The sequence below is a fragment of the Micromonospora sp. DT4 genome, assembly GCF_049841675.1.
Taxonomy (GTDB): domain Bacteria; phylum Actinomycetota; class Actinomycetes; order Mycobacteriales; family Micromonosporaceae; genus Micromonospora.
Genome location: NZ_JBNCKT010000026.1, coordinates 1 through 54,995 on the forward strand (window position 1 = coordinate 1; position 54,995 = coordinate 54,995).

At 71.8% G+C, this 54,995-nt stretch carries 54 protein-coding genes, 2 tRNA genes and 3 pseudogenes (1 of these 59 running past the window's edge); 41 read left to right on the forward strand and 18 right to left on the reverse strand.

What is annotated here, in order from left to right; genetic code table 11:
- Window positions 1-72: 72 nt before the first annotated feature.
- Window positions 73-474, reverse strand: coding sequence for a rhodanese-like domain-containing protein (locus ACLQ24_RS10570; RefSeq protein ID WP_355052319.1), 402 nt, complete (start codon window positions 472-474; stop codon window positions 73-75).
- Window positions 475-875: 401 nt separating this feature from the next.
- Between ACLQ24_RS10570 and ACLQ24_RS10575 the strand changes: the two genes are divergently transcribed.
- The 4 genes from ACLQ24_RS10575 (at window position 876) to ACLQ24_RS10590 (ending at window position 5,021) form a co-directional block, all read left to right on the forward strand.
- Complete coding sequence (locus ACLQ24_RS10575) at window positions 876-1,625, forward strand: uridine kinase family protein (RefSeq protein ID WP_425890791.1); 750 nt, start codon at window positions 876-878, stop codon at window positions 1,623-1,625.
- A gap of 69 nt (window positions 1,626-1,694) precedes the next feature.
- Window positions 1,695-3,056, forward strand: a complete 1,362-nt coding sequence (locus tag ACLQ24_RS10580) for a dipeptidase (RefSeq protein WP_425890858.1) — start codon at window positions 1,695-1,697, stop codon at window positions 3,054-3,056.
- Between the two features lie 77 nt (window positions 3,057-3,133).
- Window positions 3,134-3,340: a hypothetical protein gene (locus tag ACLQ24_RS10585; RefSeq protein ID WP_030333429.1), complete on the forward strand. Its 207-nt coding sequence runs from the start codon at window positions 3,134-3,136 to the stop codon at window positions 3,338-3,340.
- A gap of 88 nt (window positions 3,341-3,428) precedes the next feature.
- On the forward strand, window positions 3,429-5,021 hold the full coding sequence (locus ACLQ24_RS10590) for an ATP-dependent DNA ligase (RefSeq protein ID WP_425890793.1): 1,593 nt from the start codon (window positions 3,429-3,431) through the stop codon (window positions 5,019-5,021).
- 22 nt (window positions 5,022-5,043) lie between these two features.
- Here ACLQ24_RS10590 and ACLQ24_RS10595 read toward each other — a convergent pair whose 3' ends face one another.
- A complete protein-coding gene (locus tag ACLQ24_RS10595) occupies window positions 5,044-5,865 on the reverse strand; it encodes an SURF1 family protein (protein ID WP_425890795.1) in 822 nt (273 codons plus the stop codon).
- 173 nt (window positions 5,866-6,038) lie between these two features.
- Between ACLQ24_RS10595 and ACLQ24_RS10600 the strand changes: the two genes are divergently transcribed.
- Together ACLQ24_RS10600 and ACLQ24_RS10605 are read left to right on the forward strand one after the other, a co-directional pair.
- Window positions 6,039-7,436: a cobyrinate a,c-diamide synthase gene (locus ACLQ24_RS10600; RefSeq protein ID WP_425890797.1), complete on the forward strand. Its 1,398-nt coding sequence runs from the start codon at window positions 6,039-6,041 to the stop codon at window positions 7,434-7,436.
- Window positions 7,433-7,705: a hypothetical protein gene (locus ACLQ24_RS10605; RefSeq protein ID WP_425890798.1), complete on the forward strand. Its 273-nt coding sequence runs from the start codon at window positions 7,433-7,435 to the stop codon at window positions 7,703-7,705. Before ACLQ24_RS10600 ends, ACLQ24_RS10605 begins: the two co-directional genes overlap by 4 nt.
- A 9-nt stretch (window positions 7,706-7,714) precedes the next feature.
- Here ACLQ24_RS10605 and ACLQ24_RS10610 read toward each other — a convergent pair whose 3' ends face one another.
- Window positions 7,715-9,847 (reverse strand): transglycosylase domain-containing protein, encoded by a 2,133-nt coding sequence (locus ACLQ24_RS10610; RefSeq protein WP_425890800.1) that lies wholly within the window; start codon window positions 9,845-9,847, stop codon window positions 7,715-7,717.
- A gap of 122 nt (window positions 9,848-9,969) precedes the next feature.
- Here ACLQ24_RS10610 and cobC point away from each other — a divergent pair, with 122 nt between their 5' ends.
- From cobC to cobA, 3 genes are read left to right on the forward strand one after another with little or no spacing between them, the layout of a single operon-like run.
- Entirely contained in the window at window positions 9,970-11,052 is a 1,083-nt protein-coding gene (gene cobC, locus ACLQ24_RS10615; RefSeq protein WP_425890860.1) for an Rv2231c family pyridoxal phosphate-dependent protein CobC, read from the forward strand.
- Entirely contained in the window at window positions 11,052-12,131 is a 1,080-nt protein-coding gene (cobT, locus tag ACLQ24_RS10620) for a nicotinate-nucleotide--dimethylbenzimidazole phosphoribosyltransferase (protein WP_425890862.1), read from the forward strand. The genes cobC and cobT overlap by 1 nt, the downstream gene beginning before the upstream one ends.
- Before the next feature lie 31 nt (window positions 12,132-12,162).
- A complete protein-coding gene (gene cobA / locus ACLQ24_RS10625) occupies window positions 12,163-13,419 on the forward strand; it encodes a uroporphyrinogen-III C-methyltransferase (protein WP_425890802.1) in 1,257 nt (418 codons plus the stop codon).
- 401 nt (window positions 13,420-13,820) lie between these two features.
- Here the strand turns inward: cobA and otsB are convergent, their stop codons facing one another.
- Together otsB and ACLQ24_RS10635 are read right to left on the reverse strand one after the other, a co-directional pair.
- Window positions 13,821-16,382 (reverse strand): trehalose-phosphatase, encoded by a 2,562-nt coding sequence (gene otsB / locus ACLQ24_RS10630; protein ID WP_425890864.1) that lies wholly within the window; start codon window positions 16,380-16,382, stop codon window positions 13,821-13,823.
- Between the two features lie 41 nt (window positions 16,383-16,423).
- Entirely contained in the window at window positions 16,424-17,824 is a 1,401-nt protein-coding gene (locus ACLQ24_RS10635) for an alpha,alpha-trehalose-phosphate synthase (UDP-forming) (RefSeq protein WP_425890804.1), read from the reverse strand.
- A gap of 308 nt (window positions 17,825-18,132) precedes the next feature.
- On the opposite strand from ACLQ24_RS10635, the gene ettA reads away from it, so the two are divergent.
- The 4 genes from ettA (at window position 18,133) to ACLQ24_RS10655 (ending at window position 21,684) form a co-directional block, all read left to right on the forward strand.
- Window positions 18,133-19,809, forward strand: a complete 1,677-nt coding sequence (ettA, locus tag ACLQ24_RS10640; protein ID WP_425890806.1) for an energy-dependent translational throttle protein EttA — start codon at window positions 18,133-18,135, stop codon at window positions 19,807-19,809.
- Complete coding sequence (locus ACLQ24_RS10645) at window positions 19,802-20,248, forward strand: acyl-CoA thioesterase (protein ID WP_425890808.1); 447 nt, start codon at window positions 19,802-19,804, stop codon at window positions 20,246-20,248. The genes ettA and ACLQ24_RS10645 overlap by 8 nt, the downstream gene beginning before the upstream one ends.
- Window positions 20,245-20,967: a hypothetical protein gene (locus ACLQ24_RS10650; RefSeq protein ID WP_425890809.1), complete on the forward strand. Its 723-nt coding sequence runs from the start codon at window positions 20,245-20,247 to the stop codon at window positions 20,965-20,967. Before ACLQ24_RS10645 ends, ACLQ24_RS10650 begins: the two co-directional genes overlap by 4 nt.
- A 132-nt stretch (window positions 20,968-21,099) precedes the next feature.
- Window positions 21,100-21,684 (forward strand): YbjN domain-containing protein, encoded by a 585-nt coding sequence (locus ACLQ24_RS10655; protein WP_425890811.1) that lies wholly within the window; start codon window positions 21,100-21,102, stop codon window positions 21,682-21,684.
- A gap of 36 nt (window positions 21,685-21,720) precedes the next feature.
- Here the strand turns inward: ACLQ24_RS10655 and ACLQ24_RS10660 are convergent, their stop codons facing one another.
- The 3 genes from ACLQ24_RS10660 to ACLQ24_RS10670 all read right to left on the reverse strand — a co-directional run bounded on the left by ACLQ24_RS10660 (window position 21,721) and on the right by ACLQ24_RS10670 (window position 24,868).
- On the reverse strand, window positions 21,721-22,149 hold the full coding sequence (locus tag ACLQ24_RS10660) for a globin (RefSeq protein WP_425890812.1): 429 nt from the start codon (window positions 22,147-22,149) through the stop codon (window positions 21,721-21,723).
- 69 nt (window positions 22,150-22,218) lie between these two features.
- The gene (locus ACLQ24_RS10665) at window positions 22,219-23,592 is read right to left on the reverse strand and encodes an MFS transporter (RefSeq protein WP_425890814.1); all 1,374 of its coding nucleotides are present in this window, start codon (window positions 23,590-23,592) and stop codon (window positions 22,219-22,221) included.
- A 235-nt stretch (window positions 23,593-23,827) separates the two neighbouring features.
- Window positions 23,828-24,868: a mechanosensitive ion channel family protein gene (locus ACLQ24_RS10670; protein ID WP_425890816.1), complete on the reverse strand. Its 1,041-nt coding sequence runs from the start codon at window positions 24,866-24,868 to the stop codon at window positions 23,828-23,830.
- A gap of 244 nt (window positions 24,869-25,112) precedes the next feature.
- Here ACLQ24_RS10670 and ACLQ24_RS10675 point away from each other — a divergent pair, with 244 nt between their 5' ends.
- Both ACLQ24_RS10675 and ACLQ24_RS10680 read left to right on the forward strand, forming a co-directional pair.
- Complete coding sequence (locus ACLQ24_RS10675) at window positions 25,113-25,346, forward strand: GntR family transcriptional regulator (protein WP_425890866.1); 234 nt, start codon at window positions 25,113-25,115, stop codon at window positions 25,344-25,346.
- Between the two features lie 295 nt (window positions 25,347-25,641).
- Window positions 25,642-26,178: an HNH endonuclease gene (locus ACLQ24_RS10680; RefSeq protein WP_074313833.1), complete on the forward strand. Its 537-nt coding sequence runs from the start codon at window positions 25,642-25,644 to the stop codon at window positions 26,176-26,178.
- Window positions 26,179-26,200: 22 nt separating this feature from the next.
- Here the strand turns inward: ACLQ24_RS10680 and ACLQ24_RS10685 are convergent, their stop codons facing one another.
- Window positions 26,201-26,584: a DUF6194 family protein gene (locus tag ACLQ24_RS10685; protein ID WP_425890818.1), complete on the reverse strand. Its 384-nt coding sequence runs from the start codon at window positions 26,582-26,584 to the stop codon at window positions 26,201-26,203.
- Here ACLQ24_RS10685 and ACLQ24_RS10690 point away from each other — a divergent pair.
- A pseudogene (locus tag ACLQ24_RS10690) lies at window positions 26,537-26,794 on the forward strand (MerR family transcriptional regulator); the annotation flags it as partial. The gene ACLQ24_RS10685 and the pseudogene ACLQ24_RS10690 overlap by 48 nt on opposite strands.
- Here the strand turns inward: ACLQ24_RS10690 and ACLQ24_RS10695 are convergent.
- The 3 genes from ACLQ24_RS10695 to ACLQ24_RS10705 all read right to left on the reverse strand — a co-directional run bounded on the left by ACLQ24_RS10695 (window position 26,740) and on the right by ACLQ24_RS10705 (window position 28,952).
- On the reverse strand, window positions 26,740-27,513 hold the full coding sequence (locus tag ACLQ24_RS10695; protein WP_425890868.1) for a class F sortase: 774 nt from the start codon (window positions 27,511-27,513) through the stop codon (window positions 26,740-26,742). The pseudogene ACLQ24_RS10690 and the gene ACLQ24_RS10695 overlap by 55 nt on opposite strands.
- A 102-nt stretch (window positions 27,514-27,615) precedes the next feature.
- Window positions 27,616-28,137 carry a hypothetical protein gene (locus ACLQ24_RS10700; RefSeq protein WP_425890820.1) on the reverse strand — a complete coding sequence of 174 codons (522 nt, stop codon included), beginning with the start codon at window positions 28,135-28,137 and terminating at the stop codon, window positions 27,616-27,618.
- Between the two features lie 359 nt (window positions 28,138-28,496).
- Complete coding sequence (locus ACLQ24_RS10705) at window positions 28,497-28,952, reverse strand: Lrp/AsnC family transcriptional regulator (RefSeq protein WP_425890822.1); 456 nt, start codon at window positions 28,950-28,952, stop codon at window positions 28,497-28,499.
- Window positions 28,953-29,099: 147 nt separating this feature from the next.
- Between ACLQ24_RS10705 and ACLQ24_RS10710 the strand changes: the two genes are divergently transcribed.
- The 14 genes and pseudogenes from ACLQ24_RS10710 to ACLQ24_RS10775 all read left to right on the forward strand — a co-directional run bounded on the left by ACLQ24_RS10710 (window position 29,100) and on the right by ACLQ24_RS10775 (window position 40,943).
- Window positions 29,100-30,002, forward strand: coding sequence for a tryptophan 2,3-dioxygenase (locus tag ACLQ24_RS10710; protein ID WP_425890824.1), 903 nt, complete (start codon window positions 29,100-29,102; stop codon window positions 30,000-30,002).
- Window positions 29,978-31,303, forward strand: coding sequence for a kynureninase (gene kynU / locus ACLQ24_RS10715; protein ID WP_425890826.1), 1,326 nt, complete (start codon window positions 29,978-29,980; stop codon window positions 31,301-31,303). Before ACLQ24_RS10710 ends, kynU begins: the two co-directional genes overlap by 25 nt.
- Window positions 31,300-32,637 carry an FAD-dependent oxidoreductase gene (locus ACLQ24_RS10720; protein WP_425890828.1) on the forward strand — a complete coding sequence of 446 codons (1,338 nt, stop codon included), beginning with the start codon at window positions 31,300-31,302 and terminating at the stop codon, window positions 32,635-32,637. The genes kynU and ACLQ24_RS10720 overlap by 4 nt, the downstream gene beginning before the upstream one ends.
- A 23-nt stretch (window positions 32,638-32,660) precedes the next feature.
- Window positions 32,661-34,142 carry a 2-hydroxymuconic semialdehyde dehydrogenase gene (locus ACLQ24_RS10725; RefSeq protein WP_425890870.1) on the forward strand — a complete coding sequence of 494 codons (1,482 nt, stop codon included), beginning with the start codon at window positions 32,661-32,663 and terminating at the stop codon, window positions 34,140-34,142.
- Between the two features lie 32 nt (window positions 34,143-34,174).
- Window positions 34,175-34,972: a 2-keto-4-pentenoate hydratase gene (locus ACLQ24_RS10730; RefSeq protein ID WP_425890871.1), complete on the forward strand. Its 798-nt coding sequence runs from the start codon at window positions 34,175-34,177 to the stop codon at window positions 34,970-34,972.
- Window positions 34,969-35,901: an acetaldehyde dehydrogenase (acetylating) gene (locus tag ACLQ24_RS10735; protein ID WP_425890829.1), complete on the forward strand. Its 933-nt coding sequence runs from the start codon at window positions 34,969-34,971 to the stop codon at window positions 35,899-35,901. Before ACLQ24_RS10730 ends, ACLQ24_RS10735 begins: the two co-directional genes overlap by 4 nt.
- Window positions 35,898-36,962: a 4-hydroxy-2-oxovalerate aldolase gene (gene dmpG / locus ACLQ24_RS10740; RefSeq protein ID WP_425890831.1), complete on the forward strand. Its 1,065-nt coding sequence runs from the start codon at window positions 35,898-35,900 to the stop codon at window positions 36,960-36,962. Before ACLQ24_RS10735 ends, dmpG begins: the two co-directional genes overlap by 4 nt.
- Window positions 36,959-37,732 (forward strand): 2-keto-4-pentenoate hydratase, encoded by a 774-nt coding sequence (locus ACLQ24_RS10745; RefSeq protein WP_425890833.1) that lies wholly within the window; start codon window positions 36,959-36,961, stop codon window positions 37,730-37,732. The genes dmpG and ACLQ24_RS10745 overlap by 4 nt, the downstream gene beginning before the upstream one ends.
- The gene (locus ACLQ24_RS10750; RefSeq protein WP_425890834.1) at window positions 37,729-38,151 is read left to right on the forward strand and encodes a RidA family protein; all 423 of its coding nucleotides are present in this window, start codon (window positions 37,729-37,731) and stop codon (window positions 38,149-38,151) included. Before ACLQ24_RS10745 ends, ACLQ24_RS10750 begins: the two co-directional genes overlap by 4 nt.
- Window positions 38,148-38,672 carry a 3-hydroxyanthranilate 3,4-dioxygenase gene (locus tag ACLQ24_RS10755; RefSeq protein WP_425890835.1) on the forward strand — a complete coding sequence of 175 codons (525 nt, stop codon included), beginning with the start codon at window positions 38,148-38,150 and terminating at the stop codon, window positions 38,670-38,672. Before ACLQ24_RS10750 ends, ACLQ24_RS10755 begins: the two co-directional genes overlap by 4 nt.
- Complete coding sequence (locus ACLQ24_RS10760) at window positions 38,672-39,679, forward strand: amidohydrolase family protein (RefSeq protein WP_425890837.1); 1,008 nt, start codon at window positions 38,672-38,674, stop codon at window positions 39,677-39,679. Before ACLQ24_RS10755 ends, ACLQ24_RS10760 begins: the two co-directional genes overlap by 1 nt.
- Before the next feature lie 336 nt (window positions 39,680-40,015).
- Window positions 40,016-40,180, forward strand: a pseudogene (locus ACLQ24_RS10765) (amidase); the annotation flags it as partial.
- 72 nt (window positions 40,181-40,252) lie between these two features.
- A complete protein-coding gene (locus ACLQ24_RS10770) occupies window positions 40,253-40,549 on the forward strand; it encodes a hypothetical protein (RefSeq protein WP_425890873.1) in 297 nt (98 codons plus the stop codon).
- Complete coding sequence (locus ACLQ24_RS10775) at window positions 40,536-40,943, forward strand: DUF5130 family protein (RefSeq protein WP_355241608.1); 408 nt, start codon at window positions 40,536-40,538, stop codon at window positions 40,941-40,943. Before ACLQ24_RS10770 ends, ACLQ24_RS10775 begins: the two co-directional genes overlap by 14 nt.
- A 109-nt stretch (window positions 40,944-41,052) precedes the next feature.
- Here the strand turns inward: ACLQ24_RS10775 and ACLQ24_RS10780 are convergent, their stop codons facing one another.
- Together ACLQ24_RS10780 and pepN are read right to left on the reverse strand one after the other, a co-directional pair.
- On the reverse strand, window positions 41,053-41,616 hold the full coding sequence (locus tag ACLQ24_RS10780; RefSeq protein ID WP_425890839.1) for a Uma2 family endonuclease: 564 nt from the start codon (window positions 41,614-41,616) through the stop codon (window positions 41,053-41,055).
- 84 nt (window positions 41,617-41,700) lie between these two features.
- Window positions 41,701-44,250: an aminopeptidase N gene (gene pepN, locus ACLQ24_RS10785; RefSeq protein ID WP_425890841.1), complete on the reverse strand. Its 2,550-nt coding sequence runs from the start codon at window positions 44,248-44,250 to the stop codon at window positions 41,701-41,703.
- 192 nt (window positions 44,251-44,442) lie between these two features.
- On the opposite strand from pepN, the pseudogene ACLQ24_RS10790 reads away from it, so the two are divergent.
- The 4 genes and pseudogenes from ACLQ24_RS10790 to ACLQ24_RS10805 all read left to right on the forward strand — a co-directional run.
- Window positions 44,443-44,595: pseudogene (locus tag ACLQ24_RS10790) on the forward strand (disulfide bond formation protein DsbA); the annotation flags it as partial.
- Window positions 44,596-44,775: 180 nt separating this feature from the next.
- Window positions 44,776-45,309 (forward strand): hypothetical protein, encoded by a 534-nt coding sequence (locus tag ACLQ24_RS10795; RefSeq protein ID WP_425890843.1) that lies wholly within the window; start codon window positions 44,776-44,778, stop codon window positions 45,307-45,309.
- An 89-nt stretch (window positions 45,310-45,398) separates the two neighbouring features.
- Window positions 45,399-46,598: a DUF1015 family protein gene (locus ACLQ24_RS10800; protein WP_425890845.1), complete on the forward strand. Its 1,200-nt coding sequence runs from the start codon at window positions 45,399-45,401 to the stop codon at window positions 46,596-46,598.
- A gap of 88 nt (window positions 46,599-46,686) precedes the next feature.
- Complete coding sequence (locus tag ACLQ24_RS10805; protein ID WP_425890846.1) at window positions 46,687-47,154, forward strand: ribose-5-phosphate isomerase; 468 nt, start codon at window positions 46,687-46,689, stop codon at window positions 47,152-47,154.
- Between the two features lie 171 nt (window positions 47,155-47,325).
- On the opposite strand, the gene ACLQ24_RS10810 is transcribed toward ACLQ24_RS10805, so the two are convergent.
- The gene (locus ACLQ24_RS10810) at window positions 47,326-47,667 is read right to left on the reverse strand and encodes a hypothetical protein (protein WP_425890848.1); all 342 of its coding nucleotides are present in this window, start codon (window positions 47,665-47,667) and stop codon (window positions 47,326-47,328) included.
- Window positions 47,668-47,969: 302 nt separating this feature from the next.
- Here ACLQ24_RS10810 and ACLQ24_RS10815 point away from each other — a divergent pair, with 302 nt between their 5' ends.
- Together ACLQ24_RS10815 and ACLQ24_RS10820 are read left to right on the forward strand one after the other, a co-directional pair.
- Entirely contained in the window at window positions 47,970-48,521 is a 552-nt protein-coding gene (locus ACLQ24_RS10815) for a hypothetical protein (protein WP_425890850.1), read from the forward strand.
- A 284-nt stretch (window positions 48,522-48,805) separates the two neighbouring features.
- Window positions 48,806-49,273 carry a hypothetical protein gene (locus ACLQ24_RS10820; RefSeq protein ID WP_425890851.1) on the forward strand — a complete coding sequence of 156 codons (468 nt, stop codon included), beginning with the start codon at window positions 48,806-48,808 and terminating at the stop codon, window positions 49,271-49,273.
- 327 nt (window positions 49,274-49,600) lie between these two features.
- Here the strand turns inward: ACLQ24_RS10820 and ACLQ24_RS10825 are convergent.
- Window positions 49,601-49,674: transfer RNA gene (locus ACLQ24_RS10825), tRNA-Gly, on the reverse strand.
- A 250-nt stretch (window positions 49,675-49,924) separates the two neighbouring features.
- Between ACLQ24_RS10825 and ACLQ24_RS10830 the strand changes: the two genes are divergently transcribed.
- The 5 genes from ACLQ24_RS10830 (at window position 49,925) to clpX (ending at window position 54,552) form a co-directional block, all read left to right on the forward strand.
- Window positions 49,925-49,998 (forward strand) — tRNA-Pro (locus ACLQ24_RS10830).
- A gap of 117 nt (window positions 49,999-50,115) precedes the next feature.
- On the forward strand, window positions 50,116-51,462 hold the full coding sequence (tig, locus tag ACLQ24_RS10835; RefSeq protein WP_425890854.1) for a trigger factor: 1,347 nt from the start codon (window positions 50,116-50,118) through the stop codon (window positions 51,460-51,462).
- 268 nt (window positions 51,463-51,730) lie between these two features.
- A complete protein-coding gene (locus ACLQ24_RS10840) occupies window positions 51,731-52,372 on the forward strand; it encodes an ATP-dependent Clp protease proteolytic subunit (RefSeq protein ID WP_007464111.1) in 642 nt (213 codons plus the stop codon).
- A 10-nt stretch (window positions 52,373-52,382) separates the two neighbouring features.
- Window positions 52,383-53,045, forward strand: a complete 663-nt coding sequence (locus tag ACLQ24_RS10845; RefSeq protein ID WP_121652300.1) for an ATP-dependent Clp protease proteolytic subunit — start codon at window positions 52,383-52,385, stop codon at window positions 53,043-53,045.
- A 211-nt stretch (window positions 53,046-53,256) separates the two neighbouring features.
- The gene (gene clpX / locus ACLQ24_RS10850) at window positions 53,257-54,552 is read left to right on the forward strand and encodes an ATP-dependent Clp protease ATP-binding subunit ClpX (protein ID WP_145779357.1); all 1,296 of its coding nucleotides are present in this window, start codon (window positions 53,257-53,259) and stop codon (window positions 54,550-54,552) included.
- A gap of 27 nt (window positions 54,553-54,579) precedes the next feature.
- Here the strand turns inward: clpX and ACLQ24_RS10855 are convergent, their stop codons facing one another.
- Entirely contained in the window at window positions 54,580-54,855 is a 276-nt protein-coding gene (locus tag ACLQ24_RS10855) for a cupin domain-containing protein (RefSeq protein ID WP_425890875.1), read from the reverse strand.
- A protein-coding gene (locus ACLQ24_RS10860) for a helix-turn-helix domain-containing protein (RefSeq protein ID WP_425890876.1) crosses the window boundary here: on the reverse strand, window positions 54,759-54,995 show its 3' portion. 78 nt of this gene lie beyond the right edge of the window; the window shows 237 of its 315 coding nt (coding positions 79-315); its start codon lies beyond the right edge, outside the window — the gene reads right to left on this strand; its stop codon occupies window positions 54,759-54,761. The genes ACLQ24_RS10855 and ACLQ24_RS10860 overlap by 97 nt, the downstream gene beginning before the upstream one ends.

Sequence of the window (54,995 nt, forward strand, 5' to 3'; positions counted from 1 at the left end):
GGATACCGCGTCACCCTGGAGAACGCGTCGTGAAGCGAACCAACCGCCTCTGACGCGAAGGGAATCTTCGCGTCAGAGGCGGATGTCGGCGGGGCGATCCGTGGTGGGCAGGCCGGCGGCCAGCCATGCGTCGACGCCGCCGATCATGTCGGTGGCTCGGCGCAGGCCGAGGGTCTGGAGGCTGGCGGCTGCCAGGCTGGAGCTGTAGCCCTGGCGGCACACCACGATGATCTCCCGGTCGTATGCGGTGGCCTCCGGGATGCGCCAGGCGCTGGCCGGGTCGAGCCGCCACTCCAACACCGTACGGTCGATGACGACCGCCCCGGGAAGGTCACCCTGTTCGCGGCGCTGCGTGTCGGTACGGGTGTCGACAAGCAGAGCGCCACCACGGACCGCCTCGACGGTCTGCTGTGGAGTCAGTCGGTGCAGCCCGGCGCGGGCCTGTTCGAGCAGGGCGTCGATGCCGGGGCTCATCACGTCTCGGAGCACCACCCGATCATGCCGACTCGGTCACCGGCCCGCGCGGCGAACGGGCCGCCCGTCACCCGTCGCCACCCCAATTCCCCCGGACGTGAGAATGGCCGTCCCAGAAGGCTCAGCCGGACGTGTCACACCGCCGAGAACAGCGTGATCGACTAGGTTTCCGTGAGGCCGGGGTGTCCCGGCCGAAAAGACACCCCGACATCCGTGAACCCAAGTCGCTCGCCCACCCCGGCCGGGGCCCGCGCGGCCCGGCCGGCCCGCCCGCCTGGCCTGGGCGCCCGGCCCGCCCGGCCCGCCCGACCCGCCCGCCCGACCCGCCCGACCCGCCCGGCCCGCCCGGCCCGCCCGGCCTGGGCGGTCCCTTGGGCCTCGGCCGGGGGCATACTGCGCTCGTGCACGAACTCGTCGGCAGGGGACCGCTCGACCGCAGGGGCCCGCAGCGGCGCGGCACCGGCACGCGTGGGGGCGGGGACGAGAATATCGACGCCGGCGGGCCGACCGGGCGTGCCGTCGCGCAGGTGGCACCGGTGGCGGTCGTCGAGGCGTACGCCGAGGTGGCGCGCCGGGTGCTCGCGGGCCCGGCGCGGTTGGGGCGGACCCGGCTGGTCGCGGTCGACGGGCCGAGCGGCGCGGGCAAGAGCCGGTTCGCGGCGCACCTCGCGGACGCCCTGGCGGCGCTGCCCGGCGGGCGGCCGCCGGTGGTGCACACCGACGATCTGCTCGACGGCTGGGACGACCAGCTCACCTTCTGGCCCCGGCTCGACGACGAGGTGCTGGCCCGGCTGCGCCGGGGGGAGCCGGGCGCGTACCGGCGGTACAGCTGGGTGCGGCGGTGCTTCCTGCCCCGCCCGGTGCCGGTGCCGGTGACGCCGGTGTTGATCGTGGAGGGGGTCAGCGCCGCGCGTGCCGTCGTCCGGCCGGAGCTGACGCTCGCCGTCTTCGTGACCGCGCCAGCGCCGCTGCGGCTGGCCCGTGCCGTCGAGCGGGACGGGCCGGAGATCATGCCGGAGCTGCGCCGCTGGCACGCCGGGGAGCGGGCGCACTTCGCCGCGGACGACACCGCCGCGCACGCCGACCTGCTGGTCGACGGCGCGCCGGTGCTGCCCCTCGACACAGCCCGCTACCTCGTGCGGGTCCGCTGAGCGGCAACGGGCTCCGCCGGCACGTCTGGGTAAGGCCGGCATACGATGCCGGTCATGACCTCACCGATCATGTCCGAGTCCGAGGTACGGGCTGCCGTCGAGCGGGAGATGCCCGGCGTGCGGGCCGACCTGGAACGCCTCGTCCGCATCCCCGGCATCGCCTTCGACGGCTTCGACCACTCGCACGTCGAGCGTTCCGCCGAGGCGGTCGCCGAGCTGCTGCGCGGCTGCGGCCTGGACGTCGACATCGTGCGTTCCGGCGGGCAGCCCGCGGTGATCGGCCGTCGCGCTGCCCCGCCCGGCGCACCCACCGTGCTGCTCTACGCCCACCACGACGTGCAGCCGATCGGTGACCGGTCGCTGTGGGAGTCCGACCCGTTCGAGCCGGTGGAGCGCGACGGCCGCCTGTACGCCCGGGGCGCGGCCGACGACAAGGCCGGCGTCATGGCGCACGTCGCGGCCCTGCGGGCGTACGGGGACGCGCTGCCGGTCGGCGTGGTGCTGTTCATCGAGGGCGAGGAGGAGTACGGCTCCGACTCGTTGGAGCGGCTGCTCGCCGAGCACCGCGACGAGATCGCCTCGGACGTCATCGTGATCGCCGACTCCGGCAACTGGGACATCGGCGTACCGGCGTTGACCACCTCGCTGCGCGGCATCGTCAACTGTTTCGTCGAGGTGCGCACGTTGGACCACGCGGTGCACAGCGGCATGTTCGGCGGCGCCGTCCCGGACGCGCTGACCGCGCTGGTCCGGCTGCTGGCGACGCTGCACGACGACGCCGGTGACGTGGCGGTGGACGGGTTGGTCGGCCGGGTGGGCGCCACGGTCGACTACCCCGAGGACCGGATGCGCGCCGAGGCCGGGCTGGCCGAGGGTGTGCAGTTCATCGGCACCGGCCGCCTCACCGACCGGCTCTGGACCAAGCCCGCCCTGGCGGTGCTCGGCATCGATGCGCCGGCCACCGGCGAGGCTCCGAACGCCCTGGTCCCGGCGGCGAAGGCGAAGCTCAGCATCCGTCTCGCCCCGGGCGACGACCCGAAGCGGGCGTACGCGGCGGTGCGCGCCCACCTGGAGAAGCACGCGCCGTGGGGCGCCCAGGTGACGGTCACCTTCGAGCACGACGGCGACCCGTGCGTGATCGACGCGTCCGGGCCGATGTTCGACGCCGCCCGCTCGGCGTTCCGTGTCGCCTGGGACGGCACCGACCCGGTGGACATCGGTGTCGGCGGTTCGATCCCGTTCATCGCCACGTTCCAGGAGATGTTCCCGCGGGCGGCGATCCTGGTGACCGGCGTGGAGGACCCGCACGCCCGCGCGCACGGCCCGAACGAGAGCCTGCACCTCGGGGAGTTCGCCAAGGTCTGCCTCGCCGAGGCGCTGCTGCTGGGCAAGGTGGCCGCGGCGGGCAAGGTGGCTGCGGCGGGCAGTTAGGTGTCGTAACGGCAACTTTGCGTCGGATCTGGGAGTTTGCGGCGTGTCGCCGGACGGGTTGGTATAGCCTTTCGAACATGAGTACGAACGAGGTGATGGCCCGGTTGGGGGCCGCCGTCAGCGCACTGGGGGACGTCGACGTCTCCGCGTGGTCCGAGGACACGCTCAACGAGCAGCTCGGTGAGCTCTCCGCCGCCCTGGTCGCCCTCGACTCGGTGCTTTCCCGGGTCGCGGGCGAGGTCCGCGCCCGAGGGTTGCGCATCGAGGAGCCCGTCTCCGCCTGATCCCCCGTCGCCCCTCGTGGGCTGCGGCGCCGCGCCGACACCGCCCGGGCACGGCAATGCCCGGGCGGTGTCGGAGGTGGCTGGCAGGATGAGCGTCGTGCGGTTCATCGACCTGGCGGCCACCTCCGCCGCCGTGGGCGCCACCAGTGGCCGGCGGGCCAAGGTGGAGCTGCTCGCCGACGCGCTGCGCCGGCTCGACCCGACCGAGGTGGAGCCCGGCGCCGGCTATCTCGCCGGTGAGCTGCGGCAACGCCAGACCGGCGTGGGCTACGCGAGCCTGCGTGACCTGCCACCGCCGGCCGCCGAGCCGACGCTGACCGTGGCCGCCGTCGACGCGGCCATCGCGCAGATCGCCGCGGTGCACGGCTCGGGCTCGCAGGCCCGCCGTCGCGCTCTGCTCGGCGCGCTCTACGCGGCGGCCACCGCCGACGAGCAACGGCTGCTCACCGGTCTGTTCGGCGGGGAGTTGCGCCAGGGCGCCCAGGCCGGGCTGCTCGCCGACGCCGTGGCCCGGGCCGCCGAGGTGCCGGTCGCCACCGTCCGTCGGGCTCTGCTGCTCGCCGGTGACCTGCGGGCCGTGGCGGTGGCCGCGTTGGCCGGGGGCGAGGCCGAGCTGGCCGGGTTCGGCCTGCGGGTCGGCCGGCCGCTGGCGCCGATGCTCGCGCAGAGCGCCCCCTCGGTCGACGAGGCGCTGGCCGCGACCGGGACGCCCGCCGTGGTCGACGTGAAGCTCGACGGCATCCGCATCCAGGTGCACCGCTCCGGCGCCGACATCGCCGTGTTCACCCGTAGCCTCGACGAGATCACCAGCAGGGTGCCCGAGGTCGTCGCGGCGGTACGCGCCCTGCCCGGCCGGGAGTTGGTGCTCGACGGCGAGGCGATCGGCCTGGACGAGACGGGTCGCCCGCTGCCGTTCCAGCAGACCTCCAGCCGGGCCGCCCGGCGCACCACACCGAGCACCACCGGCCGTACTCCCGTCGCTCCGGCGGTGCTCGCGGCCGCCGCCAGCACCGGTACGACAGTGCTCACGCCGTACTTCTTCGACCTGCTGCACCTCGACGGTGAGGATCTGATCGACCTGCCCGGCCGGGAGCGGTGGGCCGCGCTCGCCGGCGCGGTGGACGCCTCGCTGCTGGTCGGGCGGATGGAGGTCGACGGTCCGGAGCAGGCCGGCGCGGCGTTCGCCGCCGCCCTCGACGCCGGTCAGGAGGGCGTGGTGGTCAAGGCGCCGGACGCACCCTACGACGCCGGCCGCCGAGGCGCGGCCTGGGTCAAGGTCAAACCGCGACACACCCTCGACCTGGTGGTGCTCGCCGTCGAGTGGGGCAGCGGCCGGCGCAAGGGCTGGCTCTCCAACCTGCACCTCGGTGCCCGTGATCCGCGCACCGGCGATTTCGTCATGCTCGGCAAGACGTTCAAGGGGCTCACCGACGAGCTGCTGCGCTGGCAGACCGAGCGGTTCCTCGGCCTCGCCGTCGAGCGCGGCGACTGGGTGGTCCGGGTCCGCCCCGAGCAGGTCGTGGAGATCGCGTTCGACGGCGTGCAGACGAGCACCCGCTACCCGGGTGGGATGGCGCTGCGGTTCGCCCGCGTGGTGCGCTACCGGGAGGACAAGTCCGCCGCCGAAGCGGACACCATCGACGCCGTCCGCGCTATCCACGCGGGCCGTGCCACCGGCTGACACCGGCGGCACGTAAGACGGGTCAGGCGGACGCGCTCGGCGTCGGGTCGGCCGCCCGGTCCAGCGGGGCCGGCGTGCCATCGAGGCCGGCGGCCCGGCGTGCCTCACGGCGGGCCACCCAGCCGTAGCCGAAGATCGCCATCGCGGCGAAGAGCCACCACTGCACGACGTAGCCGAAGTTCTGCCAATTGTTGGTGTGCCCCACCGGAACGGCCTTGAACACCGGGTCGGCGGCCGGGGTCTGCTCGTCCAGCAGCAGATAGCCGCCGTAGACCGGATACGGCAGTTCGCGGGCCAGACGCGGTACGGCGATCCGCCGCGTCTCCAGCCGCCCGTCGCGGCGGTCCACCGCGCCGGCGCCGCTCTCGGTCTCGTGCACCCGACCGTTGACCGTGACGTCGCCGCCCGGCGGGGTGGGCACCGACGGCTGGGCGGTCGCGCCGCCCGGAGCGGGCGGGACCCAGCCCCGGTCCACCAGCAGCGCGGTGCCGTCGGCGAGGACGAGGGGGGTGAGCACCTCGAAGCCGACCCGGCTGTCGACCGTCCGGCCACGGACCAGCACGGTGTTCGACGTGTCGTACCGGCCGGTGGCGGTGATCCGGGTCCAGACCCTGTCCCTGGCGGGGGCCGGACCGGCCGTGCCGGGGCCGCCGGTCGGCGGGCGGAACGCGTCGGCCAGGGGCGCCGGGGGCATCCGCTCGCCCGCGTCGATCCGCTCGTTGATCTCGGTACGACCTCGGTAGCGGTCCAGCTGCCAGTTGCCGAGCCACACCATCACGGCGGCGGCGACCAGGGTCAGCGCGAGGGCGCCCAACCAGCGTGGGCTCAGCAGGAACCGGTACACGGCACCGAGGCTACCCGTATGACCGGGACCACTCACCGCGACCGGGCCGGGACGGTCCGCCGACCCCCGGTTGGCGGTGCTCGCCCGTCGGATCGGCCGGGTATCGTCACGCCGACGGATCGACCCCCTCGGTTGTCCGTCGCGTACCCGCCGCCGCCCGCGAGGAGTCGATGATGACCGTCGTGCCGCGCCTGGTGCTCAGCGCGCCGTCCTCCGGGCACGGAAAGAACGCGCTGGCGATCGGGCTGCTCGCCGCCCTGGCCGAGCGGGGTGTCGACGTCGCCGGGTTCAAGCTCGGCCCGGACCACGTCGACGCCGCGTACCTCGGTCTCGCCGCCGGCCGGCCCGGCCGGGTGATCGATCCCCGGCTGGTCGGCGTCGACCGGCTCGCCCCGCTGGTCGCGCACGGCGCCGCGGGCGCCGGGCTCGCCGTCGTGCAGGGCAGCATGGGCCTGTACGACTCGGTCGGTGGCCGCCCCGAGCAGGAGTCCACGGCCGCCGCGGCCGCCGCGCTGCGTAGCCCGGTGGTGCTGGTGGTCGACGTGGCCGCGATGGGCCAGTCGGTGGCCGCCCTGGTACACGGTTTCCGCTCGTACGACGAGCAGTTGTGGCTGGGCGGGGTGATCCTCAACCGGGTGGCGTCGTCACGGCACGAGGGAATGCTGCGCGAGGCGCTGGAGGACGTGGGCGTGCCCGTCTACGGCGCGCTGCGCCGCCAGGACCTGCCGGCCGTGCTGCCGTCCCGCCGGCACGGGGTGGCGCCGGTGGTCGACTCCTCGGCCGACGCAATCCGTGCCGTGCGCCGGCTCGGCGAGGCCGTCGCCGCCACGGTCGACCTGGAGCGCCTGCTCGGGCTGGCCCGTTCCGCTCCGCCGCTGCCGGCGGTGGCCTGGTCGGCGCGGGACGCGCTCGGCGAGCTGGTCGTGCCGGCGCAGCGTCCGCTGGTCGCGGTGGCGGGTGGGCCGGGTGGCAGCTTCAGCCACCCGGAGACCGCCGAGCTGCTGTCGGCGGCCGGCGCCGAGGTGGTCATCGTCGATCCGCTGCGCGACGAGGTGCTGCCCGTCGGCACCCGTGCGCTGGTCGTCGGTGGCGCGCTGCCGGAGACGTACGCCGAGCAGCTGTCGGCCAACCGCCGGCTCTGCATCGCGGTGGCCGAGTTGGCCCGCACCGGCCGGCCGGTGGTCGCGGAGGGCGCCGGCCTGCTGTGGCTGGCACGGGAGCTGGACGGACTGCCGATGTGCGGTGTGCTGGACGCGGTCGGCGCGAGCCGCGACGGTCTCGTGGTGGGCTACCGGGAGGCGACCGCCCAGACCGACAGCGTGGTCGCCGCGAACGGCACGGTCGTCGTCGGGCACAAGGAGCACCGGGCGGTGCTCACCCCGCGCGCCGGTCAGCGGCCGGCGTGGAGCTGGGACGGCGGCACGCCGGAGGGCTTCGTCTGGCGCAACGTGCACGCCTCGCAGCTCACCCCGCACTGGGCCGGGCACCCGGCGACCGCCGCCCGGGTGGTGGCCGCGGCGGTAGGCGAACCGGCAGCCGAGGCGGTGTCACCGCCGGTGGTGCCCGCGTGATCGGTCAGGTGGCGGTCCGCCGGTTTCCGGCGTTGACGGTCTCCACCCCGCGTACGGAGGTGCGCCGGCTCACCGCGGCCGACGCCTCGGCGGCCGGCGAGATCTTCGCCGACAAGCTGACCCGGCGCTGGCTGCCGCTGCCCGACGACTCCGGCCCGATCGACGGGCACGCCTGGTGCACGGACCTGGCCCGGCAACGACGCGACAGCGGCGAGGGCGACCACTACGCGGTGATCCGCCGGGAGGACCACCAGGCGGACCTGCGCTGATCCCCGCCGTCACCCGACGATGGCGTCCGACGGTGGCGTGAACTGGCGGGTCGGCGTCCCCTTCAGGCCGTCGCGCAGTGTCTGTGCCACCGCCGCGATCGGGATCTGGGACTGCCCGTCGCCGACCGCGTTGAACGGGTTGTCCGGGTCGGAGATGAAGCTCGCCGCGGCCAGTTCCGGTGTGTACCCGACGAACCAGGCCGACCGGGTGCTGTCGGTGGTACCCGTCTTGCCGGCGACCGGGCGGCCGACCGTACCCCGGACGCTGTCGGCTGTCGACCAGCCGCCGCAGCCCCCGCGTGCCGGGGTGTCGCCGGTCGGGCAGCGGGCGGCGTCGGTGGCCGCGCGGGCGGCGTCGGCGCTCACCACCTGGCGGCAGCGTGGCTTCGCCACCTCACGCTGGATGCCGCCGGGCGTGGTGTACGCGGCCGGCGTGCCGTCCCGGTTCATGATCGCCTGGACGGGTATCGCCTCGCAGTAGCGGCCGTCCGCCGCGATTGCCGCGTACGCGTTCGCCATCTCCAGCGGGGTGGCGTCGGAGACGCCCAGGGTGAACGCGCCCCACTTCTTGGCCTTGCCCGGGGATGCCTGCTCCCGGTCGACGTCGGTACGCCAGCGCAGCCCGAGCTGCTCGGCCAGCCGGACCGCCCTCTCCGCGCCCACCTTCTCCTCCAGCCACACGAAGTACGTGTTGACGGACTTGCCGAAGCCGGACCACATGGTCTGCTGGCCGGTCATCGCGGCGCTGGCGTTCGACGGCGCCCAGCCGTCGTAGACGGACGACTTGTAGCGGTACGGGGCGTTGAACGAGGTGGACAGCGTCATCCCGGAGTCCAGGGCGGCCAGCATCGGGAACATCTTGAACGTCGATCCGGCCTGGTAGCCGGGCAGGTCGCCGCCGCCGAGCAGCGGCGCCACCGTGTTCGGGTAGTTGGCCTTCACCTTCGGACCGGCCTCGGGGTTGGAGCTGGGTGGGTTGTCGGCCAGGTCCAGGGAGTAGTTCCGGTTGACCGCCATCGCCTTGACCCGTCCGGTTCCCGGCTCGGAGACCACGATGCCGTTGGCGAACGGGCTGCCGGTGCCCTCCTTGGCCCCGACGTTCTTCTCGGCCGCCTCCTGGACCTTGGGGTCGATGCTGAGCACGATCCGGTAACCGCCCCGGCGCAGCTTGTCCATCCGCTCCAGCCGGTTGCTGCCGAACGCCGGTTGCGCGCTCCACCAGTTCTTCAGGTAGTCGCAGGCGAACCCCCAGCTCTGGTACTTCTCGACGATCGAGGCGCAGTCGCTCGGCGGCGTGGTCAGCTTCAGCCGGATCGGCTCGGTCTTGGCGGCGGCGGCCGAGTCGGGGGAGAGGTAGCCGAGCTGGCTCATCCGGTCCAGCACGTAGTTACGCCGCCCGGTGGCCTCCTTCTGGTCGGAGTCCGCCGGGTCGTACTCGGAGGGGGACTTGACCAGCCCGGCGAGGGTGGCGGCCTCGACCGGGGTGAGGTCCTTCGGGGTCTTGGAGAAGAAGATTTCACTGGCCGCGTAGATGCCGTACGCCCGGTGGCCGAAGTACGCCGAGTTCAGGTAGCGCTCCATGATGTCTTCCTTGCTCATCTCCTTCTCCAGGTCCAGCGCCATACGCATCTCCTTGACCTTGCGCAGGCTGGTCTGCTGGGTGGCCTCCTGGACCTCCTTCGGGGTGGTGGCGCTGTCCCGTAGGGCCATCCGGACGTACTGCATGGTCAGCGTCGACGCGCCCTGGGAGACGCCGCTGGAGTGGGCGTTGGCCACGAAGGCGCGGGCCACGCCCTTCGGGTCGACGCCGTGGTGCTGGTAGAAGCGGGAATCCTCGGCGGCGACGATCGCCTGCTGGATGTTCGGCGACATGTCCGACAGCTTCGTGTACTGCCGGTACTCCTCGTAGAACATGGTCAGCACGGTCTTGCCGTCCGGGGCGTACAGGTAGGAGGTCTCGGCGGGCAGGGCTCTGGTCAGCAGCCTGGTCTTCTGCTCCGTGGCGTGCGCGGTGGCCTTCGCGCCGAGCCCGGTGAGGGCGACCAGCGGGTAGGCGGCGGTGGCGATCACGATGCCGGCGATGAGCCCGGCGCGCAGGAGAGGAACGAGTCGACCAGCGGCAGCAAGGGGTCGGTTGCTCACGTCGCCAAGTTATGACATTTCCGATTCGTACATGAGAAGAACTCATAAACCCGCGAGGTGGTGACATGGCTTACGCCGACATCGACTGTCCCGCCGGCCGCCTTCCCGGCAGGATCGCGGACATGCGTGATCAGCCGTGCGGGGTGCCGCCGCTCGCCGGTGCCGAGCCGGACCTGACGCACCACGGCGACGCCGAGGTCGGCGCGGGGTTGATCGACCTCGCCGTCAACGTCCGCCGGGCGCCGCTGCCGGCGTGGCTGGCCGATCCGATCGCCGCCACCCTCACCGACCTGGCCCGCTACCCGGACCCGACGCAGGCCCGCGCCGCCGTCGCCGCCCGGCACCGGCGTCACCCGGACGAGGTACTGCTCACCGCGGGCGCCGCCGAGGGCTTCGTGCTCATCGCCCAGGCGCTGCGCGGCATCCACCGGCCCGTGGTGGTGCACCCGCAGTTCACCGAGCCGGAGGCGGCGTTGCGGGCCGCCGGGCACACGGTCGAGCGGGTCCTGCTGAACCCGGCCGACGGCTTCCGCCTCGACGAGTCCCTGGTGCCCGCCGACGCGGACCTGGTGATGATCGGCAACCCGACGAATCCCACGTCGGTGCTGCACCCCGCACGGACCATCGCCGCGCTCGCCCGTCCCGGCCGGGTGCTGGTGGTCGACGAGGCGTTCGCCGACACCACGGGCGGCGCGTACACCGGCGAACCGGAGTCGCTCGCCGAACGGCGGGACCTGCCCGGCCTCCTCGTCCTGCGCAGCCTCACCAAGACCTGGGGCCTGGCCGGCCTGCGGATCGGCTACCTGCTCGGCGATGAGGCCCTGCTGTCCCGACTGGCCGCCGTCCAGCCGCTCTGGGCCGTCTCCACGCCCGCGCTGGCCGCCGCCGCGGCCTGCGCCACCCCCGTCGCGGTCGAGGCCGAACGCGCTATCGCCGCCGACCTCGCCGCCGACCGCGACCACCTGGTCGCCCGCCTGGCCGAACTGCCCGGTGTACGCGTCGCGGGCCGCCCCGCCAGCGCGTTCGTCCTGCTGCGCCTGCCCGACGCGACCCGGGTCCGGCAAGCCCTGCGCGACCGGGGCTGGGCCGTCCGCCGGGGCGACACCTTCCCCGGGCTCGGCCCGGACTGGCTGCGGGTGGCGGTACGCGACCGAAACACCACCGACGCGTTCATCGCGGTGTTACGCGAGATCATGGAGGCATGATGCTGGAGACCACGACGTCGGCGATCCGGCCACCGGACGAGGCGGCGATGGCCGCCGCCCGCGAGCTGCACGGCCGACTGACGAAGCCGGCGGGCTCGCTGGGCCTGCTGGAGGAGCTGTCGGTACGCCTCGCCGGGCTGGCAGGGGTCTGCCCGCCGCCGGTGCCCGAGCCCGCCGCCGTGGCGATCTTCGCGGGCGACCACGGGGTGCACGCCCAGGGGGTCACCCCCTGGCCGCAGGAGGTCACCGCGCAGATGATCGGCAACTTCCTGGCCGGCGGCGCGGTCGTCAACGCGTTCGCCCGGCAGGCCGGCGCGTCGGTCACCGTGGTCGACGTCGGTGTGGCCAACCCACTGCCCGTTTCCGAGCCCGCCGCCCCGGTCGACCCGTCCGCGCCCCGACTGGTCACCGCCTCCGTGCGCCGGGGCACCCGGGACCTCGCGGTGACCGCAGCCCTCACCCGGGACGAGGCGCTGGCGGCGGTGCAGACCGGCATCCGGATCGCCGACGAGCTGATTGACGCCGGGGCCGGCATCCTGCTCACCGGGGACATGGGCATCGGCAACACCACTCCGGCGGCGGCGCTGATCGCCGCGTTCACCGGCGTCGACCCGCTCGACAGCACCGGCCGGGGCACCGGGGTGGACGACCCGACGTACGCCCGCAAGGTGGCCGTGGTGCGGGCCGCGCTCGCCCGGCACACGCCCGACCCGGCCGACCCGCTGGGCGTGCTGGCGGCCGTCGGTGGCCTGGAGCACGCCGCGCTGGCCGGACTGATCCTCGCTGCGGCTGCCCGCCGTACGCCGGTCCTGCTGGACGGCGTGATCGCCGTGTCCGCCGCGCTCGCCGCCGCCGCGTTCGCGCCGGACGCGGTCGCCGCCATGGTCGCCGGGCACCGCTCGGCCGAGCCGGGCGCGACGGTGGCGCTGCGACACCTCGGCCTCGACCCGCTGATCGACCTGGGGCTGCGCCTCGGCGAGGGCACCGGCGCCCTGCTGGCGCTGCCGGTGGTCACCGGCGCCGTCCGGGTACTGCACGAGGTGGCCACCTTCGACTCCGCCGGCGTGGCCGAGAAGTGACCGCGCCCAGCGAGCGGCCCGGTGGTGCCGGGTGAGCGCCAGCCCGTACCCCCTCGGTCTGCGGCTCGACGGGCGGCGGGTGGTCGTGGTGGGCGGCGGCGCGGTCGCCACCCGGCGCGTGCCCGCGCTGCTGGACGCCGGTGCGGACGTCCTGCTGGTGGCACCGGAGCTGACCCCGGCGTTGCGCGCCCGGGTCGACGCGGGTCGGCTGCACTGGGTGCCGCGCCGGTTCGTGCCCGAGGACCTGGACGGTGCGTGGCTGGTCCAGGTCGCGATCGACGACCCGATCGCGGCGGCCTCGGTGAGCGCCGTCGCCGCCGAGCGGCGGATCTTCTGCGTCCGGGCCGACGACCGGGCGGCCGCCACCGCCTGGACGCCGGCGGTGACCCGGCAGGGCCCGGTCACCGTGGCGGTGCTCGGCGGCGGCGACCCCCGCCGGGCGATGAGCGTCCGCGACGCCATCCGTGACCTGCTCGCTGCGCGCCCGGCTTCTGCCGAGAGTGCCCCGCCGCAGAGCCGGGCTGACGCCGCAACCGACACGACAAGCGCGGCAGGTGCGACCGGCGGGCGGGTGGCTCTCGTCGGGGCGGGGCCGGGCGACCCGGAGCTGATCACCGTGCGGGGTTGGCGGCTGCTCACCGAGGCGGACGTCGTGGTCGCCGACCGGCTGGTGCCCGGACTGCTCCTGGACGAGCTACGCCCCGACGTCGAGCTGGTAGACGCTTCGAAGATTCCCTACGGCCCGTCCCGGGCCCAGGAGGAGATCAACCAGATCCTGGTCGACCGTGCGCTGGCCGGCGCTCGCGTCGTGCGGCTCAAGGGCGGCGACCCGTACGTCTTCGGTCGGGGCGGCGAGGAGCTGCTGGCCTGCGCCGCAGCCGGTGTGCCGGTGACCGTCGTCCCCGGGGTGACCAGCTCGATTGCCGCGCCGGCCGCCGCCGGCATCCCGGTCACCCACCGGGGCGTGGCGCACGAGTTCACCGTGGTCTCCGGGCACCTGGCACCCGACTCGCCGGCGTCGCTGGTGCGCTGGGACGCCCTGGCGGGCCTGCGCGGCACCCTGGTGATCCTGATGGGGCTGAAGAACCTCGCCGCCATCGCCGAGACGCTGATCGCACACGGCCGGTCGCCGCAGACGCCGGCCGCGGTCGTCCAGGAGGGCACCACAGGCGCCCAACGGACGCTGCGGTCCACGCTCGGCGCGGTGGCCGCGGAGGTGCTCGCCGCCGCCCTGCGCCCGCCCGCCGTGGTCGTTCTGGGTGACGTGGTGGGCGCGCTCGACGAGTGACGACATCCCGGGCTGCGGTGGTGCGGCGCTAGGTCGCGGTGCGGCGCTGGGTCGCGGTGCGGCGCTGGGTCGCGGTGCGGCGCTGGGTCGCGGTGCGCCGCTGGGTCGCGGTGCGCCGCGATGGGCAAGATCGCTCGGGAATCCTCGCACCGGCCCGGGGCGGGCACCCGATGACTGCGCGTCGGTCCTTTGCTCTGCTTCAACGGAGGCAACACCACGTGTCCGAGTATCGGACGGCGGGTGTTTCCCGGGTTGAAGCAGAGCAAAGGACAACCACAGCACCCTTGGCACCCGGCCGATCTCACGCTGAGCGACCTGGGGCCGGACTACGGGACTACGGGACTACGGGATCGGGGCCGGAGTAGTAAGCGCCTCCGGCCCCGATCGTCGTGCGAGTCGGCCTACTGCTTGAGCATGTTGTCCAGCAGCAGGGCACAGCGGATCAGCCCGAGGTGGCTGTACGCCTGCGGGTGGTTGCCCAGGCCGCGCTCGGCGAGCGGGTCGTACTGCTCGGGGAGCAGCCCGGTCGGGCCGGCCGTGAGCACCATCTGCGCGAACAGCTCCTCGGCGTCGGTGCGGCGACCGGTGCGCAGGTACGCCTCGATCAGCCACGCCGTGCAGATGTGGAAACCGCCCTCGCGGCCCGGCAGGCCGTCGTCCCAGTGGTACCGGTAGACGACCGGGCCGCTGCGCAGATCAGCCTCGATCTTCAGGACCGTGGACAGGAAGCGCGGGTCGTCACCCGGGAGCAGGCCGGAGAGGCCGATCCAGAGCGACGAGGCGTCCATGTCCTCGTCCCCGTACGCGACGCTGTACGCCTCGACGTCGTCGTGCCAGCCGTGCTCCAGCACGTTGGCGCCGATCCGGTCGCGCAGGTCCTTCCAATCGGCCCGGTCCTCGCCGCCGTGCTGACGCATCACGTGCAGCGCCCGGTCGACGGTCATCCAGCACATCACCTTGGAGAAGACGTGGTGCCGGGGTGGCAGCCGCGCCTCCCAGATGCCGTGGTCGGGCTCGTGCCAACGGCGGCGGACCGCCTCGACCATGTTCTCCAGGACCCGCCACTCGTCGTCGCGGACCGAGCCGCGCGCGTCGGCGACCGCCGCGATCAGATCCGCGATGGGGCCGAACACGTCGAGCTGGAGCTGGTGGTTGGCCAGGTTGCCGACCCGGACCGGCCGGGAGCCGGCGTACCCGGGCAGCGTGTCGATGACCGCCTCGGCGCCCAGCTCGTACCCGTCGATGGTGTAGAGCGGGTGCAGCCGCTCCGGGTGGCCACCGGTGCGTTCGATGCAGCCGTCCACCCAGCGCAGGAACGCCTCGGCCTCCTCGATGGAGCCGAGGTCGACGAGCGAGCGGGCGGTCAGCGCCGCGTCGCGCAGCCAGCAGTAGCGGTAGTCCCAGTTGCGGACGCCGCCCAGCTCCTCCGGCAGGGAGGTGGTGGCCGCGGCGAGGATCGAGCCGGTGGTCTCGTGGCAGAGCCCGCGCAGGGTGAGGGCGCTGCGCGCGACCAGGTCACGCGAGGTGGACGGCAGCCGCAGCGAGGCCACCCAGTCCTTCCACGGCTGCTCGGCCGCGGCCTGCCGCTCGTGGATCGGCACCCGGTGGTGCTCCAGGCTGTGCGTGCCGAAGCGCAGCTCCAACACGACCTGCCCACCCGCGGCGGAGAGGTCGACGACCGCCTTGGCGGTCTCGTACCCACCGTCGTTGTTGACCTGCCACTCCACCCCGGGGGAGTAGAGGGCGACCGGTTCGTTCGAGCCGAGCACCAGCAGGCCGTCGCCGACCGGCTGCAACTGCACGGCCACCTGGCCGAACTCGGGGCGCGGCGCGAACTCCACCCGGACCCGGCCGTTGCCGCTGAGTACCCGGACCAGGGTCGAGTCGCCGGTCACCACCGCCGGGCCGTCCGGCGTCGTCTCGCGTGCCGGCTTGTCCAGCCAGTCCGTGACGGTGAGCCCGGACCACCGGGTTTCGACGGTCATGGTGCCGGAGCGGTAGCGCTGGCCCAGCGGAATGCCCCCACGCTCCGGGTTGATGCTGAAGTGACCGGCCGGGCTGCCGCCGACCAGGTCGGCGAAGATCGCCGCCGAGTCCGGCTTGGGGTGGCAGAGCCAGCTGACCTTCGCCTCGGGGGTGAGCAGCGCGACGGTACGACCGTTGGCCAGCATGGAGTGCCGCTCGATCGGCACCGCCCGCTCGCCGAACAGCCAGTGCCGGCGGGTCTCCAGCAGCAGCCCGAGCGCGCGGGCGGCCTCGATGGGCTCGGCCACCCGGAAGCCGGCCTTGGTCTCACCTAGGCCGATCTTGATGCCCAGGTCCGGCCCGTGCAGGTTGCCGAAGGCGTTCTCATCGGTGACGTCGTCGCCGATGAAGAGCACCGCGCTGGCCGAGAGCTGAGTCCGTAGCTGGTCGACGGCCGTGCCCTTGTGGGTGGCCACCACGGACAGCTCGATGACCTCCTTGCCCTGCGTCACCGTGACGCCGTCGAAGGTGGCCGGGCCGTTACGGACGGCCTCGATGGCCGCGGCGGCGACCTGGGGGTCGACGCCACGGGTGTGCACCGCGACGCTGGCCGGCTTGCGTTCGAGCCGGATGCCCGGGTGCTCGGCGGCGATCTCGCGCAGCGCGTTGCGCACCTGGGTGCGTACGGCGACCAGCTCGGGGGAGAGGCGCTCGACGAAGCCGATGTCGAACTCGGAGCCGTGGCTGCCGACGAGGTGCACCTCGCTGGGCAGCCGGGAGAGCGCGGCCAGGTCCCGCAGAGCGCGGCCGGAGACCACGGCCACGCTCGTCTGCGGCAGGGCGGCGAGCGCGCGGATCGCGGCCACCGACTCCGGCAGCGGTACGGCGGTGCTGGGGTCCTCCACGATCGGCGCGAGTGTGCCGTCGTAGTCGCAGGCGATCAGGAGCTGCGGAACCCGGGCGATCCGGCCGATGGCGGATCGCAGCTCGGGGTCCATCACCCCGGTGGCGATCGCCGTTCCGTCGTTGACGGCCGTGTTCACGCGGCCTCCGCCTCGGTAACTCCCAGTTCGGAGAGGAAAGATTTGGCCCAGTGCCCCACGTCGTGGGTACGCAGGTGACGTTGCATTGTCCGCATCCGGCGGCGTGCCTCGGTTTTCTCCACGTGCACGGCCCGGAGCAGGGCGTCCTTGACCGCGTCCGGGTCGTGCGGGTTACATAGGAATGCCTGGCGCAGCTCCGTTGCGGCGCCGGCGAACTCGCTGAGCACGAGCGCACCGCCCTGGTCGGCACGGGATGCGACGTACTCCTTGGCCACGAGATTCATGCCGTCTCGCAGCGGGGTCACCATCATCACGTCCGCAGCAACATACATCGCGGCCAGTTCACTGCGACTGTACGACTGATGGAGGTAATGCACGGCAGGCACGCCGACTCGGCCGAATTCGCCATTGATCCGACCAACCTCGCGCTCGACCTTGACCCGAAGTGCCTGGTAGTGCTCGACGCGCTCGCGGCTCGGCGTGGCCACCTGCACCATAACGGCGTCCGGAACTGTCAACTTCCCGTCAGCGAGCAACTCGCGGAACGCCTTCAGGCGCAACTCGATGCCCTTGGTGTAGTCGAGCCGGTCCACGCCCAGGATTATCGTCTTCGGGTCGCCCAGCTCGGCGCGGATCTGCTTGGCCCGGGCCTGGATCGCCGGGTCGGCGGCCATCCGTTCCATCTCCTGCGTGTCGATGGAGATGGGGAAGGCACCCGCCTTCACCTGCCGACCGTCGACCTGGATCATCTGACCCTCGTAGCGGAGCCCCAGCAGGTGCCGGGCCAGCCGGACGAAGTTCTGGGCGGCCAGCCGCTGCTGGAAGCCCACCAGGTCCGCGCCGAGCAGGCCGCGCAGCAGTTCGGTGCGGAACGGCATCTGCATGAACAGCTCGATCGGCGGGAACGGGATGTGCAGGAAGAAGCCGATCCGCAGGTCCGGGCGTAGCTCGCGGAGCATCGCCGGCACCAGCTGGAGCTGGTAGTCCTGCACCCAGACCGTCGCGCCCTCGGCCGCCACGTCGGCTGCGGCCTCCGCGAACCGGGCGTTGACCAGGCGGTACGCCTCGCGCCAGCGACGCTTGTACGCGGGTGTCTCCACCGCGTCGTGGTAGAGGGGCCAGATCGTCGCGTTGGACTGGCCCTCGTAGTAGCGCTCCAACTCCTCGGCGCTCAGCGGGACCGGGTGCAGCCGGATGCCCTCCAGGTCGAACGGCTCGGGCGCGGCGCCGGTGCCGCCGGCCCAGCCGACCCAGGTGCCCTGGTGCTCGGCGAGTACGGGATGCAGCGCGGTGACGAGCCCGCCGGGGCTGCGTCGCCACTGCCGTCCCTCGGGGGTGCTCACCTCGTCGACCGGCAGACGGTTCGCCACTACGACAAAGGAGCTACGGACGGTCACGATCGGCCACCTCCGGGTACTGACGGGTCCACCGCGATGAGCGTACTGAGCGTAGCTGCGGTGTCTGGGCCCCCGCGCCGGAGTCTCCTACCCGCCTCGCGTACGGCGAATCTTAGAGGTGATCTTGTCGGCAGCGTGCCGCGGCCTACTCCTCGGGCGGGGTGATGTGGGCGAAGCGCGTCGTACCTGTCAGGATTGACGATGGCGTGCGCGCGGCCGGCTCCCGGCCGGCGGCGGCGGGCGGAGGTCTCAGCTCGCGCCGCGCCGCCCACTCAGGCGACAGCAAACCGACGGAGGTAGCCCGCACCGTGGCCCAGTACATCTACGTCCTGGAAAAGGCGCGCAAGGCGCACGGCGACAAGGTCGTGCTCGACAACGTCACGTTGAGCTTCCTGCCGGGGGCCAAGATCGGTGTGCTCGGTCCGAACGGCGCCGGCAAGTCCAGCCTCCTCAAGATCATGGCAGGGCTGGACAAGCCGAGTAACGGCGAGGCCCGACTCATGCCCGGCTACACCGTCGGCATGCTCGCCCAGGAGCCCCCGCTCAACGAGGCCAAGACCGTGCTCGGCAACGTCGAGGAGGCGGTCGCCGAGACCAAGGCCAAGCTGGAGCGGTTCAACAAGATCGCCGAGCAGATGGCGACCGACTACTCCGACGAGCTGATGGAGGAGATGGGCAAGCTCCAGGAGGAGCTGGACCACCTCGACGCCTGGGACGTCGACTCCAAGCTCGAACTGGCCATGGACGCGCTGCGGTGCCCGCCGCCGGACGCCGACGTGACGCAGCTCTCCGGTGGTGAGCGCCGCCGGGTCGCGCTCTGCAAGCTGCTGCTGGAGGCGCCCGACCTGCTGCTGCTCGACGAGCCCACCAACCACCTGGACGCGGAGAGCGTCTCCTGGCTGGAGCAGCACCTGGCGAAGTACGCCGGCACCGTCATGGCGATCACCCACGACCGGTACTTCCTCGACAACGTGGCCAACTGGATCCTCGAGCTGGACCGCGGCCGGGCGTACCCGTACGAGGGCAACTACTCCACCTACCTGGAGAAGAAGGCTGCCCGGCTGGCCGTCGAGGGCCGCCGCGACGCCAAGATGAAGAAGCGCCTCACCGAGGAGCTGGAGTGGGTCCGCTCCAACGCCAAGGCCCGGCAGACCAAGTCCAAGGCCCGCCTCGACCGGTACGACGAGATGGCCACCGAGGCGGAGAAGACCCGCAAGCTGGACTTCGAGGAGATCCAGATTCCGCCGGGCCCCCGCCTGGGCAGCACGGTCATCGAGGCGAACCACCTCACCAAGGGCTTCGGCGACCGGGTGCTCATCGACGACCTGTCGTTCTCGCTGCCGCGTAACGGCATCGTCGGCATCATCGGCCCCAACGGCGTCGGTAAGACCACGCTCTTCAAGACCATCGTCGGGCTGGAGCAGCCGACCGACGGGTCGGTCCGGGTCGGTGAGACGGTCTCGCTGTCGTACGTCGACCAGAACCGCGAGGGCCTCAACGGCGACAAGACCGTCTGGGAGGTCGTCTCCGACGGACTGGACTACCTGATGGTGGGCAAGGTCGAGATGCCGTCGCGGGCGTACATCGCCGCATTCGGCTTCAAGGGCCCGGACCAGCAGAAGCCGACCAAGGTGCTCTCCGGCGGCGAGCGCAACCGGCTCAACCTGGCGCTGACCCTGAAGATCGGCGGCAACGTCATCCTGCTCGACGAGCCGACGAACGACCTGGACGTCGAGACGCTGTCCAGCCTGGAGAACGCCCTCCTGGAGTTCCCCGGCTGCGCCGTGGTCATCTCCCACGACCGGATGTTCCTGGACCGCGTCGCCACGCACATCCTGGCCTGGGAGGGCGACGACCAGGACCCGTCCAGGTGGTTCTGGTTCGAGGGCAACTTCGAGGCGTACGAGAAGAACAAGATCGACCGCCTCGGCGCGGAGGCCGCCCGACCGCACCGGGTGACCTACCGCAAGCTGACCCGTGACTGACCGCTTCGTCTACCACTGCACGCTGCGCTGGTCCGACCTGGACGCGTACGGCCACGTCAACAACTCGCGCTTCCTCACGCTGTACGAGGAGGCGCGGGTGGCGTTGATGTTCGCCGGCGGCCGGGCCTGGGGAGTGGGCTCGTTCGCCGACGGGGTGGTGATCCGCCGGCACGAGGTCGACTACCTGCGCCCGGTCGACTACGCGCTGGGTCGGGCCACCGCGGAGGCCGCGCCTACGGTGCGCATCGAGCTGTGGGTGGAGGAGATCAAGGCGTCCCGGTTCACCGTCGCCTACGAGCTGTACGACGGTGACGTGCTGGCCAGCCGCGCCCGCTCGGTGCTGGTGCCGTTCGACCTGACCCGCCAGGTGCCCCGGCGGATCACCGTCGAGGAGCGGGACTTCCTGCTCACGTACGCCCCGCAGGGTGGTGGGGCGTGACGCGGCCGGAAACGGACCGGGTGGCGGCGTCGCCGTCCGGCCACGGTCTGACCGGAGTGGCCGACGCGGGCGCCTTCCTGGCCCGGTTGGTCCGGCTGGACGCGACGGCGCCGGTACGGCTGCGGCCTGCCGGCGCTCCCGGCCGGGTCGTCCTGTGGGCCCGGCTGCCGTGGGAGGTGCTGGTCGCCTCCACGGTGGCCGGCGACACCGTCGGAGACGTCACCGTGGGCGCGGCCGACCTGCTGGCCGAGCTGGGACGCGGCGGTGCGGCGTTGCCGGAGCGCCGGGACGCGCAGTGGCGCTGGCCCCTGCCGCCGTCGCGCAGCGAGCCGGTAGAGGTGCTGCCCAGCGTCGAGGTGCGCCGGATCGCCGACGCGGCGGCGGGCACCCTGCGCACGGCGAGCGTCCAGGGGGTGGCGGGCCGCGCGGTGGGCCAGCGGGCGCTGCGTGACGCGCTGCTCGACCACGTGGCCGTGGTGGTCACGCCGGACGATCCGCCGGGCCCGGCGGTCCAGGTGCCGCAGCGGCTGGTGCAGGGGTTGGTCCGGATGGGCTTCCTTGGCGCGGTCGACGACCCGACCGGCCCTTCGGCGCGCGCCGGGGTGCGGGTACGGGTCGCCGGCCGCTGGGTGGGCCTGGTGGGACCATACGGAGCGGCCTGGTTGCAGAAGACCATGGATCTTGCCGTGACCCCCCTCACTGCTCGTCCGAACGGATGAACACCGCTCATTCTTCTGGGCCGGTGGGGTCGTTGGGGGGGTGCTTCAACTCGGCTGTCCGGGTACCGTCCATCCTCGGATCCAACGCACCGTAGGCGGCTGGATCCGCTGGGGAGTGAGGTGCGACGAGCGATGCCGTGGTGGTCATGGCGCCCCGGTCCCGCCGACGGCGGTGATCCGGAAACCCGAAGCGGGATCACAGTGGAGAGCGCGGTCCGGGTCGGGCCGCCGAGTCCTCGCCAGCCGGGAGACGACTGCCCGGGCAGCGACCGACCTGTACTGACCGAGATGGCGGCCACCATCGAGCCGGTGAGCCTGCGCCGGGTCTGTGACGCACTCGACCTGCTCGACGTGCGTTACCTGGCCGACGGCGACGGCAACCTGCTGGCCATGTGGGAGCGGCACGCCGTGCTGGTGACCCTCGAGGGCCCGGAGGACGAGATCCTGGTGATGCGGGCCCGTCCGCACGCCACCGTCCCGCCGGACTGGGCCGACCGGGCCTACCGGGTGGTCAACGAGTGGAACCACACCCGCCGCTTCTGCAAGGCGTACATCGGCGACCCGACCGAGCGCGGGCAGCTGCCGATCTACGCCGAGCTGCAGGTGCCCCTCGGCGCCGGCACCCACGACGCCCTGTTGGTCGAGATGCTCGACTGCGGCGCGGCGGTGGCCACCAGCTTCGTGGACTGGCTGCACGACGAGGGCGCGCTGCTCTGAGGCGGTCCGCAGCCCGGGCGCCGGGTGCGCGCCCCGTCAGGCGCGCTCGGCCGGGTCCTCCATGGCGTTGACCATGAAGTACGCGGCCCGCTCCAGGTAGTCCCAGAGGGCGACGGCGAGCTGCGGTTCCAGGTCGAGCCGGTCCACCGCCGCGCGCATGTGCCGCAGCCAGGCGTCACGCTCGGCCACGCCGATCCGGAACGGGGCGTGCCGCATCCGCAGCCGCGGGTGCCCGCGCTGCGCGGAGTACGTGTTGGGCCCACCCCAGTACTGCATGAGGAACAGGGTCAACCGGTCAGCCGCCGGGCCCAGGTCCTCCTCCGGATACATCGGTCGCAGCAGTGGATCGTTGGCGACGCCGACGTAGAACTCGTCCACCAGCCTGCGGAAGGTGGGTTCGCCGCCGACCGCTTCGAAGAGGGTCATCGACGCATCGGGACGGCCGGATTCACCTGCGGGGTTCACCGTTCCATCCTGCCAGGTGCCTCGGCCGTCGACCCGACCCGGAGGCCGTGCGCCGGCTCACGCCGCGGATCAGGTCACCGCGTGCCGGCGGCGGCCCTCGGCGGGTCGCGGCTCGGCTGGCTTTTTGCTGACGGCGACGCCGCCCGCCTCGCGGGTCGGCGCGATGTTGGCCGCCGAGGCTGCCGCTATCGCCGCGTCCACCGTCTGCTTGTCCGGCCAACGCAGGGCGGCGATCGTCATCAGCAGCACGCCGGCCGCGCTCCAGACGCCGACCACCACCGGAATGGGGAACCGTTCGGCGAGCAGTCCGGTAATCAGCACCGCGAGCCCTTGGATGACCTGGACACCGGTGGCCATCACGCCGAACCCGCGAGCCCGGAACCCGTTCGGCAACGCCTGGACGAACAGCCCGTTGGCCATCGGGAGCATGCCGGCGACCGCGAACCCGCACAGGGCGGCCAGCAGCGCCACCACCGGCGGTGGCGGATCGAGCAGCGCCGGCACCAGCACCAGCGGGGCGAACACCGCGAGCGGTCGCATCAGAGTCAGCCGGCGGGCCGGACCGCACAGCCGGCTCACCAGCAGTCCGCCGAGGACGAAGCCCACCGGACTGGCGACCATGATCACCGCCTGCGTCGTACCCGCCGCCATGTCGCTCTGGGCATCCTTGTTGGCCCAGGCGGCGGCCAGCCCCTCCGGGACGATCGAGAAGAGCATCGCGCTGAACACCAGCACCGCGATGGCCCGCAGCACCGGTGTACGGAAGACGATTCCGAAGCCCTGGGCGGTCTCCCGCAGCAGGTGGCTGCGGTGGGCGGTGGACATCGCGGCCGCGCGATTCCGGACACCGAAGCGCAGCAGCAGCGCCGAGAAGCCGAAGGTCGCCGCGTTGAACAGCAGCGCGACGGTCGGGTCGATCGAGGCGACGGCGGCGCCGAACAGGTAGCCGACGACCTGTGCGGCCTGCCCGATACTGCTGTTCAGCGACAGGCCGACCACCAGCCGGTCTCCGGCGAGGATCTGCGGCATCAGCGCGGACTTCGCCGCCTGGCTGGGCGGGTTGGCCAGCGTGGTGGTGAAGAGGAGCACCAGCAGCACCGCGACCGGCAGGCCGGGGAGGGCGATGAGCACCATCAGCACCATCCGGATGACGTCACACGCCACCATCACCCGCCGGTATGGGTGCCGCTCGGCCAGCGCGGCGAGCAGCGGGCCACCGAGCAGCCACGGCAGGTAGCTCACCGCGAACGCGGCGGCAGAGAGCGCGACGGACCTGGTCTGCTGGTAGACGAGGAGGGTCACGGCGGCCTTGGCGACGTAGTCACCGATCCAGGACAGGGTCCCGGCCGTGAAGACAGCCCGAAATTCACGTTGGGCAAGCACTTCGTGAAAAGTGGCCGGACCTTCCACGGAAGGTCGCTCGTCGGGCACCGTCGCCTCCATCGGCCCCCGGGTGCGGCTGCTTGTGGCCGCCGGACCGGGAACACTCGTCAGATCTGCGGATCAGCGAGGATGTGACCGCGCTCCAGCGGGAACGCGTGCTTCGGGATTCTGCCCGATCGTCTGACAACTAGCCAGGGCGAACGGATCGTTCGTCGCATCCCCGACTGAACGAACGGACGATACCCCAGGGGCCGGGCGGACCGCGACCCGTGTATTGCCGGCCAGTGTCACCAGGTCAGGTGGCCCCACCCTGACCGGTCTCACCCTCGGGCAGGGACCGGCTCGGCACACCGTGATAGATGCGGGCGGCGGCGATCTGCGCGGTGATCCCCGAATTCTCCAGCGCCTCCGCCAGTCTGCGACGCAGTTCCCGGCCCACCGCGAACTGGCCGTCGGCGGTCGTCTTGACCACCGTGCGGATCACGGCGCCGTCCACCGTTATCTGCTCGACGCCCAGCACCTCTGGCGCCTCCACGATCTCGGGCGACAGCTCCGGGTCCACCGCCACCGAGGCGGCGGCCGTACGCAGCACCGCGTTGGCCTCCTCCGTACCGCTGAAGCCGATCGGCAGGTCCACCACCACCAGGGCCCAGCCCTGGCTCTTGTTGCCCACCCGGATGATCTCGCCGTTGCGGATGTACCAGAGCACGCCGCGTCCGTCCCGGACCGTGGTGACCCGTAGCCCGACCGCCTCCACGACGCCCGTCGCCTCGCCCAGGTCGACGTTGTCGCCCACGCCGTACTGGTCCTCGATGAGCATGAAGAGCCCGGCGATCAGGTCCTTGACCAGGCTCTGCGCGCCGAAGCCCAGCGCGACACCGGCGATGCCGGCGCTGGCCAGCAGCGGCGCCAGGTCGAAGCTGAACTCACGCAGGATCATCAACAGCGCGATGCCGAAGACGAACGCCGTGGTCAGGCTGCGCAGCACCGAACCGATCGCCTCGGCCCGCTGCCGCCGCCGCTCCGGCACGAACTCGGCCGGGTCGACCGCGGCGGTGGGCACCCGCTCGCGCAGCGGGCGCAGCAGCGTCGGCACCGCGCCGTCGGTGGTCGTCCGGACCAGCCGGTCGATCGTCCGGTGCAGCGCCCAGCGGGCCACCATCGCCAGCGCCAGGATCAGCAGGACCCGCAGCGGCTTGAGCAGGATCCAGTAGCTGCCCTCGGCGAACCACGCCGAGTCGGTGATCCCGTAGATCCACTCGCAGGAGGTGCTGCCCTGACAGTTCACCGACACGGCGTCGGACAGGGCAAGGGGCGTCACGCTGGCGGCACTCACCCTGTCTTCGTACCGCACGACCTCGGACCGGCAGCCGCCGACCCACCAGCCGGGTGAGATACGTCCGAGCACCGGGTCGGACCGGGGCGAACCGGCCATCGTGACAGGTGCGGGAAAGAGCTTCATATCCGACCCCGGATTAGGTGACTGGTGTTAAACGGGCGAATCACGTTCCGTGTTGGCAAAACACGGCTGTGCTGGTCGCTGGCCGCCGTACTACGTCCGACGAGACCCGGATGCGCAAATCGATCACGGCGCACCACTGCCGCCCTACCGCCAACTGGCCGGGTTCCTCGCGGCCCGGGTCCAGCGCGGAGACTGGCAACCCAACCGGGCGATCCCGTCCGAGGCGCACCTCGTGCAGGAGTACGGCGTCGCTCGCGCAACCGTGCGACGCGCGATCGCCGTCCTGGTTGATCAGGGTGTGCTGTTCGTAGTTCCGCAAAGAGGCACGTTCGTCAAGCCCAGCGGTCAATGATCTTCGATCACTTGCATGATCATCGGGCACAGACTCGGCACAACTGAGGTCGGCAAGGGCTGTAGAACACCGTCATGCAACGAAAGCGCCCGCCCAGGTCGGAACGGCGATTCGCCCCGATGGGGGTGATCCCGTTACCAGAAGCAAGATTAGTACGTGCAATCCGGGGTCCGATCAGGGACTATTGGCGCAACGGACGTCGGTGATCGAACGGGCGTCGACGGTGCGGGTCCCCATGCCCAACTCCGGTCGGCGGCGGGTTCGCAGCAGCCGCTGAACCGGGAGGGTGAGCGCGATGCCTGACATACGACCCACGGTGGGCTCCGGCGCGCTGGTTCTCAACGCCACCTACGAGCCCCTGTGTGTCGTGTCCGTGCGTCGCGCCGCGATCCTCGTCCTCTCCGCCAAGGCTGTCTGTGTCGCCGACGGCGACGGCATCCTGCACAGCGCCAGGGACGCCCTGCCGGTGCCGTCGGTCGTGCGGCTGACCCGCTTCGTCCGAGTGCCCTACCGCACCCACGTCGGTCTGTCCCGCCGCGCGATCTTCGCCCGGGACGGCTGGCGGTGCGCCTACTGCCGGGGGCCGGCGGAGACCATCGACCACGTCTTCCCGCGTAGCCGGGGTGGCCGGCACGCCTGGGAGAACGTGGTCGCCGCGTGCGCACGGTGCAACCACACCAAGGGCGACAAGACCCCGGCGGAGCTGGGCTGGCGGCTGCACGCCCTGCCGGCCGCGCCGAAGGGCACCGCGTGGCGGGTCCTCGGGCACCGCGCTCCGGACCCGCGCTGGGCCGACTGGCTCGACCTGCGCGAGCCCGAAGCGGCAGCCTGACCCCGGGCCCGCGCCGGGCCGCTCAGTCCCGCTGGTCGGCCGCCCGACGCGTCGCGCGCTCGTGGCGGTCGACCGCCCGGCCGTACGCGATCGCGAGGAGCCGGTCGACCTCGGGCAGCATCTGCGGACCCGGCATCACGATGCTGGCGAAGCCGTACAGCGCATAGCCGGGGTGCGGCGTGAGCGTGTCCAGCCGCGCGTAGTCGAAGGCGTCCCGGTGCTCCTCGAACGCCTTCGGCGCGAAGCCGAACGCCCTGGAGAACTCGGCCCGGCCCAGGTCCAGGTTGAGGCGGAAGACGCCGGGGCGGTCGAGCTGCCCGGCCTCGTCGAAGCCGGGCACGTCGTGCTCGACGATGGGGCCCAACTCGCGCACCTGCTGTGCCGGGGCGGGTACCGGCTGAGTCACATCGCCGACATGCTGCGTCGGGTGCGGGACGCCGGCGGCGCCGAACCGCTCGCCACGTCGCTCGCCCAGTGGCGCGGGCGGCTCACCGAGCGCGGCCGGGCCATGCTCACCGGGGCCGCCCGGCTCGCCGAGTACCTCGAGGCCGGCGCGGTAGGTCAACCACCACGGGACTTGACCAGCGAGGCGAAGACCACCAGGTTGTCCGCGTAGCCGGTCTCACCACCCACCCACCGGCCGCCGCAGGTGATCAGCCGCAGGCTGGGGCGGCTGAAATCGCCGTACACCTCGTCCACCGGCAGCCGTTCCTTGCCGAACCGCTGCACCGAGTTCACCTCGAAGACCGCCACCTGGCCGTCGGCGCGGGTGATGTCGACCTGGTCACCGGAGCGCAGTTCCCGTAGCCGGTGGAAGACGGCCGGCCCGGTGGTGGTGTCTACGTGTCCGACGATCACCGCCGGTCCGTACTGCCCCGGGGTGGGGCCCTGGTCGTACCAGCCGGCCTCCTGGGCGCGGGCCACGTCGGGCACGGCGATGGTGCCGTCCGGGGCGATACCCACGTCGTGCAGCGGGGCCTGCAGGTCGATCGTGTCGATGGCGAGGGCGGTCGGTCGGCTGGCCGGCAGCACCGGGAACTTCTTCGGCGGCGGCCGCAGGCCCGCGCTGATCCGGTCCGGCAGCAGGCTCACCCCGGTCACCTGTTCGACGCCGAGCATCGCCATGATCAGCACCATCAGCGTGGCGATGATCAGGACCGGCAGCCCCGGCCTGTCGCCGAACCGACGCCGGGCCAGCGGCGGCCCGCCGGGACGGCGCGGCGGCAGCGGGCGGGCGTCCGGGTCGGTGGTGGCCACGCTGGCGGACACCGCCTGCCCGGCGACCCGTCGCAGGCGGCCCGAGACACGGGCCACCAGCCGACCGGAGGCGCGCAGCGCCGTCGCGGCCCGGACGCCGGCAGGGCGGTCCGGCCGCGTAGAGCGGGCAGGGCGGTCCGGCCGCGCACGTGCGGATCTGCGGGTCATGGCAGGTCCGGGTCAGGAGCCGGCTCCGGGCCGACGCCGACCGCCCGCCATGCCGAGCGCGATCACGGCGGCCACCAGGGCCACGCCGCCGAGGACGAGGACCGAGCCGGTGCCCCGGCCGCCTGCGGTGCCGCCGCCTCCGGTCGCCGGTCCCTTGCTGGGCGAGGCCATGTTGAGCACGGTCAGCATCGTCTGGGCGGTCTGGTTGTTCTGGCAGCGCAGGTCGACCTGGTAGTCACCGGGTTCCTTGTTGCCTGGAACGGTGACCTCCCCCTTGAGAAAGCCGTTGTCCGGCCTGAGCATGATGTGCCCGAACGCGTCGGAGTGCACGTTGGCCTGTCGATCGTTCTTGTTGTCGCAGCTCGCGCGGATCGTGACCCGACTGCCCGCCGGGACGCTGTTCGGTGTCACCTCGACGAAGGTGTTCTCGCCGGCCCGGGCCGGTGCGACCGACAGCAGGACGAACGCCCCGATGAGCCCCACCAGTGTCAGAACGGACGAGAGCGCGCGGTTGATCGTGCGAAGACCCTGCATGATTTCCCCCCAACCGGCGACGGCCGCCGGAACCCTCCCCTGGGCACGCGCGCTGCTTTCCCCCCACCCCAAAGGCAAACCCCCGCCCCCGACCGGCCCCGCATCCCCCGCCCCCAACCGGCGTCGATCATGGAGTTGTGCTGCCCCGCAAAAGGTGCCTCTCGTCACCATCTACCCACCACGGCTCCATGATCGACCCGGGCTGGGCCTGGGCCCCCGCGATCTTGCGCTTGCTGTCGCGGCATACGGGGCATTCCTCGTATTTCAGCAACAGAAAGTGCAAGATCGCGCAGGAGGGGGCGGGGGTTGGTCCTTGTCGCTCCGCTGCGCGAAGCGGCCCTAATCGGGAGGAAGTAGGTCTACTTCCGAGTCAGGGGTGGGGGTGGGGGGGTGATGGGGTGCCAGGGGAGGGGGGACGACAGGACCATGGTGCTGGACGGTTGGCCGTACGGGGCGAGGCGGTCGATGACCGCCTCGAAGTCTCCGATCGAGCCGGCGGCGACCTTGAGCATGCTGCACGCGTCACCGGTGATGCGGTGGATCTCCAGGATCTCCGGCCAGTCGGACACCTCGGGGTCGTGCAGGATGCAGCGGGCCCCGTAGCAGGACATCCGGATCAGGGCGACCACCGTACGACCGGCCCGGGTCAGGTCGACGTGGGCGTGGTAACCGGTGATCACCCCGGTCTCCTCGAGCCGGCGGACCCGGTCGGCGACCGCTGGTGGGGACAGGTGCACCCGGCGGGACAACTCGCTGAAGGAGAGTCGGGCGTCGGCCTGCAACTCGCGTAGCAGCGCCCAGTCCATGTCGTCCACGCTCGAACCTTACTTTCGTGAACCGAATTCGCCTAGCTGCCTTTTGTTCGTCAGGTCAGACCGGCAAGTCCCGTTGATCCGGCATTCCGCAGGCCGATCCCACCGCGAGATCATGACGTCGGCAGCTTCGGGAGAGGGAGACGACTGGTGGAATCGACGGAGCGGCGGGCGTCGAACCGTGTCGCCACGGTACGACCGGTGACCCCGCGACAACGGGCGGCCCGCGCCGCGCGCAACGGTGGTGAGCCGACCCTGGAGTTCGCCGACCTGGTGCCGTACGACGCGTACGTGCGCGCCAGCACCCTGCACCAGTTGCAGCAACCCCTCAGCGACGATCCGGGCGAGATGTCGTTCCTCATGGTCAGTCAGATCATGGAGCTGTACTTCGGGCTCACCTGCCACGAACTGCGCGAGACCCAGCGTCTCCTGCGCGCCGACCGGATCTGGGACGCGCTGGCCCCGCTGCGCCGCGCGGCCCTGCACCTGGAGGGGCTGAACGCCGCCTGGCAGGGCCTGCGCTGGATGACCCCGGCCGACTTCAACCGGTTCCGCAACCTGCTCGGCGAGGGCAGTGGTTTCCAGTCGGCCATGTACCGGCACCTCGAGTTCCTGCTCGGGCTGCGTGACCCGGCGCTGATCCGCCCCTTCCGTCGGCAGACCGGGGTGCACGCCGCCCTCAGCGCCGCGCTGGCCGCCCCGAGCCTCTGGGACGACGTCGTCGCGCTGCTGGCTCGACGTGGCCTCGACATCCCCGCCGACCTGCTGAACCGGGATGTGGCGGCCGAGCACGACCCGCGGCCGGAGGTCGAGGCCGCCTGGGTGCGGATCTACGCCGACGGCGGCCCGGACAACCACCTGCGGCTGCTCGGCGAGGCGCTCAGCGGCGTCGCGGAGGAGTTCGGCGACTGGCGGTGGAACCACGTCAAGGCGGTCCAGCGGACGATGGGCGCCAAGGTCGGCAGCGGCGGCTCCGCCGGCCTGGCGTGGCTGCAACGGAGCATGGCCCGGGTGGTCTTCCCGGAGCTGTGGTCGGCCCGTACCGCGATGTGACCGGAGAGCGAGACACCCCTGTGGACACCCCTGAGCACGAAGCACGTCGGCTGGACGAGGCCGACCCGGGTCACCGGCACCTCTTTCACGTGCCGCCCGCCGACGGTGGCGACCACGCCGAGTCGGCGTACCTCGCCGGCAACTCGCTCGGCCTGCAACCCCGGGCGACCCGCGACGAACTCCTCGCCGACCTGGACGCCTGGGGGCGGCTCGGCGTCGAGGGGCACCTGGAGGCCGAACGCGCCTGGCTGCCGTACCACGAGCTGTTGACCGGGCCGGCCGCCCGACTGGTCGGCGCCCGGCCCACGGAGGCCGTGGTGATGAACTCGCTCACCGTCAACCTGCACCTGCTGATGGTCAGCTTCTACCGCCCGGCCGGCGCGCGCACCCGCATCGTCATCGAGGACGCCGCCTTCCCCTCGGACAGCTACGCGGTGCGCAGCCAGGCCCGGTTCCACGGCCTGGACCCGGACGACACGGTGGTCCGGCTGCGCCCCCGCCCCGGCGAGGACGCGCTGCGCACCGAGGACGTCACCGACTACCTGGCCGCCGAGGGCGACCGGGTGGCGCTGGTGCTGCTCGGCGGCGTCAACTACCTCACCGGCGAGGTGCTGGACATCCCGGCGATCACGGCCGCCGGTCGGGCGGCCGGCGCGGTGGTCGGCTGGGACCTGGCCCACGCGGTCGGTAACGTGCCGCTGGCCCTGCACGACTGGGATGTCGACTTCGCGGCCTGGTGCTCCTACAAGTACCTGAACGCAGGTCCCGGGGCCCTGGCCGGCGTCTTCGTGCACGAGCGGCACCTCGGCGATCCCGACCTGCCGCGCTTCGAGGGCTGGTGGAGCACCGCGGCGGCCACCCGGTTCGAGATGACGCCGGTGTCCCGGCCACCGGCCACCGTGGAGGCGTGGCAGATCTCCAACCCGCCGATCTTCGCGATGGGTCCGGTGCGTACCTCGCTGGAACTGTTCGACGCGGTCGGCATGCCGGCGTTGCGCGCCCGCAGCCTGCGCCTCACCGGCTGGCTGGAGTCGCTGCTCGACGAGGTCACCGCCGACCGGCCGCTGCGGGTGGTCACCCCGCGCGAGGAGGCCCGCCGGGGCTGCCAGCTCTCGGTCCGCGTCGGCGCCGGCAACGCCGCCGAGCTGACCAAACGCCTACGGTACGAACACGGCGTCATCGCCGATGCCCGGGAGCCGGATGTCGTCCGCCTCGCCCCGGTGCCGCTCTACTCGACGTACCTCGACTGTTGGCGGGCCGCCACCGCGCTCGCCGCCACCGTGGGGCGGGTGAACCTATGACGGCCCGGCGCGACGAGGTCGCGATCATCGGCGCCGGCCTGGCCGGTTGCCTCGCCGCCTGCTTCCTGGCCCGGCGGGGCTATCCGGTGGCCCTCTACGAGCGGCGGCCGGACCCGCGTACCGGCACGGCCGAGCGGGGACGTTCGATCAACCTGGCGCTCTCCGAGCGCGGGCTCGACGCGTTGCGGCGGATCGGCCTGGCCGAGCAGGTGATGACCGACGCGTTGCCGATGCGCGGCCGGATGATCCACCCGGTGGAGGGCGAGCCGCAGTTCCAGTCGTACAGCGCGGCCGGTGACCGGGCCATCAACTCGATCAGCCGGGGCGCGCTGAACAACGCCCTGCTCGACGCCGCGACCGCGCTGCCCGGAGTACGGGTCGTCTTCGAGCACCGGCTGGTCGGGCTCGACGCGACCGACGGCTCGCTGAGCTTCGACACCCCGCAGGGCCCGGTCGCCGCCAAGGCGTCGGTGGTGCTCGGCGCGGACGGCGCGGGCTCCGCGGTGCGCGGGCAACTCCTGGCGTACGGGTTGCTGCGCGAGAGCGTGGACTTCCTCGACTACGGCTACAAGGAACTGACGATCCCGCCGTTGGGCGGGGACTTCGCGCTCGACGAGGACGCGCTGCACATCTGGCCGCGTGGCACCTCGATGATGATCGCTCTGCCGAACCCGGACCGCTCCTTCACCTGCACGCTGTTCTGGCCCAACGAGGGCGTCGGCAGCTTCGCCGCCCTGGACAACCCGGCCGCGATCAGGGCGCACTTCGCCGAGCAGTACCCGGACGTGATCCCGCTGGCCCCGAACCTGGTGGACGACTACCAGCACAACCCGGTGGGCGTGCTCGGCACGGTCCGCAGTACGCCCTGGCAGGTCAACGGCACCGTCGGCCTGCTCGGCGACGCCGCCCACGCCATCGTGCCGTTCTACGGCCAGGGCGCGAACTGTGCCTTCGAGGACGTCGTCGAGCTGGACCGCTGCCTCGACGAGTGCGCCGACGAGTGGTCGGCGGCGCTGCCGCTGTTCCAGCGTCGGCGGCAGGAGAACGCCGAGGCCATCGCGCAGATGGCGCTGACCAACTTCGTGGAGATGCGCGACCGGGTCGCCTCGCCGGTGTTCCAGACCCGGCGGCGGGTGGAGCACGCACTGGAACGGGCCCTGCCCGGCCGGTACGTTTCCCAATACGAGCTGGTGTCCTTCTCCACCACCCCGTACGCCGAGGTGCGCCGCCGGGTCCGCCGCCAGCACCGGGTTCTCGGCGCGGTCGCCGGCGGGGCGGCGCTGCTGCTGGCCGGCGCGATCGCGGCAGCGCTCAGCCGAGGGAGGCGCGCGTGACGACACTCTGGGACCCCGCACTGATGACCGGTCACGCGCCGGCCGGGCCGCCGGGCCTGCGTAACTTCGTGGGCGGCGAGTTCGTCGACGGTGGGTCGACGTTCACCAAGGTCAGCCCGGTGACCGGCGAGCCGGTCTTCGAGGTGGTCGAGGCGTCCCGGTCCACGGTGGACGACGCGGTGGCCGCCGCCCGCGCGGCGCTGCGCGGGCCGTGGGGTCGGATGGGCGAGCGTGAGCGCGCCGAGGTTCTGCGCCGGGTGGCCGACGAGCTGGAACGCCGCTTCGACGACCTGGTGACCGCCGAGGTCGCCGACACCGGCAAGTCCATCGCCCAGGCCCGCACGCTGGACATCCCGCGCGGCGCGGCGAACTTCCGGGCGTTCGCCGAGATCGCGGCGACCGCGCCCACCGAGTCGTTCACCACTGTCACCCCGACCGGCGGCCGGGCGCTCAACTACGCGGTCCGCAAGCCGGTCGGCGTGGTCGCGGTCATCGTGCCGTGGAACCTGCCGCTGCTGCTGCTCACCTGGAAGGTCGCCCCGGCGCTGGCCTGCGGCAACGCCGTGGTGGTCAAGCCCAGCGAGGAGACCCCCGCCTCGGCGACGCTGCTCGCCGAGGTGATGGCGGCCGCCGGCGTACCCGAGGGTGTGTTCAACCTCGTGCACGGCTTCGGTCCGGATTCGGCGGGGGAGTTCCTGACCCGCCACCCGGGCGTGGACGCGATCACCTTCACGGGCGAGTCGGCCACCGGCGGCGCGATCATGCGGGCCGCCGCCGACGGGGTGAAGGCGGTCAGCTTCGAGCTGGGCGGCAAGAACGCTGGCCTGGTCTTCGCCGACGCCGACCTGGACGCCGCGGTGGCCGGTTCGGTGCGGTCGAGCTTCACCAACGGCGGTCAGGTGTGCCTGTGCACCGAACGCATCTACGTGCAGCGCCCGGTCTTCGAGGAGTTCACCGCCCGGCTGGCGAAGCGGGCCGGCGAGCTGGCGTTCGGCTGGCCGACCGACGAGGCGACGGCCACCATGCCGCTGATCTCCCCGCAGCACCGGTCGAAGGTGCTCGGCGCGTACGAGCTGGCCCGGTCCGAGGGCGCCGAGGTGCTGACCGGCGGCGGTACGCCCACCTTCGGCGACGCCCGCGACGGCGGGTCGTACGTGCAGCCGACGGTACTCGCCGGCCTCGGCGCGGACGCCCGCACCAACCGGGAGGAGATCTTCGGCCCGGTCGTGCACGTGGCGCCGTTCGACATCGAGGACGAGGCGTACGCCCTGGCCAACGGCACCGAGTATGGCCTGGCGGCGACGGTGTGGACCCGGGACGTGGGTGTCGCGCACCGGGCCGGTGCGCGCCTGGACGCGGGCATCGTCTGGGTCAACACCTGGTTCCTGCGTGACCTGCGTACCCCGTTCGGTGGGGTGAAGGCGTCCGGCATCGGCCGCGAGGGCGGCGTGCACTCGTTGGACTTCTACTCCGAACTCACCAACGTCTGCGTGGACCTGTCGTGAGCCGAAGCGAGGGAGCGGGCATGGAAGCCGACATGGAAGCCGACATCGAGGCCGCCAACCGGGAGCTGGCTGAGGCCCGCAGCACCGGCAAGCCGTGCCCGCCGCTGCGTGGTCGGCTGCTGCCGGAGGGGGACATCGAGTCCGCGTACCGCGTGCAGCAGCTCCAGACGCGGGCGTGGCAGGACCGGGGCGAGCGCCGCGTCGGCGCGAAGATCGGGCTGACGTCCCGGGCGGTGCAGGAGACCTTCGGGGTTTTCCAGCCGGACTTCGGGCTGCTGACCGACGAGATGGCCGTCGGCGACGGGGTGGAGGTGCCGATCGACCGGCTGCTCCAGCCTCGGGTCGAGGCGGAGATCGCATTCGTGCTGGGCGGCGACCTCACCGAGCAGCGGATCACCACCGTCGACCTGATCCGCGCGGTCGACCACGTGCTGCCCGCCATCGAGATCGTCGACTCACGGGTCGCCGGCTGGGACATCTCCATCGTGGACACGATCGCCGACAACGCGTCCAGCGGGCTGTTCGTGCTGGGCACCACGCCGCGCCGGCTCGCGGACGTCGACCTGCGGCTGTGCGGGATGGTGCTGGAGCACGCCGGTGAGCCGGTCTCGGTGGGCGCGGGCGCGGCCTGCCTGGGCAACCCGCTGCACGCCCTGCACTGGCTGGCCAGCACCCTCGCCCGCGCCGGTGACCCGCTGCGCGCGGGCAACGTGGTGCTCTCCGGGGCGCTCGGCCCGATGGTGCCGGTCACGCCCGGTGCGGCGTACGAGGCGCGGATCTCCGGGCTCGGCTCGGTGCGCACCTGCTTCAGCGACGGGAGCAACCAATGAGCGTCGGCGTGGCGGTGCTCGGTTCCGGCAACATCGGCACCGACCTGATGATCAAAGTTCTCCGGCTGAGTGACAGCCTGCGGATGGTGGCGATGGCCGGCATCGACCCGGCCTCCGACGGCCTGGCCCGGGCTCGCCGCCTCGGTGTCGTCACCACCGCCGAGGGCGTCGACGGTCTCGTCGCGCTGCCCGAGTTCGCCGACGTCGAGCTGGTCTTCGACGCCACCTCGGCCGGCGCGCACCGCCGGCACCACGAGGTGCTGCGGGAGCATGGCCGCACGGTGGTCGATCTGACCCCGGCCGCGATCGGCCCGTACGTGGTGCCGCCGGTCAACCTCGACGAGCACCTGCACGAACCGAACGTCAACATGGTGACCTGCGGCGGGCAGGCGACCGTGCCGATCGTCGCCGCCGTCGGTCGGGTCACCCCGGTGGCGTACGGCGAGATCGTCGCGTCGATCGCCTCGAAGTCCGCGGGACCGGGCACCCGGGCCAACATCGACGAGTTCACCGAGACCACGGCCCGTGCCATCGAGGTGGTCGGTGGGGCTGAGCGGGGCAAGGCGATCATCGTGCTGAACCCGGCGGACCCGCCGCTGCTCATGCGGGACACCGTCTACTGCCTCTGCCCGGACGCCGACGCCGACACCGCCGACATCGCCGCCTCGATCAGCGACATGGTGGCGACGGTCCAGGAGTACGTCCCCGGCTACCGGCTCAAGCAGGACGTGCAGTTCGACCGGGTGCAGGCGTACCTGCCGTCGCTCGGGCGTCAGCTCACCGCCCTCCAGGTGTCGGTCTTCCTGGAGGTCTCCGGCGCCGGCCACTACCTCCCGGCGTACGCCGGCAACCTGGACATCATGACGTCGGCCGCGCTGCGCACCGCCGAGCGGCTGGTGGCCCTGCGCGCGACGGGAGCGGTGGCATGACCGGCCTGTACATCCAGGACGTGACGCTGCGCGACGGCATGCACGCCATCGCCCACCGGTACACCGTCGACCAGGTACGCACGATCGCCGCCGCGCTGGACGCCGCCGGGGTGGCCGCCATCGAGGTGGCGCACGGCGACGGGCTCGCCGGGTCCAGCGTCAACTACGGCCACGGCGCGGCCAGCGACGCCGAGTGGATCTCCGCCGCCGCCGAGGTGCTGACGAACGCGAAGCTGACCACCCTGCTGCTGCCCGGCATCGGCACGATCGCCGACCTGAGGGCGGCGAAGGCGCTCGGCGTGACGAGCGTCCGGATCGCCACGCACTGCACCGAGGCGGACATCTCCGCGCAGCACATCTCCTGGGCCCGGGAGAACGGCATGGACGTGGCCGGGTTCCTGATGATGTCGCATATGAACGACCCGGCCGGGCTGGCCGGGCAGGCCAAGCTCATGGAGTCGTACGGGGCGCACTGCGTCTACGTCACCGACTCCGGTGGCCGGCTGCTGATGTCCGACGTGGCGCAGCGGGTCGACGCGTACCGGCAGGTCCTCGACCCGGAGACGCAGATCGGCATCCACGCCCACCACAACCTGTCGCTCGGTGTGGCGAACAGCGTGCTCGCCGTCGAGCACGGTCGGGTCACCGGCTCCGCGCCGGTCGGCCCCGACGCGCCGCACGGCCGGACCGTCCGCGTCGACGCGTCCCTCGCCGGCATGGGCGCGGGCGCCGGCAACGCGCCGCTGGAGGTCTTCGTGGCGGTCGCCGAACTGCACGGCTGGAAGCACGGCTGCGACGTGTTCGCGTTGATGGACGCCGCCGACGACCTCGTCCGCCCATTGCAGGACCGGCCGGTTCAGGTCGACCGGGAGACGCTCTCCCTGGGGTACGCCGGGGTCTACTCAAGCTTCCTGCGGCACGCCGAGCGGGCCTCGGCGAAGTACGGCGTGGACGTGCGGTCGATCCTCGTGGAGCTGGGCCGTCGCCGGATGGTCGGCGGCCAGGAGGACATGATCGTCGACGTGGCACTCGACCTGGCCGGCACGGAGGAGCAGTCATGATCGCAACGGACGTCGCGGGGATCGCCGAGAAGCTGGGCGCGGCGGCGGCCACCGCCACCCCGATCCCGCAGCTCGCCGCCGAGACCGGCCTGGACGTGGACGGCGCGTACGCCGTGCAGGCCGCGCTGGTGCAGCGCCGGGTCGACGCCGGTGCGCGGCTGGTCGGGCTGAAGATGGGGCTGACCAGCAAGGCGAAGATGGCCCAGGTCGGCGTGGACGAGGTGATCTGGGGGCGGCTCACCGACGCGATGCGGGTGCCCGACGGTGGCGTCGTCGACCCGTCCGCGTACATCCATCCCCGGGTCGAACCGGAGGTGGCGTTCCTGCTGGACCGGCTGCCGGAGCCGGGCGAGCCGGTCGGCGAGTTCGCCGCGGCGGTCCGCGCGGTCGCCCCGGCCATCGAGCTGATCGACTCCCGGTACGCGGACTTCCGTTTCTCGCTGCCGGACGTCATCGCCGACAACACCTCGGCCGCCGCCTTCGTGATCGGCCCGTGGTCCCCGGTGCCGGCGGGGCTGGACAACCTGGGCGTGCTGCTGGAGGTCGACGGTCGGGTGGCCCAGGTCGGCTCGACGGCGGCGATCCTCGGTGATCCGCGCCGGGCGCTCGACGAGGGCATCCGGCTGGCGGGCCGGTACGGGGTGCGGCTGGAGTCGGGCTGGGTCTTCCTGGCCGGCGCGGCGACCGCCGCCGTGCCGCTGCGCCCCGGCGCCCATGTCCGCGCGGTCGTCGAGAAGCTCGGCACGGCGTCGCTGCGGGCGTCGTCGTGAGTGGGGTGGTGGTCGCCGGCAAGGCCGTGCCGCGCGGGGCCTTCCCGCACGTCAAGGTGGCGGGTGGGTTCGTCTTCGTCTCCGGTACGTCGTCCCGGCGGCCGGACAACAGCTTCGCCGGTGTCGAGGTCGACGAGTTCGGCACCACCAACCTGGACATCCGGGTGCAGACGCGGGCGGTCATCGAGAACGTCCGGGATCTGCTGCGCTCGGTCGGCGCGGACCTCACCGACCTGGTCCAGGTGACGTCGTACCTGGTCAACATGAACGACTTCGGCGGTTACAACGAGGTGTGGGCGGAGTTCTTCGACGCGTCCGGGCCGACCCGCACGACGGTGGCGGTGCACCAGTTGCCGCACCCGCACCTGCTCATCGAGATTCAGGCCGTGGCCCTTCTTCCCTCGGGAGGTCAGTCGTGAGTGAGATCGCCGAGCCGTTCAGCTTTCCGGGTTGGATCGCGGAGAACCAGCACCTGCTGAAGCCACCGGTGGGCAACAAGGAGATGTTTCCGGGCGGGGACGACTTCATCGTGATGGTGGTGGGTGGCCCCAACCAGCGCACCGACTTCCACGTGGACCCGTACGAGGAGTTCTTTTACCAGGTCAAGGGCAACATGCACATCAACCTGATGACCCCGGAGGGGCCGCGTACGGTGCACGTGCGCGAGGGTCAGATGTGGATGCTGCCGCGTAACACCCCGCACTCGCCGCAGCGGCCGGAGGCCGGCTCGATCGGTGTGGTCGTCGAGCGGGTTCGCGAGGAGGGCACGCTGGAGACGTTCCAGTGGTACTGCCCGGAGTGCGGGCACAAGGTGCACGAGGTGGAGTTGCAGGTCCGTGACATCGCGGCCGACCTGCCGCCGGTGTTCCAGGCGTTCTATGCCGACGAGTCGGCCCGCACCTGCGCGAACTGCGGCACCCTGCACCCGGGCAAGGGCTGATGCCCGCTGGTGTGGTCGACGTGCACACGCACGTCGTACCCAAGGGGTGGCCGGACCTCGGCGCGGCGTGCGGTGGGTCCGGTTGGCCGTGGTTGCGGGTGGACTCCGAGCGCGCCGCCATGATCATGGTGGGGGAGACGGAGTTCCGGCCGGTCGGCGCGGAGTGCTGGGACGCCTCGCGCCGACTGGCCGACATGGACGCCGACGGTGTGGACCTTCAGGTGGTGTCGCCGACGCCGGTCTTCTTCAGCTACGACCGCCCGGCCGAGCAGGCGGTGAAGGTCGCTCGGATCTTCAACGACCTGACCCTGGAGGTCGTCGCGGCCGGTGGCGACCGACTGGTGCCGTTCTGTCAGGTGCCGCTTCAGGACCCGGACGCCGCCTGCGCGGAGCTGGATCGCAGCCTTGCCGCCGGGCACGTGGGCGTGGAGATCGGTAACCACGTCGGCGACCGGGACCTGGACGACGCCGGCGTGGTGACCTTCCTGCAACACTGCGCCGAGGTGGGTGCTCCGGTCTTCGTCCACCCGTGGGACATGCCGGGCGGCCCGCGCCTGGACCGCTGGATGGCCCGCTGGCTCACCGGCATGCCCGCCGAGACGCACCTGTCGGTGCTGGCGATGATCCTGGGCGGTGTCTTCGACCGGGTGCCCGACACACTGCGGATCTGCTTCGCGCACGGTGGCGGTAGCTTCCCGTTCTGGCTGGGCCGCGCCGACAACGCCTGGCACCGCCGGGGCGACCTGGTCCGTGGGGCGTCCGCCGCTCCGCCCAGCAGTTACGTCGACCGGTTCAGCGTCGACTCGGTGGTCTTCACGCCGCCCGCGCTGCGGCTGCTGGTGGACACGCTGGGGGACGACCGGGTGCTGGTTGGCAGCGACTACCCGTACCCGCTGGGCGAACGGCCGGCCGGTGCGGTGGTCGACGCGGCCGACTTCCTCACCGACGCCCAGCGCGCCAAGCTCCGGTCCACCAACGCCCTGCGCTTCCTGTACGGGCGGCGCTGACGGCGTACCCCTGTTCTGCTGCCTTTGCTCTGCTTCACCCCACGCAACACCGCGTGTCCGGTAATCGGACGTCTGCTGTTGCCTCTGTTGAAGCAGAGCAAAGGGCACGGCAGGGAGGTGCGGTCGGCCGCGCAGTCCGACGCGGCGAGTCGGGCGGATCGGATACCGGAGCGCCGCGGAGGCCGATGCCGTGTCGGCCCGCTCACAGCCGCTCCCAACGGGCAGGATGAGGGCATGGCCGAGCCTCGGCAAGACGACCACCTCGGAGCTGGGCTGCTCGGCGGCGTGGCCGCTGTCCGCCACCCTCGGCGAGCTTCAGGCACGGCGACCCGGTGCGTCGGGGTGCTGCTCACCGGTCGGTACGGCGATGACGCGCGGCTCATCGCTACCGCTGCGCAACTGGAGCATGCCAGTGACGGGTGGGATCGGCACCCCGCAATCTGGCGGGCCGTCGACTCCGCTAACGTGAATGGCGACGGAGTTGGCCGGTCGCCATCATGATCGTCCATCCGACCCGCTTGTTCGAGGTCCTTCTTCCGCCTGGGGGCGTTGGGATTGTCTGTTACCGAGACGGTGCTGGTCTTCGTCGGCATCCCGTTGGCGGCAGTGCTGGTGATCGCCGGCCTGTCGTTTGCCGGTAGCCGTGGGGGTGCCACCGGCAGTGGTGGTGGCGCCAAGCGCTACCGGCCGGGCCGACCCTTCGACTTCACTCCGGTCTGGTTCCTGGGCCGCCCGGAGCAGCTGGCCGACTCGGCCGGCACCGCGCTGACGGCGGGCGCGCAGGCGCCCGCGCTGACCAGCCACAAGCTAGAGCAGGCCAGCGTCGAGGCGCCGGCCGGTGGAACCGGAGGCGCAAGTGACCGTTGGTGAGAAGCAGGCCGGGACGGAGAATCCGCCCGAGGTGCTGGACGGGCCTTTCTCGACCCGCCAACTGCTGCGCATCGACGAGGCCCTGCGCCTGGCCGACCAGGGCACCGGCCTGGTCTTCTCGGTCTTCGTCGGCGGCCTCGACGAGCCGATCCGCGAGCACGCCCAGCGGCTGCACCGCCAGCTCGCCGATCCGGACAAGTCGGTGCTGATCGCCGTGTCGCCCAACCAGCGCCAGTTGGAGATCGTCACCGGGCGGCACGCCCGCAAGCGCATCCCCGACACGTACGCCAAGCTGGCCGCGCTCTCGATGGTCGGCGCGTTCAGCGGCGGCGACCTGGCCGGCGGCATCATCAACGGGCTCGACCAGCTCGCCAGCCACGCCGGCAAGGGCTGACCCGGCCGCGCGGACACCCCCATATCGGCGATGTCGAGTCGATCAAGCGCATCCTCGACGACGAAGCCCGACCCGCGCGCAGCGGGCCGGGCTTCGTGATGTCAGCGTGTCAGCGGGGCCAGGCAGAGGGGTCAAGGACCATCGGCCACGGCTCGTCGATCTGCACCGGATCGTCCGGGCCGACCGTGCCGAGCAGGTTGTAGTGAACGCCCTTCACCAACTCGTAGCGGTATACGACGGGGCCGAAGTCGCCGCGTTCGACGCGCCAATAGGCGGGAATGCCGGCCTCGGCGTAGAGCGACGGTTTGGTGAACCGGTCATGCCGACGGCTGCTGGGTGACTCCACCTCGACGACGAGTGCCACATCCGCTGCTTCGATCCAGGTGCCGTCCCGCGGGGCTGTCGGCTTCAGCACCGTGACATCAGGGATGAGGTTGCCCTCCGCCGCTCGGAGCCCCGCTTCCCGGATGACCCGCCATCCGGCCGGCGCCGTCGATCGAAGGGCAGCCCGCAGCTCGTCCGCCAGTTCCTGATGTCCGAAACCCGGGGGTGGTGTCACGTGCAGGCTCCCGTCGATGATCTCGTAGCGGTTACCGTCCTCAGGCAGGTCGAACAGGTCCTGCTCGCGCCAGCCCCGCTCCGGGGGCCGCCACTCGTAGGTCGGCTGTGCCATCGCGTCCACCTCCTTTCGCAACCATAATGGCCCGGGCCAGCGTCGGTTCGCACCCACGCCGGCCCGGGCCGCGTACTCGCTGCGTCAGCTCTGCTCGGCGTCCTTCGCGCGGGCCTTGATCGCCCGTACCACGCCGTCGCGGCCCTCGGCGACCAGGCGACGCAGCGGACTCGGGTTGCCGTCCCCGGCCAGCCAGGCGTCGGTCGCCGCCACCGTGTCGTCGTCCACCAGGTACGTCGGGTACGCCAGCCGGGCGAACTCCTGCGCCGGCTCGCTGTCCCGGGTGGCCCACACCTGGCCGACCGTCGCGAAGTACCGCTCCCGGTACGGGGTGACCAGCTCCACCTGCGCCGGGTGGGCGAGACCCTGCAGCAGCGCCCGGTGCCGCCAGTTCGGCAACGCGTCCGGGCCGGTCAGCAGCGCCCACACGGCGGCCTTGTTCTCCGCCGTCGGCACCAGCGCGTGCGCGTACGCGGCCTCCCGCTCGCCGCTGGCCGTGCGGTCGCCGGCCAGCTCCGCCTCGACCTCGGCCGCGCCGGCCGCGCCGTTGGCCACCAGCGCGCCGAGCACCGTCCAGCGCAGCTCGGTGTCCACGGTCAGACCCTCCGGCGCTCCGGCGCCGTCCAGCCAGCCGCGCAGCGTGGCCAGGTCCTCATCGGAGCGGGCCGCCGAGGTGAACGCCCTCGCCCAGGCCAGCTGGAAGCCGCTGCCCGGCTCGGCGGCGGCGAGCGCGTCCTTCGCCGTGCGGGCCAGCCCCGCCCAGCCGGTGGCCGCCCACGCCGGGTCGGCGTAGAGGGTGAGCGCGGTGGTGGCCTGACGCAGGGTGGCGGTGACCAGGTTGATGTCGGTCTCGGCGGGCAGCCCGGCCAGCACCAGCGCCATGTAGTCGCGGGTCGCCAGCTCGGCGTCGCGGGTCATGTCCCACGCGGCCGTCCAGCACAGCGCGCGGGCCAGCGACGAGTCGAATCCGCCGATGTGCTGCACCACAGTCGCCATCGACCGGTCGTCGAGGCGCAGCTTGGTGTAGCTCAGGTCGTCGTCGTTGAGCAGCAACACGTCCGCCGCCCGGACGCCACGCAGCTCGGCGAGGTCGGTCCGCTCACCGGCCACGTCCACCTCGTACCGTTCGCGGCGGACCAGCCGACCGTCGGTCAGGTCGTACAGGCCCACGCCGATCCGGTGCGTGCGCAGCGTCGGGTACGCCGCCGGCGCCTCCTGCCGGACGGCCACCTGCTCGTACGTCCCGTCGGCGGCGATCGTCACCTCCGGGCGCAGCGTGTTGACCTGCGCGGTTTCCAGCCACTGCGCCGCGAACTTGCGCAGCTCCCGGCCCGAGGCCGCCTCCAGCTCGGTGAGCAGGTCGTCGAAGGTGGCGTTGCCCCACGCGTGCTTGCCGAAGTACGCCCGCAGCCCGGCCACGAACGGCTCCTCACCCACGTACGCGACGAGCTGCTTGAGCACGCTCGCGCCCTTGGCGTAGGTGATGCCGTCGAAGTTGACCTCGACGGCCTCCATGTCCGGCATCTCCGTGTAGACGGGGTGCGTGGAGGAGAGCTGGTCCTGCCGGTAGCCCCAGTTCTTGCGGATCGACTGGAACGTCGTCCACGCCTCGGTGAACCGGGTGGCGTTGGTGTTGCACCAGTGGCTGGCCCACTCGGCGAACGACTCGTTCAACCACAGGTCGTTCCACCAGCGCATGGTGACCAGGTCACCGAACCACATGTGCGCCAGCTCGTGCAGGATCGTGTTGGCCCGCTGCTCGTACTCGTAGTCGGTGACCTGCGAGCGGTACAGGTAGTGCGACTCGGCGTGCGTCACGCAGCCGAAGTTCTCCATCGCGCCGGCGTTGAAGTCGGGCACCCACAGCTGGTCGTACTTCGGCAGCGGGTAACGCACCCCGAACTTCTCGTGGAAGAAGTCGAAGCCCTGCTTGGTGATGAGGAACAGGTCGTCGGAGTCCAGGTAGCGCGACATGGACGCCCGGCAGAACACACCCAGGTCGATGCCGTCGTGGGTGTCGCGCACCTCGTGGTACGGGCCGGCGCACAGCGCGGTGATGTACGTGCTCATCCGGGGCGACTCGGTGAAGTGGAGCGTCTTGAGCTCGTCACCGGCGGGCTCCTCGCGCTGCACCGGCATGTTGGACACGACCCGCCAGTGCGCGGGAACCGTCGCGTGCCAGGTGTAGACGCTCTTGAGGTCGGGCTGGTCGAAGCAGGCGAACACCCGCTGCGCGTCGGCCGTCTCGAACTGGCTGTAGAGGTACGTCTCGCCGTCGACCGGGTCGACCGTGCGGTGCAGCCCCTGCCCGCTGTTGGAGTAGGCGAAATCCGCGTCGACGACCAGGGTGTTCTCGCTGGCCAGCCCGGACAGGGGCAGGCCCTTCTCGGCCGACCAGTCGGACAGGTCCACCGGGGTGTCGTTCAACGTGGCGGACCGCACCGACTCGGCGGCCACCTCGATGAACGTGCTCGCCCCCGGTTCGCCGCAGCGGAACCGAACCTCGGTCGTCGACCGGAAGGTGCGGCCGTCGGCCGCCAGCACCGCGGTCGACAGGTCCAGACTGATGTCGTACCCGGTCACCTCGAGCAGGCGGGCCCGCTCGGTCGCCTCGACCTGCGTCAGGTTACGCACTCCCGGCACTGTTCGTCTCCATCCCACGTCTCGCCGTACGCCCGGCGGCGCCCGTCTGCCGACCGCTCGTGACGTCCGGCCCGGTCCGAGTCTTCCACGTACGGCCAGGCACCGGCGGTCGAGGTCACGCTCTCATTCGCGTGCCGGTCGGCCGGGCCGGGGCAGAGGATTCTCCTGAGACGCCGGATCGCCGGCGCCCAGGTCGCCTTCTTCGGTCCGGTGATCACCCCCGCGCCGAAGGGCGATGCGGCTGGTCGCCTCTGGGACGGGGTGCTGCTGGTCGCCGGCACCCCCGGCTTCGACGAGCTCAAGCGCACCCGCGAGCAGGGCCCGATCTTCGACTGAGCCCGGCACACGCGCCCCCGTCCGGCCACTCGTTCGTGGGACGGGGCGGGGCGCGCCGCGCCCGGCGGCGGGTACGCCTCGCGGTCGTGGCGTCACCGGTGGGCGGGCGACGTCGTTTCCCTCGGTGTCCGCCGCAGCGACCCGCAGGGCCGCGAACCGCAGCTCGTGGAGGCAGTCCCGATGGCCAAGCACCGTGCGTCCGGTGACGATCAGTTGACCCGACAGGGGGTGATCGAGACTCCCGGCGCGGCGTACTGGTCGGTAGACGGCTCCCGCTGGCCGACGGTCCGCCCCGACCTTCCCGCCGATGTGGCGGACCTGCTCGCGCCGCCCATCGTGGTCGGCGTGGCCCGGGTGCCGGTGACCTCGCGCCTGACACCCGCGCGGGTCACGCCGGTGGCGTCCGCACCCGCGCCAGTGACGCCGACACCTGTCGTGGCGGCTCCGGAACCGGTCGGGGTGTCGGCCGCCGCGCCGGCCGAGCCCGCCCCGCCCCCGCCGGCGCCCACCGCGCCGCGTCCCGTGCCGACCCCGCCGCTGAACCCGCGGCCCGTTCCGGCGCCACCGCCCGAGCGTCCCGTGCCGGGGCCGCCCGCCACACCCCGCCGCAACGCGGTCACCGGTCCCGTCGGGACCGGCCGGCGCGGCAACGCCGGACCGGTCGTCGCCGGTCGACACCGCCGGCACAACGGCGCGTCCGGCCGCGCCGGCTGACCACGCGTCGACGTCCGGGCACTTTCATCTGGTGGACGCCGCGCGGGTCCCCGTCGTCCGTGACGTCGCCGCCGGTAGCGTCACTGGGCATGACGGTCGTACATCCGATCGCCCGGGCCTGGATCACCACTGGCGGCACCGGCGCGCAGAACTACGACGAGTTCGCCGACGACGCGGAGATCACCGCGATCATCGAGGCGAACCCGCACAGTGCCCTCGGCATCGAGATGCCACACCGTGCTCCGGACAGCGTGGGGATGTCGTTCCTCGATGCGCTGCCGGCCTCGGTGGCCCGACTCGCCGAGGCCAAGGCCGACGGCAGCTACACCCCCGCCGAGCAGGTGGTCGTGCTCTACCGGATCAGCGCCCCGGGCGAGGAGACGGCGTACGGACTGTTCGCGATGGTGGACACCGACCAGATCTCCACCAGCGCCGACGAGCCGGGCCTCGTCATCCGCAACGAGGACGTGTTCATCGCCAAGGTGCGTGAGCGCGTCGCGCTGGCCGAGGCGCTGGGCCACCTGCTCTCACCCGTACTCCTGCTGCAGACCGGAAGTGGCGACGAGCTGCACGCCGCGCTCGCGGCGGCGACCGACGCGGCCGGGGCGCCCGCCGCGACCGACACCGACCAGGCGGGCCGCACCCACGCCATCTGGCTGCTCGGCCCGGGCGCCGAGCAGGACGCGCTGACCGCCCTGGCGAGTGGCGGCGAACTGGTCGTCGCCGACGGCAACCACCGCAGCCTGGCCGCCCAGACCGGCGGGTTGTCGCGTTTCCTGGCCGTGGTGACCACCCCCGCCTCGGTGGCCATCCAGCCGTACAACCGGCTGGTCAGCGAGCTGACCACCACGCCGGGCGAGCTGCTCGACCGGCTGCGTGCGACGGGGGCCGAGGTCGAGCCGATCGACGGCCCGGTCGAGGTCCCGGCGGCCGGCGGCACCGTCCACCTGCGGCTTGCCGACCAGGGGTACGCGGTGCGCCTGCCCGCCACCGCCGACGCCCGCCTGGAGAACCTGGACCACGCCCTGGTCGAGCGGCTGCTGCTGCGTGACGCCCTGGGGCTGGACCCGGGCGACAAGCGGATCACCTACGTGGGCGGTGACTACCCGGCGAGCTGGCTCACCGCGGAGGTCGACGCCGGGCGGGCCGAGCTGGCCATCCTCATCGCGCCGGTGACCGTGGCGGACTTCGTCGCGGTGAACCTGGCCCGGGAGAAGATGCCCCGTAAGAGCACCTGGTTCACCCCGAAGGCGCGCGGCGGCCTGGTGGTCGCCGAGCTGCCGCGCTGACCGCGCACCCGCCCGACCGTGTGACGAACCCGCCTCTCCGATGCCGCCCCTGCGGCATCGGAGAGCGCGGCCTGACAGACTGCCCGGTATGCGCGTCTACCTGGGATCCGACCACGCCGGTTTCGAGTTGAAGGTGCACCTGGCCAACCACCTGGTCAAGCAGGGGTACGACGTGGTCGACGTCGGCCCGCACAGCTACGACCCGGACGACGACTACCCGACGTTCTGCCTGCACACCGGTGACCGGGTGGTCGCCGACGAGACCTCCCTCGGGGTGGTCATCGGCGGGTCCGGCAACGGCGAGCAGATCGCCGCGAACAAGGTCGCCGGGGTCCGTGCCGCTCTGGCCTGGAGCGTCGAGACGGCGCAGCTCGCCCGCCAGCACAACGACGCGAACGTCGTCGCGGTGGGTGCCCGTCAGCACACGCTGGACGAGGCCACGGGCATCGTCGAGGCGTTCCTGAACACGCCGTTCTCCGGGAACGAGCGGCATGCCCGCCGGATCATCCAGGTCGCCGAGTACGAGCGGACCCGAAAGCTGCCCGACCTGCCCTGACCGTGCCGGCCGGTCGCCGCTGGCCGTTTGGCCCGCTGGCCGCTGGCCGCTGGCCGCTGGCCGCTGGCCGCTGGCCGCTGGCCGCTGGCCCGCTCGCGGTTTGGCCCGCTGGCCGCTGGCCGTTTGGCCCGCTCGGGGTTTGGCCCGCTCGGGGTTTGGCTCCGCTCGCGGTCAGCGCGGCGAGCGGGGCAGGTCCTCGCGGGGCACCCAGTTGCGGCGGACGACCGTCACCCGGGCCTCGGCCTCGGCGAGGTCGTCGTCGCTCGGCCGGGCGACGTCGCGGGCCCGCAGCGCCGCGCTCAGCCCCACCTGGGACGAGCCGGAACCGACCAGCCCGCGTAGCCCCCGCTCGCCGTCGCGGTCGTCGCCGCCGGCCCCCCGACGTCGCGGCAGCGGATCCCCGCCGTCGGGGACGCCGGCGGTGCTGACCGGCGAGCCGTCGACGCTCCGCGCCGCCGCCTCGGAGTCGGAATGGGGGCGCAGTCGTCGCCTGCGTCGGTCCGGGTCACCCATCAGCCGACCGTACCTCCCCACGCCATCAAGATCCGCACACCATCAGGGATGTTGCTGCTTCACGAGCGTCGGAGGCAGCAACATCTGGGAAGTTGTGCGGATCTTGACCGCCGGACCGCAGGCCGGCCGGACCGCCAGCCCACCAGGTCGCCGATATCGCGCTGTCCCACGCGCTGTAATCGGGGTGTGGGATTCGGCACGTCGTGTCGGGTTCGCGCCGGACGGCGGTCGGCGACCGATTTGCCGGCTGGCTACCCTCGGATTCGGGCGGTGGTGGCGCCGCCCGTCAGGGGGAGGACGAGATGGCAGACCAGACGCAGCCGTGGGCGGAGCGAACCGTCGAGGTCTTACCGCAGGCCGGCGTCGGGGTCCCGCCGCAGCGGGACGGCTTCCGCCGGGGTGTGGCGCCGGTGGGCCAACCGCGCAGCTCGCGCACCGAGCCGTTTCCCGTGGTCGAGCAGGAGCCGACCGGTACGGGTTGGCCGGGCGAGCCGGCGCCGCGCCAGCCGCTGAGCTGGCGGCTGGCGCAGTTGCGTCGCGGCGGCGAGTGGAGCGCGGCGGCTGGCCTGTTCGCCTTCGTGTGCTGGGGGATCTGGGCGCTCTCCGGGGGCGGCAACCTGTCCGGCCCGCTGCTGGTGCTCGTGCTGAGCATGCTGGTGGCAGTCGGCCTGTTCGCGCTGGCCCGGACGGTCGGCCGCCTGGTGCTGGAGCGGCAGCTCGGGCGGGTCCGGCGCAGCGCGCGGGGCGCGCACCTGGCCGCTGCGGTCTTCCTCGTCGGTCTGGGCGTGGCCTGGCTCCAGCAGACCGAGTGGGTTGTCTCGGCCTGGAACTGGATCACCTCGCACGTGTCGTGAGGCGGTGCACGGGCGGGCCGGCATGGCACCGCGCCCGCCCGTGCGCCCGGTCGTCTCCCCACCAGGCGATGGCGCTGCTTACCCGGTCGAGCGCGGTTGACCCGTAGCACTTCCGGTCCGACTCTCGACGTCAGCCGGTGGTGGCTGCGTTACCGCTTGTTGCCACCTTGGAGCAGTGGCGTGGTCATGCTTAAATGTGACTTCGATCACTGTTTAGAAATATAGTGCTGGGGTCCGCTTGCATGTTCGATGGGTGCGAAATACACGTCCCGGTCGAGTCGAAGGTGTCGGCCGTCGACGCGTTCGTCGCCCCGCTGACCAACGGGTTCAGGTGCGCGGGGTTCTACAACGATTGGAGGGAAGTTGTGCGATCCTTGCTGAAGAAAATAGGGCTTGCCCTGGCCACCTCTGCCCTGATGGGTGCCGCTTTCGTGGCCGTCGCGCCGAGCCCGGCCCAGGCCGCGATCGCTAAAGGTCGCGCCCAGTTGTGCGTGCACGGCGACTACCGGGCGCAACTTAAGTGGGCCAACGGCGCAGGACTCTTGAGCCCTTACCCGTTTATCCTTCGGCCCGGTAGTTGCATGACTTGGGACTACCCGACCAACGCCACGCAACTGGTCGTCACTGGCTTCGAATACGGCGATTTCCCCGGCCTGATAAAAGTATATCCCATTTCTGGCCAGGGATTCAAGATAGCTACTGAGGGCAGTTTCAGCGAAATGGCTTGGGTTGCATGTAACCAGGGCTGCTAGCTTGATTCTTTCCCGGGTTCTACCGTCGATTCGGCAGAAACCGGGAAAGGTCGAGTGTTGGCCGTCAAGAGCGCGGCGTCCCCCTAGGGCTGGGTTGCTGGCCGGCACGAATCAATGCGGCTCGGCAATTCTTCGCCCGGCGAATGAGTCTGGCCTTCGATAGGGTCCGCCGAATTCTGCTTCGAGGCGTGCCGCCACCGAATGTCGCGCTACCGGGCGGTCGGCACGCGAGGCAGCCTTGGGCGGGTCGTGCAGGTGGCTCAGCAAAGGGTCGATCGAGAACGGCCCAGGCTCGGCGGGTGTGCCGCTGGCCTGGGCCGGAACCTATGGAGCGGGCGACGGGAATCGAACCCGCACCGTCAGTTTGGAAGACTGAAGCTCTGCCATTGAGCTACGCCCGCGCTCGGCCCCGCCGGAACGGGGCGCGCCGACAGCGTACCCAATGCCGGTCCTGGGCGCGCGACCGCGCCACCGCCCCGTGGCGGCGCGTCGTCCCGACGCCGCGCCGCGCCCTCCCAAGCGGGGCGGCGGCGCGGTGGGCGAGGGCGGCGGCGTGGCGGGTAAGATGGGTGCTTTCTAGGTGATCTGTCCGGGTGGGGGTTGCCCCGGCACTGCCTGAGGCGCGGCGACGGCATAGACTGCACGTCGCCACGGGGTGTGGCGCAGCTTGGTAGCGCACTCGCTTTGGGAGCGAGGGGCCGTGGGTTCAAATCCCGCCACCCCGACTGTCGTCCGCGTCCGGGTCGCCCCGGGCGCTGCGAGCCGGCCCCGCCGGCTCGCCTACACTCGATGGGCCAATCGAAGGCCCAGAATCAAACCCAGATCCGTCAAGGAGTACGCCTGTGAAGAGCACCGTCGAGACTCTGAGCCCGACGCGCGTGCGGCTCGCCATCGAGGTGCCGTTCGTCGAGCTCGAGCCGAGCCTCAAGAAGGCGTACCGGGAGATCGGTTCGCAGGTCCAGGTCCCGGGCTTCCGCCGGGGCAAGGTGCCGACCGCGGTGATCGACCAGCGGGTGGGCCGGGGCACCGTCCTCAACGAGGCGGTCCAGGAGGCCATCCCGGAGAACATCATGGCCGCGGTGCGCGAGCACGACCTGAAGACGCTGGGGCGTCCCGAGGTCGAGATCACCGAGTTCAACGACGGTGACTCGCTGAACTTCACCGCCGAGGTCGACGTCCGCCCGGAGATCACGCTGCCCGACGCCAGCACCATCGAGGTGACGGTTGACGAGCTGCAGATCGACGAGAGCGAGATCGACGAGCAGGTGAAGAACCTGCGCGAGCGGTTCGCCACCCTCAAGACGGTCGAGCGCGCCGCCGCCGAGGGCGACTTCGTGCAGATCGACCTCAACGCGACGGTCGGCGGCGTGGACGTGCCGGGCGGCCAGGCGAGCAACATCTCCCACGAGGTGGGCAGCAAGCAGCTCCTGCCGGGCCTGGACGAGGCCGTTGTCGGTCTCGCCGCCGGCGACAGCACCACCTTCACCACCCAGCTGGTCGGCGGCGACTTCGCCGGCCAGGACGCCGAGGTGGCGGTGACCGTGCGCACGGTCAAGGAGAAGGAGCTGCCGGAGCTGAACGACGAGTTCGCCCAGATGGCCAGCGAGTTCGACACGATCGAGGAGCTGCGCGGCGACCTGCGGGCCCGGGTCACCCAGGGCAAGCAGGTCGAGCAGATCTACGCCGCCCGGGACAAGGCGCTGGCGCAGCTGGTCGAGACCGCCGAGGTGCCGGCGCCGGAGGGCGTCGTGCGCGAGGAGGTCGCCAGCCGTAAGCAGGCCATGTCCGACCAGCTCGAGCGGATCGGCGCCTCCCTGGAGGAGTACCTGGCCGCCGAGGAGAAGACCGAGGAGCAGATCGACGCCGAGCTGACCGAGGCGGCGACCGAGGGTGTCAAGGTGCAGCTCCTGCTCGACACGCTGGCCGACGCGGAGGACGTGCAGGTCTCCGACGACGAGTTCGGGCACGAGATCGTGCACCGGGCGCAGCGTGCCGGGATGGCCCCGCAGCAGTACTACGACCAGCTGGTGCGCTCCGGCGCCGCCGCTGCGGTCTTCGGTGACGTGCGGCGCGGCAAGGCGCTCGCGGCTGTCATGGAGCGCATCTCGATCAAGGACTCGGCCGGTAACCCGGTCACCCTGGACGCGTTGCGCGCCGCCAACGAGGCCGAGCACAACCACGAGCACTGATCGTCGGGTGCGGCCGCCGTCCGCCGCTGTGCGGCGCGCGGCGGCCACACCTCTTTCCGGGGTACGCCCGGAATTTTCTGGGGTACGGCGGAATTGTGCACAGTCGGGTACGCCCGGAAATTGAGCACAGCCGGGTACGCCCGGGGGCCCGCGCCGCGGGTGCGCCCGACGCGACTGCGCTGAGAGCGAACAGTGCCCCGACCGGGACTCTGCCGCCCCGCACAGCGGTTAGTGTCGGGAAAGACGGTACGGAGAGCGAAGGGCTGCCATGACCGACATGCACATCCCCAAGAAGTCGCTCCGGGCGATTGACGCGCGCGGTGGCGATTCCATTGGCAACCTCGACGACTCGGTCTACAACCGGTTGCTCAAGGAGCGCATCATCTTCCTGGGCAGTGAGGTGACCGACCAGGTCGCCAACCGCATCTGCGCGCAGCTGCTGCTGCTCGCCGCGGAGGATCCGGACCGCGACATCAACCTGTGGATCAACTCGCCGGGTGGCTCGGTCTACTCGGGCATGGCGATCTACGACACCATGCAGTTCATCGACAACGACGTGTCGACGGTGGCGATGGGCATGGCGGCCTCGATGGGCCAGCTGCTGCTCTGCGCGGGCACCAAGGGCAAGCGTTACGCCCTCCCGCACGCCCGGATCATGATGCACCAGCCGTCCGGTGGCCTGGGCGGCACGGCGTCCGACATCGCCATCCAGGCGGAGCAGATGCTCTACACGAAGCGGATGTTCCAGGAGCGGGTCGCGCACCACACCGGCCAGAGCCAGTCGCAGATCGAGGCCGACTCGGACCGGGACCGTTGGTTCACCGCCCAGGAGGCCATGGACTACGGCTTCATCGACAAGGTGATCATCGGGGCCGCTCAGGTTCCGGATGGCGCCGGGACCCTGAGCTGAGGAGCTGACGATGACCGATCTGAGCCTGCCGCCCCAGTTCGCGGCCGTGCACAACCGCTACGTTCTGCCGTCGTTCGTCGAGCGCACGTCGTACGGGGTCAAGGAGTCGAACCCGTACAACAAGCTCTTCGAGGACCGGATCATCTTCCTCGGTGTGCAGGTGGACGACGCGTCGGCCAACGACGTGATGGCCCAGCTGCTCACGCTGGAGGGCACCGACCCGGACCGCGACATCATCATGTACATCAACTCGCCGGGTGGCTCGTTCACGGCCATGACGGCGATCTACGACACCATGCAGTACGTCCGTCCGGACATCTCGACGGTCTGCCTCGGGCAGGCCGCCAGCGCGGCGGCGGTGCTGCTGTCGGCGGGTACGCCGGGTAAGCGGATGGCTCTTCCGAACTCGCGGATCATCATCCACCAGCCGGCCACCGAGGGCGGCTACGGGCAGGGCTCGGACATCGAGATCCAGGCTCGGGAGATCCTGCGGATGCGTACGCAGTTGGAGGACATGCTGTCCCGCCACTGCAACCGCCCGATCGAGCAGGTTCGCAAGGACATCGACCGCGACAAGATCATGACGGCCGAGGAGTCCAAGGAGTACGGGCTGGTGGACACGATTCTGACCAGCCGCAAGAAGGGTCTGCTGGCTGCCAACGCGGCCAGCTGAGTCAGGACCGGGTCAGGGGTTGGTCGGGGCGTTGGTTCCCGGCCGACCTCTGACACACCCATTTTGGGGGTCGGAGAATGCCCCGGCAGCGGGTAACGTCGGGTCCGTACCGCTTCGCCGGTCGGGCCGGTGGGGCGAACCAAACCGGGCGGCGCGCAGCGTCCGCAGGTCAGGGCCGGGTCTCCGGTCGACGAGTGCAGGGAGAACGTAGGTGGCACGGATCGGTGACGGCGGCGACCTACTGAAATGCTCCTTCTGCGGTAAGTCGCAGAAGCAGGTGAAGAAGCTCATCGCGGGCCCTGGGGTCTACATCTGCGACGAGTGCATCGATCTCTGTAACGAGATCATCGAAGAGGAGCTGGCCGAGTCCGGCGAGGTGAAGTGGGAAGAGCTCCCCAAGCCGATGGAGATCTGCCAGTTCCTCGACAACTACGTCGTGGGGCAGGACCAGGCCAAGAAGGCGCTCGCCGTCGCGGTCTACAACCACTACAAGCGCATCCAGGCAGAGGCGGCCAACGCGCCGGGCTCCGGCAGTGACGCCGTCGAGCTGGCGAAGTCCAACATCCTGCTGCTCGGCCCGACGGGGTGTGGCAAGACGCACCTGGCGCAGACCCTCGCCCGGATGCTGAACGTCCCGTTCGCCATCGCCGACGCCACGGCCCTGACCGAGGCGGGATACGTCGGCGAGGACGTGGAGAACATCCTCCTCAAGCTGATTCAGGCCGCGGACTACGACATCAAGCGCGCCGAGACCGGCATCATCTACATCGACGAGGTCGACAAGATCGCCCGTAAGTCGGAGAATCCGTCGATCACCCGCGACGTCTCCGGCGAGGGTGTGCAGCAGGCCCTGCTCAAGATGCTGGAAGGCACGGTCGCCAACGTGCCGCCGCAGGGCGGTCGCAAGCACCCGCACCAGGAGTTCATCCAGATCGACACCACCAACGTGCTGTTCATCTGCGGTGGCGCGTTCGCCGGCCTCGACCAGATCATCGAGTCCCGCACCGGGCAGGGCGGCACCGGCTTCGGCGCCCGCCTGCGGTCGGTCTCGGAGCGGTCGACCGACGACATCTTCAGCCAGGTCATGCCGGAGGACATGCTCAAGTTCGGGCTCATCCCCGAGTTCGTCGGCCGGCTGCCGGTGATCACCAACGTGCGCAGCCTGGACCGCAGTGCCCTGGTGCGCATCCTCACCGAGCCGCGCAACGCCCTGGTCCGGCAATACCAGCGTCTGTTCGAGTTGGACGGTGTCGAGCTGGAGTTCGACGAGCCGGCGCTGGAGGCCATCGCCGACCAGGCGATGCTGCGGGGCACAGGTGCCCGTGGCCTGCGCGCCATCATCGAGGAGGTTCTGCTCTCCGCGATGTACGAGGTGCCGAGCAACCCGGACGCCGCCCGGGTGCTGATCACCCGCGAGGTCGTCCTGGAGAACGTCAACCCGACCATTGTTCCGCGCGAGTTCACCGGGCGTCGGGCCCGGCGGGACCGCGAGGAGAAGTCGGCCTGATCGTCCCCGCGTCACGCCGGCCGTTCGTCACTGACGCGGCCGGCGTGACCGTGTCCGGCAGTCCCACTCGCCCGACGGGGTGACCGTCACCATCATGGGCCGTGCGGGTTCCTCGGCGTCGTTGCGGTAGCCGTGCTCCCGGTCGGCGTGGAACTCGATCGTGTCACCGGCCCGTACGGCGTGGTCCTGCCCGTCGACCCGGACGATCACCGCCCCGCTGAGGACGTGCAGGACCTTGCGGGTGCCGCGGGGGTGGTCGGAGGAGCGGTGTCCCTCTCCGGGTTCCAGCCGCCAGTCCCACAGCTCGACGAGGTCGGGTTCGCCAGCCCGCTGAGCAGGTGGGCGCTGCCACCGTGCTCGCCCTGCCAGAGCACGGGCGCCTCGGCCGTGGAGCTGATCCGGACCGTCTGCTCCTCGTCGGGCTCGACCAGCCGGGCGATGTT

What these genes read in the sequence shown, in the direction of transcription:
- ACLQ24_RS10725 (WP_425890870.1), top strand. Translation starts at nt 32,661, where the DNA reads ATGACCGGTCACGCGCCGGCCGGGCCGCCGGGCCTGCGTAACTTCGTG.
- ACLQ24_RS10655 (WP_425890811.1), top strand. Translation starts at nt 21,100, where the DNA reads ATGCCGTGGTGGTCATGGCGCCCCGGTCCCGCCGACGGCGGTGATCCG.
- ACLQ24_RS10760 (WP_425890837.1), top strand. Translation starts at nt 38,672, where the DNA reads ATGCCCGCTGGTGTGGTCGACGTGCACACGCACGTCGTACCCAAGGGG.
- ACLQ24_RS10585 (WP_030333429.1), top strand. Translation starts at nt 3,134, where the DNA reads ATGAGTACGAACGAGGTGATGGCCCGGTTGGGGGCCGCCGTCAGCGCA.
- cobT (WP_425890862.1), top strand. Translation starts at nt 11,052, where the DNA reads ATGCTGGAGACCACGACGTCGGCGATCCGGCCACCGGACGAGGCGGCG.
- ACLQ24_RS10795 (WP_425890843.1), top strand. Translation starts at nt 44,776, where the DNA reads ATGGCCAAGCACCGTGCGTCCGGTGACGATCAGTTGACCCGACAGGGG.
- ACLQ24_RS10665 (WP_425890814.1), bottom strand. Translation starts at nt 23,592, where the DNA reads ATGGAGGCGACGGTGCCCGACGAGCGACCTTCCGTGGAAGGTCCGGCC.
- cobC (WP_425890860.1), top strand. Translation starts at nt 9,970, where the DNA reads ATGCGTGATCAGCCGTGCGGGGTGCCGCCGCTCGCCGGTGCCGAGCCG.
- ACLQ24_RS10815 (WP_425890850.1), top strand. Translation starts at nt 47,970, where the DNA reads ATGGCAGACCAGACGCAGCCGTGGGCGGAGCGAACCGTCGAGGTCTTA.
- ACLQ24_RS10700 (WP_425890820.1), bottom strand. Translation starts at nt 28,137, where the DNA reads ATGCAGGGTCTTCGCACGATCAACCGCGCGCTCTCGTCCGTTCTGACA.
- ACLQ24_RS10720 (WP_425890828.1), top strand. Translation starts at nt 31,300, where the DNA reads ATGACGGCCCGGCGCGACGAGGTCGCGATCATCGGCGCCGGCCTGGCC.
- ACLQ24_RS10590 (WP_425890793.1), top strand. Translation starts at nt 3,429, where the DNA reads ATGAGCGTCGTGCGGTTCATCGACCTGGCGGCCACCTCCGCCGCCGTG.
- ACLQ24_RS10800 (WP_425890845.1), top strand. Translation starts at nt 45,399, where the DNA reads ATGACGGTCGTACATCCGATCGCCCGGGCCTGGATCACCACTGGCGGC.
- ACLQ24_RS10735 (WP_425890829.1), top strand. Translation starts at nt 34,969, where the DNA reads ATGAGCGTCGGCGTGGCGGTGCTCGGTTCCGGCAACATCGGCACCGAC.
- ACLQ24_RS10600 (WP_425890797.1), top strand. Translation starts at nt 6,039, where the DNA reads ATGACCGTCGTGCCGCGCCTGGTGCTCAGCGCGCCGTCCTCCGGGCAC.
- ACLQ24_RS10780 (WP_425890839.1), bottom strand. Translation starts at nt 41,616, where the DNA reads ATGGCACAGCCGACCTACGAGTGGCGGCCCCCGGAGCGGGGCTGGCGC.
- ACLQ24_RS10805 (WP_425890846.1), top strand. Translation starts at nt 46,687, where the DNA reads ATGCGCGTCTACCTGGGATCCGACCACGCCGGTTTCGAGTTGAAGGTG.
- ACLQ24_RS10580 (WP_425890858.1), top strand. Translation starts at nt 1,695, where the DNA reads ATGTCCGAGTCCGAGGTACGGGCTGCCGTCGAGCGGGAGATGCCCGGC.
- ACLQ24_RS10840 (WP_007464111.1), top strand. Translation starts at nt 51,731, where the DNA reads ATGACCGACATGCACATCCCCAAGAAGTCGCTCCGGGCGATTGACGCG.
- otsB (WP_425890864.1), bottom strand. Translation starts at nt 16,382, where the DNA reads ATGGACCCCGAGCTGCGATCCGCCATCGGCCGGATCGCCCGGGTTCCG.
- ACLQ24_RS10845 (WP_121652300.1), top strand. Translation starts at nt 52,383, where the DNA reads ATGACCGATCTGAGCCTGCCGCCCCAGTTCGCGGCCGTGCACAACCGC.
- ACLQ24_RS10680 (WP_074313833.1), top strand. Translation starts at nt 25,642, where the DNA reads ATGCCTGACATACGACCCACGGTGGGCTCCGGCGCGCTGGTTCTCAAC.
- ACLQ24_RS10570 (WP_355052319.1), bottom strand. Translation starts at nt 474, where the DNA reads ATGAGCCCCGGCATCGACGCCCTGCTCGAACAGGCCCGCGCCGGGCTG.
- ACLQ24_RS10745 (WP_425890833.1), top strand. Translation starts at nt 36,959, where the DNA reads ATGATCGCAACGGACGTCGCGGGGATCGCCGAGAAGCTGGGCGCGGCG.
- dmpG (WP_425890831.1), top strand. Translation starts at nt 35,898, where the DNA reads ATGACCGGCCTGTACATCCAGGACGTGACGCTGCGCGACGGCATGCAC.
- ACLQ24_RS10730 (WP_425890871.1), top strand. Translation starts at nt 34,175, where the DNA reads ATGGAAGCCGACATCGAGGCCGCCAACCGGGAGCTGGCTGAGGCCCGC.
- ACLQ24_RS10810 (WP_425890848.1), bottom strand. Translation starts at nt 47,667, where the DNA reads ATGGGTGACCCGGACCGACGCAGGCGACGACTGCGCCCCCATTCCGAC.